The following is a 56,480-nucleotide window of genomic DNA, read 5'->3' as shown; positions in this document are numbered from 1 at the left end:
TCCCTGATCCAGGAGTTGGGCGATGACATGGCCGGCAATGAAGCTGGATCCACCGGTCACGAGAACGTTGGACATAGCGGCCTTTCGTGGGGCGAGTTCGATGTGGATGCAGACAATCTTCCACGCGCGCTCACCAACACCCAGGCCCCCGCTGATACTGGTAGTGGCAGGGTGCACCCTCCCTCTCTGATCAGTCGCTAGCGTGACCGATATGACCGAGGCGCCGAACACACTGGGCGAGTACCTTCGAGCAAGACGCGACCTGGTGACTCCCGAACAGGTCGGAATCCCGGTTGTCGGCGCGCGACGCGTCCCCGGTCTCCGCCGTGAAGAGGTCGCGATGCTGTCCGGGATCAGCGCCGAGTACTACCTCCGCCTGGAGCAAGGCCGCGACCGCCGCCCGTCGACGCAGGTCCTCGAGGCGATCGCGAGAGTCCTGCAGCTCGACGACGACTCGTACCTCCTCAGCCTTGCAGCGGAGCGGCCGCGTCGAAGGCGTTCCAGAGCGCGGCGCGAAGTGCTGCCGGCGAGCACCGCCCGACTGATTCCAGAGTTGCCCTTCCCCGCATTCGCCGAAGGGCGGTACCTCGACGTGATCGCCGCGAACTCGCTGGCAGCGGCCATCTCCCCGCGGCTCGTTGCTGGCGGAAACCGGCTCCGGGACGTGTTCCTCGATGAAGCGGAACAGGACCTCTTCGACGACTGGGAGCGAGCCGCCGCAGCACTGCTCGCGGGTTTCCGCAGAACCGTCGGCACCAGCGGCGACGACCCTCGGGTCGTCGAACTCGTCGGCGAGTTGTCACTGGTCAGCCCCGAGTTTCGTCAGATGTGGGCGCGACACGACGTTGCCGAGCGCACCGGCGCGACCGTCACGTTCAACCACCCCGTCGTCGGTCGGATCCAGCTCGATCGAGAGAAGTTGGCCGTCGGCAGCACTGACGGGATCATGCTCGTCATCTACCACGCCCACTCCGGGACGGAGTCGGCCGAGCGTCTGGCGCTCCTTGGCTCGATAGCTGCGTCGGCGGCGATACCGGCCGAGGAACGCGAGGCCAACTCTGATTACAGCTGACGTCTGGAACCGTGTGGTGCGACCACTCACGTCAACGGCAGGGGTGGGGCGTCCAGTCCCTGCCGGGTGGCGCTCGCCGACGACATCAGCTGTGGCACAGCGCGTGGTCGATCAGGTCGGTGGTGATGTCCCTGGTCGGTGCCGCTAGGCCCGTTTTGCGTTGTGGGGAGTCGGTGTTGATGGTGACGATGACGCTGCGTGAACCGTCAGGCGTCACGCCGTTGCGGGTCATGAAGCCCTGAATGTCGCCGCCGTGTGCCCAGGAGCCGCCGCAGGAGTTGGGAATGAAGACCAGGCCGAGTCCATATTGGGCACCAGGCCAGTTGCTCTGGAACTCTGGCGAGGTGGGCACCGTCTTCTGCATCTCGGCGAGTTGGGCCGGCGGCATGACCTCGCCGCGCACCAGGGCCCGCAGGAACTTGTTGCTGTCGTCGGTGGTGCTGATGATTTCGCCAGCGGCGCCGCCCCAGGAGGGATTGAGCGTTGTCGCGTCGATCGGCTCGCCGTACTTCGGGTCCTCTCTGGTGGCGCCGGGGCCGGAGAACCGTTCGTAGCCAACGGCATGGGGTGTGGGAATGTCGGCTGAGGTGTCGGGAAGATACGTGTCGCGCAGGTCGAGCGGCACGAGGACGCGGTCAATGACGGCCTGCTGCCAGGTCGTTCCGGTGACACTCTCGATGATCATGCCGGCGAGCACGTAGTTGGTGTTGGAGTAGTTCCATCTGGTGCCCGGCGCGAAGTCCGGCTTGAAGGTCATCGCCAGGGCGACGGCCTGTTGTGGCGTGACGGTGGCGAGGCGTTGCTTCTCGAACGTGTCCCGGGTGAACAGGTACGTCAGGCCCTGGACGTACTCCGGAATCCCGCTCGTGTGCTGCAACAGGTGGCGCACGGTGACCTTTCGGCCGTCGTTGCCGTTGCCCTTCACCACGCCCGGCAGCCACCGGTCGACCGTGTCGTCCAGTGACAGCCGTCCCTCACCGACGAGTGTCAGCAGTGTCGCGGACACGAACGGCTTGGTGAAGCTGCCGATGCGGAACTTCGCATCCCACGGCACCGGGGTGCCGGCAGCGACGTCGCCGAAGCCGCTGCGCACCGCCACCGGACCGCTGGGGGTGTCCAGCTCGGCCAGGATGCCCGGCGCTCCGTAGTCCAGGAGCAGATCCGCGTCGCGCTGCAGGATGTTCGTGATCGCCGGTTGCTTGTCCTCGGTGGCCGACGCGCAGCCGGTCATGACCGCGCCGACCGTCACGGCCGCCAGTGCCATCCACGCTGTGTTCTTCATGCTGACCGACGCTAGCCACGATCGGCGGCGGTGCCGTCATCCCAGGACGGGAACTCGCACTACCCCCCTGGTGGTAGCCGCGTCCACCACCAGCGGGCGAGGCCCGCCGCCGCTCGCTCCGCTAGCGTGGCAGGATGCGGGCTTTGTCTCGGCCGATCTTCATCGACGTGCTGCTGGCCACGGTGCTCACCGGGCTTGCCCTGGCGACCATCGTGGCGCAGTCCGCCGCGCCGATCGGCTGGCCGACCGCCGCGCTGGCCGCGCTGACGGTGGCGCCGATCGCGCTGCGGCAGACGGCGCCGGTCGCCACGATGCTGGTGATCGTGGTCGCACTCGCGGCGTTCAGTCTGCTGGGCTACGGCGAGCTGCCGGCCGGCGGAGTCGGCATGGTCGTCGCGATGATCACGGTCGCCACGCTGCGCGAGCGCCGGGTAGCCGCGGCGATGTTCCTCGCAGGGCTCGCCGTCCTGGTGATCGTCTATACGACCGACAGTGGCGTCGTCTGGTCGCAGGCAGTGCAGGCGGCGCTGGTCCTGCTCGGCGCCTGGGTGCTGGGCGAGGGCACCAAACGATGGGCCCAGCGCGCCGCGCGTCTCGCCGCCCAGGCGACCCAGGCGGTCGCCGACGAACGGGTACGCATCGCCAGGGAACTGCACGACATCGTCGCGCACCACATGTCGCTCATCTCCATTCAGGCCGGCGTTGCCGAATACCTACTGCCCCCCGATCTGCCGGCCGTCAAGAACGCCATCACCACCATCGGTGACGCCAACCGGGAGGCTCTGTCAGACATGCGGCGGGTACTGCACGTACTGCGGATGAACCACGAAACCGAAGCGGACTTCAGCCCTCAGCCGGGACTGGCACAACTCGACGACCTCGTTGATCGCACCCGCGATGCGGGCCTGCCCGTGGAGGTCGCCATCACCGGTGAGGCCACGCCGCTGCCACCGGGACCTGACCTCTGCGCTTACCGCATCGTCCAGGAATCCCTTACCAACGTGCTCAAACACGCCGGCCCGGCCACCGCCCAGGTCCAACTCGACTACGGCCACCGCTCGCTGACCCTCTCGATCACTGACGACGGTACGGGCGCCGGCTCGGGCCACGCCGAAACCCCCTTCTACGGGATCCGGGGCATGCGGGAACGCGCTGCCCTCTACGCCGGAGTCCTGGAGGCGGGTCCGGCGCCGGCCGGCGGTTTCGCTGTCGTCCTGCGCCTACCGGTGGGCGGACCGACGTGAGTGTCCGAGTTCTCGTCGCCGACGACCAGGCCCTCGTGCGCGCCGGCCTGGTCGCGCTGCTCACCGCCGCCCCCGGCACGGAGGTCGTCGGCGAGGCCGCTGACGGCGACCAGGCGGTACGGGCAGCACGCGCCACCAGGCCCGACGTCATCCTGATGGACATCAGAATGCCGGTGCTCAACGGAATCGCCGCAACCCGCAGCATCCTCGACACCCCCGACGAGCACCGTCCCCGAGTGATCATGCTGACCACGTTCGACCTCGACGAGTACGTCTACGCCGCCCTGCGCGAGGGCGCGTCCGGCTTCCTGCTCAAGGACACCCCACCGCAGCGCATCATCTCGGCCATCCACATCGTCGCGGCCGGCGACTACCTCATCGCCCCCGACATCACCCACCGCCTGATCCACACCTACGCGCAGCAACAAAGCCGACCCTCGCCATCGACCACCAAGCTCGCCAGCCTGACTCCGCGCGAGACGGAGGTACTCCGCCTGGTGGGCACGGGCCTGACCAATGCCGAGATAGCTGTACAACTGGTGCTCAGTCAGGCGACGGTCAAGACCCACATCAAGCACACCATGGCGAAGCTGCACCTCAACAGCCGTGCCCAGGCCGTCGTGATGGCGTACGAAACCGGCCTGGTCACGCCCACGACCTGACCTCGACCGCTCAGGGCGGCCGCGTCGCACGATCGTGTCAGGACGTGGCCTCTGGTCGCGTCGGAACCTCAGTCGGATGGATCGCAGGCGCGGTCATGACGCGGAGATCCTGCAGGACGGCCTGTTCGATGGCGCCGAGCGGCCGGCGCTCGCCTTCGGCGATCCACCGCCCGAACGACACCCGCAGCACGATGAGCCCTGACTCCGCCGCGAGCGACGCGGCCGGCTCAACCACCCCGCGCTCGCGTAGAGCCGCAGCGACCATGGCCGCGAGCCTCGCCAACTTGAGCAGCTCGCGCTCCTGCAAGGCCGGGTTGAGGTCGATCACCGACTGCCGCCTGCGCGACCAGGAACGACGATCGTCGGAGAAGAATGGTGCCGAGGCGGCGAGCGCGTGGGCGACGATCTCCAGCGGCGCCGCATCCGCCGGCGCTGTAGCCACACCCTCCAGGAAACCTTTGGCCAGGAGTTCTTCGCGCTCGAAGAGGACCTCGCGCTTGTCGGCGAAGTGGCGGAAGAACGTGCGCTCGGTGACGCCCGCGGCGGCGGCGATCTCCGCGACGGTCGTCTGCTCGAAGCCTTGCAACGTGTAGAGGTCGAGCGCGGCCGCCCGTAGGCGATCCGCGGCACCCGGCTCCCAGCGCACCATCCCGCGATCATACTGATGGCAGCGACTGTCATGCTGTTGTACAGTGTTGTCAGTGCCTGACATCAGCCGCCGTGGCTGGTGGTGACAGGCCGTCTCAGGAGGTGCGCAATGCGCGTGTTCGTCACCGGTGCGTCCGGATGGATCGGCGCCGCCACGATCGATGAGCTTCTCGCGGCCGGACACGACGTGGTCGGGCTGGCGCGCTCGGAGCGCTCCGCTGCGGCTCTCGAGGCGAAAGGGGTCCACGTGCAGCGGGGCGACCTCGACGACCTCGACAGCATGCGGGCCGGCGCCGCGGACGCCGACGCCGTCATCCACCTCGCGAACAAACACGACTTCACCGACCCGGCGGGGTCGAACCGCGCGGAGCGCGACGCGGTGAATTCCATCGGTGAAGTCCTTGCCGGATCGGACCGTCCGTTCCTGATCGCCTCCGGTATCGCGATGCTCACCCCAGGCCGTCCCGCTACCGAAGAAGACCGCTCCGCGGCCCACGGTGTCGAATCGGCGCGCGGCGGCAGCGAGAATCTGGCACTGGAATTTGCCGGCCGGGGGGTCCGCTCCGTCAGCGTGCGCTTCGCCCCGACGGTGCACGGAGCCGGCGACCACGGCTTCATCGCCACGCTAGTTGGAGTTGCGCGCGAGCGCGGTGTCTCGGGGTACGTCGGCGACGGTTCGAACCGCTGGGCGGCAGTCCATCGCTCCGACGCCGCCACGGTCGTGCGCCTCGGGCTTGAGAAGGCGACAGCCGGTTCGATCCTGCACGCCGTGGGCGAAGAGGGCGTCTCCGCCCGCGAGATCGCCGAGGCCATCGGAAACGGGCTCGGCGTGCCCGTACGCTCGATCACACCCGAGGATGCTGCAGAGCATTTCGGCTGGGTCGGCATGTTCTTCGGGATGGACATCCCTGCTTCGAGCACGGCCACGCAACGCCTTCTCGACTGGCGTCCGACGGGCGCGACCCTCGCCGAGGACCTCGCGGCGGGACCCTATTTCAGCGGCTGAGGTTGCGGTGGTGTGGCGATAACGCGCACGCCGCCGCGGACAGTGGCGATGTTGCGGTGGTGGCAGCCCGACGATCGGGGGAAACGCAATCCAGGACAACCACTGTGCAGGCGCATCCGCGCCCGGATGGTCGAGTGCAGCCAACTCGGCTACCTGCTTCGTCAACCTGTGACCGCGGCCCGGGCAATCGTCGGTCGAGGGGCCCGGTCTGTCGCTCTCCAACCCAGCACTCGGCAGGTTCTTGCAGGTGGAACCGGTGCAAGGCGGTAGCTGCAACCCGTACGGCTACGTCTGCGCCGACCCGGCCAACGAGACCGACATCCGGGAAATGTCCTCCCTGCGCTGTCGCTGCCATCGCGGTAGACATCATCGTCGCCGTATTGATCGTGGCACTTGTCTGGGTCGCCGTGATGCCTCCGTCGACAGCGATCTCCGCGCCCGGGGGAGACGGTGTTGCGCACACCGCGGGGGCCGAACTCGGCGGCCCAGCTGCGGGCGAGCTGGATCTCGGCGGCTTTGGTCGCGGAGTGACGACCCGAAGAAGGGGTGCACCTTCCCGACACGCCGGAAGAAAGCTCGCCCATCGGTGAGAAGACTCGACCCTTTACGGGGTAGGCGCTACCAAGTGCGGGGTGGGTCAATGAGCCACAGTTCGTGGATGGGTGAGCTCCTCATCGCGCACATCATCACGGCGGGTGCCCGTCCGGGATTCCCGAAGTCAGCTGGACCGCATTGTCGTGCGTGCCGCACAGGGCACAGTTTGGGCGTTTGGAGTTATACCTGCTCCGGAGGCTGTCGTTGCCGCAGGCTCAAGCAAATGAACAGAGCGGGTACGATGAGAAAAAGCACCAGGGATGCCAGCGGCGAGACGAAAGCTATTGCTGCTCCTATGAACGCGACCGAGGTTGACGCCGCTGACGCTTTCGTGTTGCGTCGTATCCATTGCGTTTCACGAATACCGTGCACCAGGTGCGGATGGCGGCCAAGGTATGCGCTGAGCGCGGTCCATGACACTCCGATCTGCCCGGTGATGAATGCATACACGAATACTGCGGTCACCTGCTCGTGCTTGGTTCCGCTGCGGATTGCGTTGGCAATGAGCGCGGTGGGCCAAGGTATGAGGGAAACGCCGAGCAGCAGACTAAGGTTCATTACGAGGACTCGCGAGTCTGCCCCCTTTAGCCGTGCAAAAGTGTTGTGGTGCGAAAGCCAGTTCCCAGCGGCTGTGAGGAACGAGGCGAGGTAGGTGAGGTAGGAAGCCCAGCCGCCCAGCAACTCCTCCGTCGAAACCGCTGACCGGCCGGGCAGAAGTTCGAGGACCATCAGCGTGAGCACGATGGCAAATACCGCATCACTGAAACCCTCAAGCCGATTTGTCTCCGACCAGTACGCGGCGCCCCGGCTGGGCCGGGAACCATCGATCTCAGGCGGACCGGGTGTCGGGTTCGTGTCGGGCATGTTTTCCACTAGGGCGTCGCCGAGTTGGATATCGAAAGCCGAGCGCCGTCCACACCGTGTGTATGGCCGGCGCTGCTGCCTCGACGGTACGGCATGTGCCAGAACAATATGCGGGAATCACCATGCGAAACCCACCCGATGCGGCCGGCCAGACACGCTGGCCTTGCCGCCCCCGCATATTTGCCTCAGCCGAGCTAGCCTAGCCAGCTGGCGATTGCCCGTATAGTGGCCGGAGATAACAGCGCTGCGAACCGTTCCGGTCGACCAGGACCGCCGACCAGATCCTCACTTGAGCCCGTCAAGAGGGCTCAGGCATGCGACACCGGCTATTACGAGCCGTGCGGGCCTTCCTCGACGAAGAGCAGCAACGCATTTTCCGCATCGCTGCACACGGTGATGCGGGCGATGGGCCTGTACCTGTATCTCCCGATCGACAACCACAGGACCAGCCGGCAGTGAGCGTGAGCTTCCCGCTCGCCGACGGCCGACCCGCTGGCGGTGCCGCGTATTCGCCCCACCCAGACGTCGCCGTAACACCCCAGCACGACGCTGAGCAGCCCGATGCCCATCGCCACCGCCCACCGCCCACCGCAACAAGAACGGCATCACAGGCAGCTCGTCCACTATGGGGGAGACGGCCACAGCCACGACCCTACGCCTCGCCCCGAAAACGACAACAGCGCCGACCAGCGGAGATGCTGGTCAACGCTGAGTCGTGCCGTTGCGGGTCCAAATCATCTCTCTCGAGAAGTCACAGACGCCTACGGGCGATCAGAATCTGAATTTCTCACCTGGTCGGCGTTACCTGGCGTCCGACTCGTCCCTACCTGCCTTCGGCGCCAAGCTGGCGTAGAAAGCTGCGGTAGTCGGTGCGCACCCACTCCTCGACAAGGTGGCCCTGATCGTCGAAGTGGAACAGGTTGAGCAGATCGAAGACGACACGCTCTCCATTTGGAGATATAACGCCGGCTGGTGACTGTGTGAACTCACGGACGAAGGTACCTTCGATCCACGTCTGGCAGGCGATGTGGTTACCCTCGGCCACTACGATCCCACGTCGGATCGACCGGTCATCGAAGGCCGCCCGGATCGATGCGAAGTAGTCGTTGAGCCCGACGTAATCGGACTCGAAGCCATCCGGCCCGTGGAATCGGAACTTTCCGGTGTCGAAGTACGTGTCGAGCTCGGTTGGATTCTCTCCGGAAACCTCGAGCTCGCCGGCGCGAACCATACGCGCGACGAGCTCGTCCCGCGTGATGTCCTGGGACATCGCTCCTCCAACTAAAGACATAATTCTTTCGGATTTCGCCAACCTGAAGGTCTCACCCCCGAATATCCCACGTGCAGCAATGCCCGACAACGAAGATTCGGCACGCTTTCCATGACTGGAGCGCATGGCATATCTCTAACGTGGCGGAGTTGACTTTGACCGGCCTTCGAGTGATTCAGCAGGTTGCGGCCACGGGTTCGTTTACCCGTGCCGCCGAGGCCCTTGGCTACACGCAGTCGGCCATCTCCCGGCAGGCCGTCTCACGGTCGGAGCCTTCCCCGCAGCAGCCATGGCGTTGATGTCGCGAGCAATCGCCCAGGTGACGTCCGACCAACCCGGCCTCGCCGTGGCCATGGAGGAGGCGTCGACACCTGAGCTGCTGCGGCGGCTTCGGCCGGCCGGTTGGAACTCGCGATCATCGGTGTCGGCCACGCGCTGCCGCACAATGACCTGAAGGGACTGCAGCAGGGCACCCTGCTCCACGCTGACCTCTTCATAGCCGTACCGGAGACCCACCGCCTCGTGGGAATGCCCGGCGTCACCCTGTCTGACCTCGGCGACCTGAATACCGATTGTCACCCTGCATCCGGACGAATCACCTGTTGATCGGAATCCGCGATGCGGTCCAACCAGTCGCCGAGCAGTGCACCCTCGTGGGCCGTGAGCGCTGTCAGGTTGGACAGGGCGGCACGGAGGGTAACGGCGGCAACTGCCGGGCCGGTAGGTTCGGCCGCACGCGGTTCGACCAGGATGGTTGTGCAGACGGCTTCCCACGCCAGATCAGCGAGGGTTTCGTCACGTTCGTCGTCGGTTTGCTCGATGAGGGTGAACACGACGCCCGTGCCCGCCGCGTGGATGAGCGCGACGGCGCGTTGTTCGGGCACGCGCAGACGTCCGGCCCGGGCGACCCGCCGCACTCGCTGTCGCAGGATCTCGGTGCCGGACTCGATGGTGGCTTGCCCGGCCGGCGTTCGCTTCGCCGTGTGCATGAGCCGGAACAGCGCGGGGTTCGCGAGGCCGAAGCCGACATGCAGGTTCCATCCGGCGCGCAGACCTTCGACCGGATCGTCGTCGGTGTCGACGGGGGGCTTCTGCACCACGTAGCTCGCGAAGCCCTGTTCCGCCACGGCGTCGAGCAACCCGTCCTTGTCGCCGAAAAGGCGGTAGATCGAAGGCGCCTGAACGCCGGCGGCGAGCGCAACCGAGCGCGTGGTCACCGCGGCGGGTCCCTCGCTGGCGAGCAGGCGGGCGGCGACTTCGATCAGCCGGGTGCGTACGACGTCGCGGGCCGGCTGTGGGGTGGGGGCCATCACGTTTCCAATGTTATCTCCTGATTGCTATCGCAGCAATTTCAGTGTTAGCGTAAAACCGCGACCATCGATAACACCTGGAGTCCTCGCATGATCGTCATCTCTGGAGCTACCGGCGCGCTCAACGGCGCCACTGTCGGTCACCTCCTCGAGCGCATCTCCGCCGAGGACATCGCCGTCGTCGCGCGCGATGTCGTCAAGGCCAAGCGGTTCGCCGACCGCGGGGTGGCGGTTCGCCACGGCGACTACGCCGACCCGGCTTCATTGCCCGGTGCCTTCGATGGCGCCGATCAGCTGTTGCTCGTGTCCTCGAATGATCCAAGCGCCGACGCCGTGGGCCTGCACCGCGCCGCGATCGACGCGGCCGTCGCCGCGGGGGTCGGACGCATCCTCTACACCAGTCACCAGAACGCCACCCCCGGCACCCCCTTCAGGCCTGGGCGCGACCATGCCGCGACCGAGCAACTGCTCGCCGAGTCGGGAATTGCCTGGACCTCGCTGCGCAACGGCTTCTACCTGCACAGCCTCAATATGCTGATGGGTCCGTGGCGCGATACCGGCGTCATCACTGTGCCCGGGGACGGACCGGTATCGTGGACCGCCCGCGAAGACGCCGCCGAGGCCGCCGCGATCATCCTCACCTCGAACGGCGCGTACGACGGTCCGACGACGCTCACCGCGAGTGCCGCACCGACCTTCGAGGACATCGCCATGATCGCGTCCGAGGTCGCCGGCCGCACGGTCAAGCGTGAGGTTCTGGGCGAACAGGAGTGGCTCGCGGCCCAGATCGCTCAGGGCACGCCGGACTTCATGGCGCGCTTCCTCCTCGGCTTCTACCAGGCCGCACGACAGGGCGACTTCGCCGGAGTCGACCCTCTGCTCGGCAAACTTCTCGACCGGGAACCACACACGGTGCGCAACCTGCTCACCCAGCCCGCAGCCTGACAGACGGTTCCGGAAACGTGGTGCCGGTGAGCTTCTCTCACTAGCGAGACAACCCCACTCCCGCCGAGCGTCCGCCAGATCGCCGCTGCCGCTCTGTCCGCCGGGCGGTATCGGCGGGTACGGCGACTGCTCGACGGCGTCGAACAGATCCGGGCGGGCACCGGTGTGCGGGCGGCCGGTCCTTGTGCGGGCAGGGTCGCCGGGTAGGTTCCGTGGGTGCATGGTCTGGTGATGAGGCGGCGGATGGTCGCGGTCGGCGCGACGGCGCTGGCGACGGTGGTGCTGGTGACGGTCGCCCTGGTCACCGCGGCGGGCGGCGGGGACGGCAGCAATTGGGTGTCGGCGCCCGGGCCGGCCGAGAGCTCCGCGGCGGCGACCGTCGCCGCCAGAGCGGGTTCAGGGGGGAAGCCACTCTCGGCAGTGCCGTCCACGTGTCAGGCGCAGGGCGGTGCCGCGGCGGTGGCCCGGCCGAAACACGTGCGTACCGTTGCCACCGGCCAGACCGGCTGGTTCTCCTCGCCGAGCCTGGTCGACCTCGACCGCGACGGCAAGCTGGAGATCGTGGCGCCGGACTACTCGACCTTCGTCTACAGTGCCACCGGCACCCGGCTGGCCACCGGCACGGCGAGCAAGGGCCGCGTGTACGCCCCCGCCGTGGTCACCGACCTCGACGGTGACTCGGTCACCGACATCGTGACCGGCGGCGGCGAAGGCACCGTCGCGGCGTACGAGTTCCGCGGCCGCAAGCTGCGCGTCAAGCCCGGCTGGCCGGTCTCCACCTGCAGCGGCGGGCAATGCCCGGAGACACGCGGGCTCGCGGCGGCCGACCTCGACCACGACGGCAAGATGGAGATCGTGGCGACCACCACGAACACGTCCACCACCGGCTCGCAGGTGTTCGTGTTCGCTGCGGACGGCAAGGCCTACCACCCCAAGGGCGCCGCCGCCACGTCCTGGCCGCGGTACAACACCGGCAGCGACGCCACCTTCAACGGCGCGGGCAATCACGGATACGGCACCTACGGGGAGAACGTCGGGATCGCCAACCTCGATGACGACCCCGATCTGGAGATCGTGGTCACCTACGACAACCACCAGATCAATGTGTTCAATCCCGACGGCACGTCGGTGCTCGCCTCGGGCTGGTTCACCAGCCGGCAGAACCAGTACAAGGGCAAGCGGCTGGGCTGGGGACAGATGATCCGCTGGCTCGACCCCGCCGTGGAGGAAGCGCACCACCACAAGCACACCGGGGCGTGGCCGGACGTCAAGAGCACCATGTGGTTGCAGTGGACCGCGTCGCCGCCGTCGATGGCCGACCTCGACGGCGACGGGCACGCTGAGGTCATCGGTCTGCCGAACGCCGAGATGAAGGAGCCGTACGAGACCCAGGGCTACGCGGTGATGGCCTTCGACGGGGCCCAGAACGGCGGGACGCGGTCCGCGCGCCGGCACGCCGGGTTCGACAGGCCGGTGCTCACCGCCAAACCGGCGGTACGCGGGGACGGCGACTGGTATCCGCCCAGCGGCATCCCGGCGCCAACCCTGGTCGACCTCACTGGCGATGGCCGGCCCGAGATCGTGTCCGCGACCCCGGACGGCCGCGTCTACGCGGTGTCCCCGAATGGCAAGCTGCTGTGGAGGTACGACTACGCACGCGGCGCGGCGAAGACGTTCGGCTCCGAGGTGGTCGCGGCAGATCTGAACCGAGACGGCAGGCCGGAACTGGTGTTCGGCACGTACGGCCCCTCGGTCGGCGCCGGTCGGCTGGTGGTGCTGTCCGCGACCGGTCAGCAGCTGTCCTCCACCCGGCTGCCGCGCCAGTCCGCCAACGGCAACGGCGTCGGGATCGGGGCGGCGCCGTCCATCGGCGACCTCGACGGCAACGGGACACTGGAGATCGTGACGTCGAGCATCGACCACGGCCTGGACGTGTTCACGGTGCCGGGGTCGGGCACGGACTGCCTGCCCTGGCCCACCGGCCGCGGCAGCACCCGGCGCGCCGGGACCGCCGGCTGACCCGGCCGGCCGCGTCATCGGCGGTCTTCGCGTCATGATCCATGGGTTCGCACGCCGTGGGCTACCTGCCCACCGATCAGCTGGTCGCCGAAGCGACCAGGATCCTGGACACGCCCAGCGGCCCCGGAGACGCCGCTCGCTGCACTCCCAGTCGGGTCACGAGTAGGGCCAGTTGCGCGATGGGATGTAGTTGACGCCGAAACGCATCTCACAAGGCCTCCGGAGTGCGTTGCAGGGCTGGTCAGTGTCGGGCAGGAGACCGACGGTCGGTCAGGCGGTTGGCTCGCCTCGAAACCGGTGACGTACTCGGTCCGTTCAGTGGCAGCAGCTCGCCGGTGCGGCGTCAGCATCGCCTCGATCACGGCCACCGCGACACCCGGCTCGTGGCAGAGCCGGCTGCCATGACGGGGGATCGACCGAGGCGCAGTCGGATCGGCGTCGCAGAACGCGGCAATATTCGAACCGGCAGTAGGAGCTATGGCTCGCTCGGCACCGAGCCTCGCTCCCACAGGCTCTCCTCGGCCCACGCGCCGACGATCACCTGGTCGGGATCGCGTCGGTTCACCCCGGCCAGTTCTGCGGCGAGCAGGTGCAGGCCGACGGTAACCGGTAGCTGCGCCAGCACCGGGTGCAGGCCGGTGACGCTCGGGACGATGCTCACCGGAACGTTTTCCGCAGCGGCGGCGGCACCGATCGCGGAAACCAGCCCGTCGGCGTCGGTCTCCGGGGCGACCAGCAGCAACCGGTCCCGGTGCCCGTACGGTACGGCGGCGCCGTGCAGCAACCGTTCGGCGTCGAAGCCCTCGGCCAGGACGCCGGCGGCCTCCCGCAGTTTCAACGCGCCCTCGGCCGCGGTGACGGCGTACGGTCCGGCGCCGACCAGCCCCAGCGCGCGTTCGGGTGCGGGTACGGCACCGGGCCGGTATGTGGCGCACACGGCGCGCACGTGCCCGGCCGCCCGGGCGAGATCGGCGGGGCCGACGTCCGGGCAGCCCAGGTGGTGCGCGAGGCTGGCCAGCACGGTCAGGCTGGCCGTGTAGCTGACCGTGTACGTCTCGCACTCCTCCGGCGGGACGGTGACGATCGCCTCCGGCCACCCGGCTCCCTCGCCGGTGATCGTCACCAGCCGGCAGCCAGCCGTCCGGGCCGTGTCCCGCACCCGGCGGCTGTATGCCGTCCGACCGGTGTGCGAGATGACCACCGCGGCGTCGTCCGGGAGCAGCGCCGGGCCTCCGGTGACAAATTGCCCGGCGGCAAAGCTGTACGCCTCGACGTCGGCGTCGCGCAGCAGGAGCACGCCCAGGTCGGCGGCGTGCCGGCTGGTGCCTGTGCCAATGAGGAAGACGCGGCGGGCGCCGCGCAACCGCTGCGCAGGCTCGGCGAGGTCCGTCCCGGCAATGCGTTCGATCGCGTCGGCCTGGATATGGATGGTCCGTTCCAGCGCGGTCGTCACGGGGCAACCTCCGAGAGCAGTCGCAGATCGGTCATGGCCAGGGCACAGTCCACCCCGATCAGCCACGGCGCGTCCAGTGCGAGTCGTTCCGCCGCTACGTGGACACCAGCGCTGGTGCGGTACTCGACGTAGTGCAGGTGCCCCCGCGCCGTCAGTCCGGCAACGATACGGAGGTCCCCGTCGGCCCAGTACGTCGCCCGGCCCCGGCCGGTCTCGGTCAGCATGGTGTCGCGCAGCCGGCCCAGCCCCGGGTCGTACTCGTCGGTGGTGACCGGCCGACGGATCCATGAGGACGCCCGCAGCCCGTCCGAGCCGGGTTCGAGTGCGAGCCAGATGCCGGCCCGACCGCTGCGCAGCAGGTACTCACCCCACTCGTCGACGTCATCGTGGGCCAGGAGCCGGGTGAGCACCGTCCACCGGGTCCGGTGCAGCCTGACCGCCGTACCTGGCGACAGTTGGTGAAGTAACGCCATGTCCACGGTGACCGCCACCTGTCATCGAATCCGGAACCGGAAGGGGACCTCGGCCCGCTCCTCCACCGCGTCACACACGAACGCTGCCCAGGCTGGGCCATGCTTGAAGCCGTGTCCGTTGTCGCCGCCGGCGAGCCACACCGTCGGGTCGGCCGGGTGGCGGTCCAGCAGGAAGTGCTCGTCGGGCATCTCGACGTAACGGCACCGCTCCCACCGCCGGACCGGGGCGTCCCGCAAGCCGGGAACCCGCTGCCGCAGGTAGGGGTGCGGGTCGACCTGCACGGCTTCGGCGTCCGGTGCGACTGTCTGGTCCGCCACCACCTTGACGCCGCCCGAGCCGACGGCGGGTACGCCGTACCATTCGGCGGTCCGGTCGACCCAGGCCGGCGGAGGCTGATCACGGCGCCACGACGCCGGTGGGTCGAGGAACATGCTGTCCTGGGCGACCACCCGCGCCGAGGTGAGACCGGGGAACAGAACTGGCAGACCCGGACCCACCGCCCACACCGTGACGTCGCCGTCGAGCGGGCGACCGTCGGTGACCGGCTGTCCGTCGACAGCGAAGACGTCGGCCCGTCGCAGCCGTACGCCCCGGTCGACGGCGCACGTGGCCACGGCGCGTATCGCCTCCCGGGCCAGCAGTACGGCGCCGGACGGCTCGAAGAGCAGGTGGTCGGCGGGATTCGTGGTGAACCACGGGAACTGGTCGCGCGCCTCGGCGCCCTGTACCTGCCGCAGCGGCACTCCGACGCGCCGGGCCACCTGCATGGTGTCATGCGCCCACTGGTCGAGCGTACCGAGCAGGAGCACACCGGTGGGGGCTAGTACCGTCCGCCCGGCGGCCCGACCGAACTGGCACCACAGTTCCCGCGACCGCCACGCCGAGCGGGTGTACCAGTCGTCGGCTCCGTACGAGGTGCGCAGGATGCGCGACTCCGCGGTGGATGCTCCGGAGTTGTCGAGCGGGTCGCGGTGCACGACCTGCACCCGCCAGCCCCGGACGGCGAGTTCGTGGGCGATGCAGAGTCCGAAGACCCCGGCGCCGAGCACCGTGGCCCGCCGGGCGGTCACCCCGGGTACACAGACTGCTCGAGGTCGACCGGCAGCGGGAGGAAGAAGGGCGCGGTTCGGGTCATTCGCCGGCCCGGAGTGGCGGGGCGTACGCCGTCCCAGCGGGGGGTGCCGATCTCACCGAGTGCGAGCCACAGCTGCTCGGCGAAGTCCGGCATCACCGGCCAGGCGAGCTGGGCCAGGGTCCGGGCGGCGGCCGTCTCGGCTGCCACCGCGGCGTCGGAGGCGGCGGACGGGCCGGCGGCCCGCAGCCGGGACTGGCCGGCGGTGAACTCCGACGCCCGGCGGACGAGGTTGATCAGCACCCGGGTCGCCGTCCGTGGCGAGAAGCCGGCGGCCGAGTAGGCGGCGAGGCACTGCCGGGCCAGGTCGGCCAGGTCGGCAAGGAAACGGCGGTGGCTGGGAAGCGGGTCGTTCAGTGGCGGCACCCCTGCCAGGTTCACCCGATCGACGAGGCCGCCCAACCACGACTGCCACCTGCCGGCGAGCTCGTCGTCGATCAGCGTGCGGAACCGGTCGAGGGTGAACGACGACGGGCCGGTCTCCGGCCGGTCGTACGCCAGGGCGAAGCGCACGACGGAGGCCGGCACCTCGTCGAGCAGCTCGCGAGCCCAGATCGCGTGCCCACGGCTGGTCGAGAATTTCGTCTCGCCCAGGTGGAGGAACTCGTTGGTCAGCAGCGCGTCGGGCAGCCGCAACCCGGGGTCGTAGGCCATCAGCATCGCCGGGAACAGGACCGCGTGGAAGTAGCCGTTGTCGAATCCGAAGAACTGCACGACCTCGCTGTCCGGTGCGTTCCACACCGCGCGCCAGTCACCCCCGCCTCGGGCGGCGAGCGCCTCGGCCAGCGCGGCGAGGTATCCCGGGACCATCTCGGCCCAGACGTACACGCGCTGGTCGGTGAAGCCGGCCACCGGGCTGGGGATGCCCCAGTCCGTGGGGTGGGTCAGTGCGATCTCGGGCAGCGGGGCGGCAAGCATCGCCGCGCAGAGCGCCTCCAGCTGCGGGCTCATCATCGTGCGGGCGTGGTAGGCGCGAAGCTCGTCCGCGTACCGCTGCAGCGGGAAGACCAGTTGGCGGTACGGTCGCCGGATCGGCGGGTCGCCGCAGAGGTTGCAGACCGGATCGACGAGGTCCACGCAGCTGTTCGGCTGGGCGCAGGCCTCGCAGGAGTTGCCGTCGCTGTCGGCCTTGCAGTGCGGGCACCCACCGGACACATAGGCCTCGAACAGGTAGCGGTCGCAACGTTCGCAGAACAGTCGGTCGCTGGTCCGTGCGACGAGGGTTCCCCGCGCGTGCAGGGTTGCGATGAACTCGACCACCAGGTGCCGGTGCCGGCGGTCGCGCGCCGGCCGGGGGCAGGCGTCGGTGGCGAAACCGATGGCGGCGAAGACCTCGGCGATGTCGTCGGCAAACTCGTCGGCCATCCGGTACGAGTCGACGCCCGTCGCCCGCGCCTTGACCGGCACGTAGCTCTGGTGCAGGTCGGAGCCGGTCAGGTAGACGGCGTCGTGCCCAGTGAGCCGACGCGCCCGGACGTACATGTCTGCCCCGGCGTACGGCCCGGAGAGATGCCCGAGGTGCAGGTCGCCGTTGGGCGTGGGCGGTGCCGCGGTGACGACGCTCAGCGACGGGCTGGTGCCGCGGTCGGCCGGTGGCATGTGCACTCCCTACAGGTCGAACCGGCCGAACGCCGGCGGCCAGTACACGGACACCAGCACCAGCGGGCCGGCGCCGGTGTTGACCAGCTGGTGGTGGGTGTCGGCGGGAATGACGACCGCCTCCCCGCCGACGACGGGCAACCGCTGCGCGCCGACGGTCATGTCCCCGCGACCGGACAGGATCAGGAAGATCTCGTTTTCGGGGTGGGCGTGCACCGTGGTGGCATCGCCGCGGTCGAGGACGGCACGTCCGATCCCCCAGTCGGCCAGATCCTCGTGCCCGTGGGGATAGATCTGCTGGTACCGAACCCCGTAGCCGGGCTGCAGCTGGTCGTCGCCAATCTGCCGGACTAGCACGGCGCCTCCTCAGTAGTCGAAGTCGGGTGCGTTGACCGCCGGCCAGGTCGGCCAGGGGTTGTCGTGGCGGGCGTCCTCGGCGACGTCGAGCCCGTGCACCCATCCGTGCTCCGGCGACCCGGGATCGGTCGGAGCCGGGTCCAGGTAGCCGAGGTGCAGCGACGGCCAGACCTCCTCGGCGGACCACGGCCCGTCGGCGCGGGTCCGCGCGTCGGTCAGCACCTCGCGCTGCACCAGGACGTCGATCTGGTACGTGGCGGAGTAGCGATCCGGATCCAACCCGTCCCGTGGGCAACCACCGCCAACCCCGTGCGGTGCCGGGTTGCGCCAGCTCGAGCCGCGTCCCTGGGGGTGGCCGATGCCGCCGGCGCCAATGGAGCGCATCGCCATCCGGCGGACGTACGCCATCGCCTCGTCGAGGTCGGGCGCCAGCCCTCGCGCGACCAGAGCCTGGGCGTAGTGCCCCGGTGCGTTCATGGAGATGAGCAACCCGCCCGGCACCCTGCGGTCGTGGTGTCGGCGCAGGTGCGCCGTGGTGTGGAACAGCTGGGCGCTGGCCTTGTAGACGCGCAGCGCGCCGTCGGCGTGTCGCAGCGGCACCGCCTCGGTGTAGATGACGTCCGGTTGAATCGGGGCGTGCTCGACGAGGTACGCGCCAGCGAGGGTGAGCGCGGCGGTGGCCAGCTCAGGCCCGGGCGGGGCGTACGCGAGACGCCGGCTGTTGAACATGACGAGAAACGCGCTGCTGTGAGCGGTGACTGCTCGGTCCTTCCAGCGGCGGCGGGCACGTTGGATCTTGTCGGACACCGCGTCCAGCCCCCGGGCGAGGTCGTCCTCGCCGATCCAGCACACGTCCATACCCAGGCCCCTGCTGGCGTGGACGCCGTCCTCCTGCCGGGTGGCGAGCCGGCCGAACAGGCACGGCTGACTACGGGCGAGCCACCGGTGCAGGGCCGCGCGCCGCTGCGTCTCGGTGCTCACCGGCGACAACAGCACCTCGTGGGCCGCGTCGATGTCCGCGCCGAAGGAGATGTCGGCCGGTAGTTGGGGCAGGTCGCGCAGCACCGCGGGGACGACGACACCGTCTCCGATCCGCATTGTCTCCGCCTCTGGAGGGGTCGGGATTCCTTGTTGGAACGCACTACTTGATAGCAGTTGAACGCGCGGCGCGTCGAGGTCGGACGCCTCCGTTTGCGATATCCGGCGTCGTAGCGACGAATTCGTGGCACGCCCGCGCCGAATATCGATCGCCGTCGGGCAAACACTCATCACACCCGCGCACCATCGATCGGGGATACAAATGTGGCGACCGCCCGTCAGGTCGGCGGCAGACGGAGAAAAACGTCACGAGAAGAGGCCGGAAAGTGAGCTTGAGCGAGACCTTGAACGGTCTTCGGGGACCATCGCCCAGCCTGTCGGACATGATCGACGGCCTGCCCACCCTTCCGCCCGACGCGGACTTCGGTGACGACATCGACCGTGCCCACCACACCCTGTTCGCGGACACCGATGTCGAGGAGAAGCGTCGGGTCTTCTTCCAGTGGATAGGGCGATGGCAGCCGTGTCTGTTCGGACGTCTCGCGGCGCACGCGGCCAAGGGCCCGGCTGCGGCCAAGGGCCTGGCAGCGGATCTGTGCTGGCTGACCGACGACGACCTGGCCCGCGGCGCGGACCACGTGAGCGCCCTGATCCAGCAGGCCCGGCGACGCTGGAAGGACCGCGCCGAGCAGGGGCTCGCCAGCGGGTTCCTCATCATGTTCAACAGCCGCCGGCTCGCCTACGCAGCGCCCGGTAAGGAGTTGCTGCGTCTCTCTCTGTTCCTCTCCGACCTCTACCTGATCGAGCATTCCCCGACCCGAGCCGACGTCATCTACACCGAGGCGGCACCGCTGCGCCTCGACGGCCGACTGCATCTGTTCAAGGTCGGCTGCAACATCTTCTACTCGTCAGCGCACGGCACCCGCAACCATGACCGTCGGGTTCCCGGCGGCCTGATGTTCTCGATGAACTCACCGGGCCACTACGCCAACTCGCTGCACTCCCGGGGCCTGTTCGACTCGTTGCCGGCCGCCATCGAGTTCGTCCGGGACACCGCGTTCCGATCGATTGGCAACGGCGGATTGGGCGCGAGCGACGTGCCGAGTCAGAGCTGGCACAACCGCCGGCACGAGGACCGGGACGGGTGTCCGGTCCGCCGGCTGCCGTCCTACGTCCCACCGGACTTCGACCCGCAGAGCTATTCGGCCCTCTACCACACCGACGTGCTCGTCCCGACCGAGGTCACGGTCGACGGCACGCGGGTCAGCGGGCCGTACGAGTCGAGCGGCACCGAGATCTGGCGCAATCTGCTGCTCGACTACATCAGCGACGAACGTTTTCCGGCCGACCACGAGAACTACGGTCAGTTCCAGGGCCATCCCGTGGACGACTGCAACCGTTATCACAACCCGTGGCAGGCGCGTGAGGCATTTAACGACGAGCAGTTCCGTTACTGACCCGACGAGCCGGGCGATTCCCAGTGCAGGTGGAGGACAGCACATGACAATGGAGGACTCGGCCGGGGGCAGGCACTACCTGATGTGCCCACCGGACTATTTCGAGGTGTCGTATTCCATCAATCCCTGGATGGACCCGCACGCCGTCGTCGACGAGCAGGCGGCCCACGAGCAGTGGCGAGGGCTGGTCGAGACGATCCGCGAGGCCGGTGGGCTGGTGGAGACGATTCCGGCCGTCCCGCAGCTGCCGGACATGGTCTTCGTCGCCAACGGCGGCATCGTCAGCGGCGATTTCTTCCTGCCCGCCGCTATGCGCCACCCCGAGCGGCAGGGCGAGACGCCCCACCTGCTGGCCTGGTTCGAGGAGTTCGGATGCAAACTGCTCGACCCGCCGGCCGCGACTCAGGAGGGTGCCGGTGACGCCCTCGTCTTCGCTGACGCTCTGGTGGCCGGGTACGGGTTCCGTTCCGAGCGGGCCGCGTACGAGGACGTCACCGCCCGCACCGGTTGGCGGGTCGTGCCGGTACACCTGGTCGACCCCCGGCTCTACCACGTCGACATCGCCTTCTGCCCGCTCGGCGAGCGACAGGCCCTCGTGGTTCCGGACGCCTTCGACCGGGAGGCCCGGCGGGCGCTGGCCGACCTGGTACCCGACCCAGTGCTGCTGACGATGGAGGAGGCGCTGGCGTTCAGCGCCAACTCCATCGTGATCGGGCAGGTGGTCATCATGCCGGCCTGCTCCGCCCGCCTGGAGGCCGAGCTGCGCCGCCGGGGGTTCGAGGTGGTCGTCCACCCGGTCGGCGAGTTCCTCAAGGCCGGTGGCGGCGTACGCTGCCTCACCCTGACTCTCGACAACACGCTGCTCACTGGAGCGGGCACTCATGGCTGAGGCGCCCGGTGGCCTGCAGATCATCGAGCGACGCGCCGACGCCGATCGCATCGGAGAATGGGCCACGGCGGCGGTCACACCGTGTCTGTACTTCGATCCGGCTGTCGCCGTCGACCGCTATCAGCGGTGGCGCTCGGCGTTCCCGGACGCCGATGCCTACTACGCGGTCAAGGCCAACCCGGAGCCGCGTCTGATCCGGCGCCTGGTGCGGGCAGGAGCCTCCTTCGACGTGGCCAGCCCGGCCGAGATCGCGCTCTGCCTGGCCGAGGGTGCCGACCCGTCGACGCTCTCGTACGGCAACACGGTGAAGAAGGCTGCCGACATCCGCTACGCCTACCGCAGTGGGGTACGGCTGTTCGTCTTCGACAGCCAGGACGAGCTACTCAAACTGGCGGAGCACGCGCCCGGCTCGGCGGTGTTCTGCCGACTGCTCGCCAGCAGTGCCGGCGCACAGTGGCCGCTGAACGGCAAGTTTGGCTGCACCTCGGACATGGCGGTCGACCTGCTGACCCAGGCTCCCCGGCTCGGCCTGCGGCCGGTGGGCGTGTCGTTCCATGTCGGCTCCCAGCAGCTCGACCCCGGCAGATGGGAGCCGAGTGTGGCTGCGGCGGCGCGGGTGTTCGGCGCGCTCGGCGCCGCCGGCATCGAGCTGAGCATGCTCAACGTCGGCGGCGGCTTTCCAGTGGAGTACACCTCTCCGGTCCCGCCGATCGAGCGGTACGCCGAAGCGATCACGGCGGCGGTCGAGCGGCACTTCGACACCTGCCCCCGTCTGGCCGCCGAGCCGGGGCGTTACGTCGCCGCCGCCGCGGGCGTGCTGCGGGCTGAGGTCGTCCTGGTATCCCGCAAGGCCTTCGACGACGACACCCGCTGGGTCTACCTGGACGTGGGGCGCTTTGGCGGGCTGGCCGAGACGGAGGGCGAGGCGATTCGGTACCAGCTCGTCACCCCGCACGACGGCGGACCCGACGGCGCGGTCGTGCTGGCCGGACCCACCTGTGACAGCGTCGACATCCTCTACCAGCGCACGGCCTACCGGCTGCCGCTGGCACTGCGCCCGGGCGACACCGTGGACATTCTCGCCGCCGGCGCCTACACCGCCACCTACGCCTCCGTCGGGTTCAACGGATTCCCGCCCCTGCCAACCGTGTGCATTGGAGACGACGAGTGACCCCGCCCACAAGACTCACCTTCCCCGGACGCGTTCTGGTGCTCGGCAGCGGATCGGTGTCGCAGTGCCTGCAACCGCTGCTCCTGCGGCACCTGGACATGGACTTCACCCGGCTGACCGTGATGGACTTCGCCGACCTGTCCGGGAAGATCCCCGACACCCTCGCCGCCGGGGCCCGCTACGTCCGGCACCGGATCACCCGCGAGAACCTCGCCACGACACTCGGTGAACACCTCGGCCGGGGTGACCTCCTGATCAATCTGAGCTGGAACATCGATACCATCGACATCGTCGACTGGTGTCAGCGGCACGACGTCCTCTATGTCGACACCTCCGTCGAGCTGTGGGACCCGTATGAGGACCAGGCCGCCAAGCACCCCAGCGAGCGGACCCTCTACGCCCGGCACATGCGACTGCGCGAGCACGCCAGAGGGTGGGGCGCCGACGCCTGCACGGCCGTCGTCGAGCACGGCGCGAACCCCGGCCTGGTCAGTCACTGGACCAAGGTGGCACTGGAGGACATCGCCACGACGATGCTCAAGGACCCCGACCGGTTGCCGACGCCGCTGGAGCCGCAGCGGGCGACCGCGCTCGAGTCGGCCCTCGGCGATCGCAACCACGCACGGCTGGCGATGTTGACCGGGACGAAGGTCATCCACATATCCGAGCGGGACACCCAGATCGGCAGCGCGCCGAAACAGGTGGGCGAGTTCGTCAACACGTGGTCGATCGAGGGTTTCTACGAGGAGGGCATCGCGCCGGCCGAGCTCGGGTGGGGCACCCACGAGCCGAGCCTGCCACCGGGCGCCTTCACCCACGAGTCCGGCCCGCGCAACCAGATCTGCATCGCCCGCACTGGCATGACGACACTGGTCCACTCGTGGGTGCCCATCGGCGGCCCGATCATTGGCATGGTGATCCGGCACGGCGAGGCGTTCACGATCAGTGACAAGCTGACCGTCTGGGACGGTGACACGGCGCGCTACCGGCCGACCGTCCACTACGCCTACCTGCCGACGGACGCGGCGATGGCGTCCCTGCACGAGTGCCGGATGCGCGACTACGAGCTCCAGCAGGACCAGCGGATCATGGCCGACGAGATCGTCGACGGCGCCGACGAGTTGGGCGTCCTGCTGCTCGGGCACGATCTCAACGGCTGGTGGGTCGGCTCGCAGCTGGACATTCACGAGACCCGCCGCCTTGTGCCACGGCAGAACGCGACCACGCTGCAGGTGGCCGCCTCGGTGCTCGGCGCCGTGCACTGGATCGTGCGCAACCCCCGCCGCGGGCTCTGCGTGCCGGACGATCTGGACCACGATCAGGTGCTGGCTGTCGCCGCCCCGTACCTCGGTCCGTGTCCGTCGGTGCAGACCGACTGGACGCCCTCGGGCTACGACCCGTTCGCCCAGTACGCGCGCACTCCTGCGCACGGCGACAACTGGGCGTTCGACCGCTTCCTGGTTTCCTGACACGTCACGTCGCCCGCCGCGCTCCTTGGGCGCGGCGGGCATCGACAGGAGTACCAATGACTGACTCAGTCAGGTATCTTACGGCCATGGATGGCCGTACCCTCAACATTCTCGGTGCCCTCGTCGACGCCCTGCACGACCGGATGGCGGATGCGGGCACCCAGGTCAGTGGCCTCGGCGCGTCCGCGCCGGCCGCGCTGGCCACCCTTCAGGCATGTCCGGGCGAGAGTGTCGAGTCCCTCAGCCGCATCCTGGGCATCACCAACTCCGGCTCGGTGCGACTCGTCGACCGGCTGGTGAGCGCAGGCCTGGTGGAACGCAGACCGGGTCGCGACGCCCGCAGCATTGCCGTCCACCTGACACCGGCTGGCTCCGCCGTAGCCGCGCAGGTCGTCTCCCGACGCCGCGAGGCTCTGCGCCACGCACTCGCCCCACTGCGACCACACGAGCACGCAGCTCTCGACGGCATGGTGGAGCGGATCCTCGACGGGCTGAGCAGCGACCGGCGCTCCGCCGACCGCATCTGCCGGCTCTGCGACTACGTCATCTGCCCGCAGGATCGCTGCCCCGTCGAGCGGGCCGTAGCATGAGCCAGCCCTGGCGCCTCGGCGCGCTCGTCCTCGCCGCGCTCGGCTGGGGTAGCTCGGCGGCGTTCACCAAGCACGCGCTGGACGGCTTTCCCCCGATCACGCTGCTGGCCGTGCAACTCGTCGTCGCGAATCTGATTCTCTGGCCGGTCCTGGCGGTACGCGGCATGCGCCGCCCCTCGGCACCCTGGCGCTTCGCACTGCTCGGCTTCTTCGAGCCGGCGCTGGCCTATACGGGCCTGACCCTCGGGCTCGGCTACACCACGGCGGCCAACGCCTCCCTGCTGTCCAGCCTCGAGTCCTGTTTCGTCGTCATCCTGGCCGCCCTGTTCCTCGGCGAGCGCATCGGCCGCCGCTCCGCCTTCGGCCTGTTCCTCGCCGTCATCGGCGTGGCCGTCCTCAACCGAGCCGACTCCGTCAACGCCATCAGCCTCGGCGACATGTTGATTACAGGAGGGGCACTGTCGGCGGCGATCTACGTGATCTTCGCCAGCCGGGTGGCGCCCCACGTCGACCCGGTCGAGATGACCACCTACCAGTTCGGCTTCGGTCTGCTGTTCACGCTTCCGGCCGCCGCGGTGCAGTGGCTGTCCGGCCACGAGCGGCTCGCCGACCCGGCACCAGCCGGCGACCACTGGATCGCCGCCGTGGCCGGAGGCGGGCTCGGCTTCGCGATGAGCTTCTTGCTCTACAACTTCGCAATCCGCACGGTCCCGGCCGGGGCAGCCGGGATGACACTCAACCTTATTCCGGTCTTCGGCGTCATCGCCGCGGTCGTCGGGCTCAACGAGCCGTTCACGCTCACCCAGGCCCTCGGGGCGGCGCTCATCGTCGGGGGCCTGGTCGCCTTCCCCCATCCAGGCGGCGACGACACTCCTGCGGTGCCCTCCCCGGCGCCGCAGGCGCTGGTGGCCGCGGCAGCCGCGTCACCGCCAACGACGACCACCGGACGGAGCCTGGCCAATGAGCGGTGACCGGCTGATCGACGAGGTGGACAGCGTGCTCCTGGCCAGCCTGCGGGCCGACGGACGACGCTCCTATCTGCAACTCGCCGCCGATGCTGGTGTGTCGCCGCACACCGCCCGGCGACGGGTGCACCATCTGCTCGACACGGGAGTCGCCCGTGTGGCCGTGCGCGTCAACCGGGATGTCGTCAACGGCGAGCGATTGGCGGTCGTCGGCCTGTCCGTCGTCGGCGGCACAGACCAGGTGCTGGAGGCGGCCGAGGCCCTCGTCCGGCTCGACAGCGTCGTGCTCTGCACCGGCAGGTACGACATGCTGGTCTGGGTGAGCTTCCGCAACGAGAACGACCTGCTGCGCGTGATGAACGAGGACATCCGGGCTCTGCCTGGAGTACGCAGTGCGGAGGTCTTCCTCACGCTGCGTACCGTCAAGGACACACGCGGATGAACGAGCTCACAGGTCCTGATAGTCCTCGCTCAGCCGGAGGAAGGTGTCGAACATCCGGATGATCGCCGGGCGCCGCTGCCCGCCGGTGCGCGACGCGAAGCACACCCGCCTCTCCAGGCCGGGGTCCTCCAGCGCTACGGAACGCAGCGTCCCCGGCATGCCCACGAGCCCGGTGGTGGGAACGAGCGCGACGCCGATTCCTCCGGCCACCAGGTTGTGGGTGAGCTGGGAGTCGTTGGTGAGGACGTCGATGCGCGGCGTGAAGCCCGCCGCCTCACACAAGGCGACGAACGCCGCGTGGCACAGAGTGTCGGCGCGTGGCGCGATCCACCGTCTGTCCGCAAGCTCGGCCAGGCGTGTGGGCCGTCGCGACTCGCCCTCGCCGACGAGCAGAACGATCCGCTCGCGGAACATCGTGACTATCTCGAGGCCCGGCGCGGAGATGGGCCCCAGCACCTCGTAGTCGTAGATGAGCGCGGCGTCGAGATTCTCACGGCGCAGCGCCTCCATCGCCTCGTGGGTCCCCATCTCCTCGAACGCGATCGTCAGCTCCGGATGCTCCCGCCGGGCGGCGGTCAGGGCAGGCACCATGAACAGCCGGGAGACCGTGGGGAACGCGGCGAGGCGTACCCGGCCCTGCAGCTCGACGTGGAGAGCCGCCAGATCCGCCTCGGCCCGCTCCAGGTCCGCCAGGATCTGGTCCGCGTGCTTGACGAGCAGCTCGCCGGCGGCGGTGAGGGTTAGCCGGCGTCCGACGCGCCGCAGTAGCGTGACACCGACCTCCCGCTCCAGCGTGGACAGCTGCTGGGACACGGCGGACGGCGAGAGGAAGTAGAGCTCGGCGACAGCCGACGCAGTGCCGAGCCGGGACAGTTCACGCAACAGCCGTAGCCGCCGTACGTCCATCACCTGTAGAGCCCCCGTTGATCAACCAGGATGTGTCTGTCGTCGACAGAACCATTCGCCCCTTCGTGGAGTCACGGCTCGTCAGGCGCCCGGGCGTGGTCGTCGGTCACCGCGGCCGGAGACGTCCACCAGGCCCCAGGTGCCGGCCACGGCAATCGCCTGTTGCCGGTTGTTGACCCCCATCCGCCGGTAGAGCTGACGCAGCCGGCGGAACACCTCCCGCGGTGAGTAGCCCGCAATGGTCGACAGTTCGGTCACCGACCCGCCATGGGCGAGCAGTCGCAGCCACCGCAGTTCCTCCGCGGAGACGGTGGGCTCGGGTGGAACCGCGTGCACCAGGCCAACCATCCGCTTCACGATGCCGGTAGGCAGCACGGTCCGACCCGCCAACGCGGCGTTCACCACCATCGCCAGATCCTCCGGAGAGGTGTCCCAGGCGCAGGCGGCCTGGGCGCCGGAGATCAGAGCTGCCTGATAATCACGTGCCTCCGACGAGCGCAGCAGAGCCACGATGACGGTGTCGTTCCGATCATGCAGCGCTCGTACGTCGATGAAGCTCTCCTCGCTGTGTACGTTGATCACCACGGCGTCGACGCTCTGGTCGGGCACCCCCGCGTCCGCGCCGCCACCCCACCGCTCCACCTTGAAGCCACGGAGTTCCAGGATCAGGGCGACACCCTCGCGAGTGGTCGCCACCGGGTCCACGACGAGGACCTTCGCCGTCATGACTACCCCCGAATCGTCAGGTTCCGTGCACCGAGGATTGCCTCGGCACCCAGACCTGTGTCACGAGTCAGCCTGCCAGCGCCACTTCACGCGCGTCTATCGCCATTAGCTGAACATCCAGTTAGGGTAATCTTGAAATCACATTCCGCAACATCGGCACATGGCTCCCGCCTTGCCCGCGCTGACAGACGGTCATGTCCGGCGTCGGTCGGTCGCGCCTCCGGTTGCGCACACTCCCGGGGCTGACAACGTCCACCGCGCCGTCATCGCCTACCACCTCTGCGACGGACCCGCCGCAACCGACCTCGCCAAGCTGTGCCAGCCCGTGACCCTCTCCGACTGACCTACCCCCCGTTGCCGTTGTCTGCCGTCGGCTCGAAGGAAGGGCAGGTCCTCCTCGACGACCTGGCCCGCCTGGACAACACCGCCACTGTGGTAGGCGTGGCGGGCCTGCGGAGCATGGTCGAGGCGGGGGAGACCCCGCAGGGGCGTGGGCTGGCAGCCTACGACGGGGGATGATCGCGGCATCGCCGACCTGGTGGTCGATCAGATCGAGTTCGTCGCCGTATTGATGGTCAACAGGACCGACCTGCTCAGCCCTGTCGATCCGGCGGTGGTTCAGGGCTGCTGACCGGCCTCGACCCGGCCGCCCGCCAGGTCCGTGCCGTGCCCGGCCGGGTGGCCCGGCGGAGATCCTGCACACGGGCCGGTTCGACCTGGAGCGGACCGGGACGGCGCCCGGCTGGGTCGCCGAACTCGACGGCGGGCAGGTGCCGGAGACCGAGGAGTACGCATTCCAGCGCCGTCTCGCCCGACCACCGGCCGATGCGCCTGCGGTGGTTGTGGGATTTGCTGGCCGGCGGCCTGGAAACGTCCGGCGTGGTGCGGTCGAAGAGGTTCCGGTGGCTGGCCAGGCGCCCGGACGTACGGGCACTGTGGTCGCAGGCCGGCCCGGCGGGGTCTTCGGGGACCGGTTAGAGGAGCTCGTTGTCATCGGCATCGGCCTGGACGACCAGGGCCCGCACGGCACGTTCATCGGCCTCGACCTCACGCGCCAGATGCTCGCCGTCGCCCACACCCACGCCCAGCGAGCCCCCCGCCAGCCTGATACCCGGCACCTACCGCTCCCCGACGCCTCAGTCGACGCGGTGGCGGCGTTTCTGCCATCGGTCGTCACTATGCGGAGATCACGCAACGACGCCGGAACCCGGCGGCAGCGCCCCAGGGTCAGGTGCGTGCACCGGTACCGACGGTGAGGAGCACGAGCGGGGCCGGGAGCCCGAGCAGCCAACGGCCGCCGGGCTCCCGGATCGTCACGCGTTCGTCACGGGTACATCTGGGCGATGGTGAAGTTCATCGATTGAGCATAGAGGCTGACACCGGTCGGGCTGTTGGGGTGGAAGGACTGCTGCGACGTCGGGCCGTCCGGGATGTCACCCGGCGACTTGTCCGTCACGATCCCGTGGACGCCCGCCGGTGAGCCGCAGACCGACTTGCCCGCGAACTCGTCGATCGGGTCGGAGTAGTACGCGATCGTCGCGCCGTGCGCGGTGTTGAAGTCGCGGACGACGTCCAGCTGCTCGTCACGCAGCAGCACGCTCATCTCGGACAGCCACACCCGCTCCTCGTCGCTGAGGACGAGCTTGATGGCGCACAGCGGGTCGCCGCCGGTCTCGACGATCTTCGGGTACCCCATGAGCATGATCTTGGCGTTCGGCGCCTTCTTGCGGATCTCCTCCAGCACCTTCGTGTTCGACCGGGGAACCGTGTCGGTGATGCGGCGCCTGGTCGACACGTCCACGGTGTCCGTCTCGCCCGACAGCTTCGCCTTGAAGCAGTCCAGCGGGCCGGCCATGACGAGGCACTCCTTGACCACCGGGCCGAACTTCGCGTCGTTGCCGCCGATCGAGATCGTGACGAGCGTGGTGTTCTCGTCCAGGTAGCCCTTGTCGAGCTGGGACACCTCCAGGTACTGGCCCTTGCCCCGTTCGTTGTCGGCGTTGCGGGGCTCGTTGCTGACGGTACGCAGCGGCAGGATGTTCTCCGTCTCCGCGCCCGAGCAGGCGATCAGGTGGTAGTCCATGTTGACGTCGTGCTGCTGGCTCGTGATGTCCGCCCGCGGCCCGATCGGCGTGGACGACCCGGGTAGCACCGCCTTACGCGACCACGCGTTCTTCGAGCGGTGGCAGCCGTTGCGGAAGGCGTTGTTGCTGTTGTTGTCCGTCTCGCGGTAGTAGTCCGAGCCGTTCACCGGCGAGGCGCCCTCGCCCGACGAGAACGAGTCGCCGAGCGCCACCACCTGGTGCTGCGGCTTGCCCGGCAGCGGAATGAACGCCGCCGCGTCGAAGGCCACGTTCTCCTGCGGCCGGCCCAGGGCCAGGTCGCCCTGCCCGCTGGTCGGCACGTCGTCCCGCAGTTGCGCCAACTCCTCCGGTGTCAGGTCCGCCACCATGTTGGTCAGCTCCACCGTCGGGACGTTGTTGAACTCGAACACGCCGAGTGCCACCCAGCGGTTCGCGTACCCGCGCTGCTGGACCATGCGGGTCTTGACCACGCCGTTCTTCGTCGTGATCTTGTACGCCGCCTGCTGCGTGGTACCGAGGTGATCAGGGATGTGGACCATGACCCGCATCCAGCCGTTCACCGTCCGGTCCAGCGTCCACGTCCCGCTGACGTAGAGGTTGCTGCCCGGCTCGCGGGTGTGCGTGAACCAGTAGTGCGCGCCGTACCCGCCGCCGACCTGGTGCAGGTCGATCTTGCCCGGGTACTGGAGCGTGCCGTTCTGCGTCTCGCCGGCGAACCCGTGCGTGAACGTTCCGCTGTTCGTCCGTCGGGTGCAGAACCAACCGGCCTCGTCACGGCGCGGGCTGACGACCTCGTCGACCACGTCGTCGACCACGAGTGCGTTCGCCGGCAGGTCGGTGCCGCACTTCGGGTAGTAGCTGACCCCGGCGGCCGGATACGCCCAGCCGGGGTCGTACCTGATGGCGGCGTTACCACAGTCCAGACAGCCCGGTTTCCAGTCCGCGGATTGGTTGTACCAGCACTTGAGGTCACGTTCGCCGATGACGTTCACGTGGTGGCACGGGCCGGCCGGCTCGTCGATCACATCGGGCGCCGTCGGCGGCAGGTTGTTGCCGTAGGAGCAGTCGTTGGACTGGTCGCAGAACGTCTGGAGGTGCGGCTTCACCCGCGCGCGCCCGTCGTTCGTGCTCCACCACGCGTACCGGTAGCCGTCGGTGTAGGTGTCCGGCTTCTCGATCGCGTTGAGCGGGTGTCCGGCCCAACCCATGATCTTCTCCGGGTACGGCCAGTGGCTCGGGTGCCGCGCGTCGTCGTAGGTTTCCTCCAGGAACGCCTTGCGGTTCGCCGGGTACCGCGGGTTGGCAGGGTTGTTCGCCCAGCCGACACCCCACGGCCCGTCCGTGCTGCCCTGCGGCTCGTAGAACCCGGTGTTGTAGGCCCACACCGCGAAGAACCAGCTCTCGATGTACTGCGGGTCGCCGCCGTTGACCTTCATGTTGTACGCGTGGACCTGGTTCCACTTGTCCTGCAGGATCCGCAGCGACTGGGAGATGTTCGCGGCGAAGTCCACGGCGATGGCCAGCTGATGGTCGTGCGGCAGCGGGACCTCGTTCGGCTTCTGGAACCCGGGCTTGCGCATGCCGTCGGTGACCTGCCCGACGCCGTAGCCGCAGTCGGACTTGTCCCAGCGGATCGTCCAGTCGTCGCTCGTGTCGGCGTCGTAGATGTCCAGTCCGTAGTAGTTGCCGATGAGCGGGTTGCCGAACTCGCCGGGCAGGACGTGCGGCGATGCCTGCCACAGGTTCGACTCCTGGGCGAGGATGCCGAGCATGATCTGCGCGGGCACGTGACCGCCGCCGTTGAGCGGCCGCATCGGGAACCACTGTGCGACGTTGTAGCCGGGCAGACCGGACTGGTTGAAGTTGTTGCCCCGGTTGAGGATCAGCGCGTCCTGCACCGCCATGTCGACGACCCACTCGATCTCCCGGGCGCGCGGCTGGTACACCTGTACCCGCACGTCGTTGCGGGGGATCGCGCACCAGGCGGCCGTGTCGACCGGGTCGTGCAGCGGTGTCGCCAGCGTCGTGGCACCCGGTGCCGACCGGGCCCGCCCCGGCGTCTTCGGGTTCGCCCGGGCGCCGGCGTCGCCCGACGTCGGCGTGGTTGGCGCGACCGCGAAGTCCACGCGGCGACCGGTCGCCGGCACCCTGGCCTTCATGGTGAGCGAGCGGCCGCGGCCGTCCGCGGCCTGCGCCGCCCGCGGGTCGCTCGTCCACCTGATGTCGTCCAGCAGCAGGTCACCCTCGCTGGACATCTCCGCCTGCGAGGTCGCGTCGAGCTTCGCGACACCCGTGGGCAGCTTGTGCACCTTGGCCGGGGTGCCGGTGATACCGACCCGACCGCCCGCGCCCTTGACCACGTTCATGTCGGTCGTGCCGCCCTCGGCCAGCGTGGCCGTCGCGCCGGACTTCACGACGGTCCGCCTGACCCGGCCGGCCTTGCTGTCGGCATCCATGTAGACGACGGCGTCGCCGTTGGCCGCCAGCCGGAACGGTACCCCGGTGGTCCTCGCGACGGCCGACCGGCGACCCTTGCCGTCGACCCTGACCAGCGCGCCGTTGTCGGCGGCGATGATCTCGTCCTTGACCGGTAGCGCCGAGGTGAGCTGACCCGCCACCTGGATCGGCGCGGCCACGGTGCCGGTCGCGGCGTCGAGCTTCGTCAGGCGGGTCTTGCCCGAGCCGGTGTCGCCGCCGGTGAACGTGCTCAGCACGACGTTCTCACCGGTGCCGCAGCCGGGGCTGAAGTACGCGAGGGACGCGTGCGCGGCCACCTTCCGGACGGACTGGTCCTTGAGGTCCACGACCGCCACGTAGGCACCGCGGTCGAACAGGTCGGGCTTGTTGGTGTAGGCGCGCGGGGCATACGTGACCACGAGCCGCCGGCCCGACTCGGTGAGGCAGCCGTTGCCGATCCACTGGTCGGTCTCCAGCCCCGGCTCGCTCAGCGTGGCCGCCGTCGTCCAGCTGTACCCCGAGGCCGCCGACGCCACGAGCACGTGCAGGCCGGTCATGTCACCGGAGAGGGTCCAGGCCCTGTCCTGCGACGTCCGCCAGCCCTGCTTGAGGGTCGAGTCGCGCTGATCGGGTGGTATCGCGGCGGACGCCACCTCCTTCGGGGGCGGGTCCGGCGCCGCGGCGGCCGGCGCGGGGAGCGCCACGAGACCGCTGGCGACGATCGAGGCGGCGGCGAGCGTGACGGTGGCGCCGCGACGGGCGGTGCCGGGACTGAGCCCGCGCGGTAGCGCGGGGCGGGGCGGTGATGCTGACACTGCGGTTCCTCCAGGGTGGCTTGAGGTCGATGCAGTGTCGAAACCAGCCTCACCGTCGGCGCATCACGATGTCATCGTGGGCGTACCGCGCCGGCGTCACAGCACGCCCAGGGGAGCGTCACGAGACGTGCACATGCTTCTTTCCGGCGTGCCCGACGATGGCGATGGCGCCGCGCGGATGACCTGACGATGCGGCCGCGATGCGGCGACGCCGAAGGATCACCCACACGACATGCAGCACGACTGAGGAGGACAGCATGACGGTAGGAAAGGTCCGGAAGCATCGCCTGGTGCGGGCGCTGATCGCCCTGGTGGCGTTCATGGGAATCGGCGTGGTCACCGCGGCGGTACCGGCGTCGCCGGCGCTGGCCGCGTGCTCGGGCACCGGCTGTCACAACGTCAATCCCGACGGCCAATGCAGCGGCACCCGGTACGGCTGGACCGGCGGCGGCTACGACAGCGGACTCGGCATCGTCGTCGTGAAGTCGTCCGGCTGCAGATCGGCCTGGGCACGCCTGCAGAACGACCAGTACCTCCGCTACAACGGTGGGACGTTCACCGTGCGCATCGAACGCCGGGTGTGGTCGTCCTACGGCTACTGGTACACCGGCAGCCTCAGCAAGCAGTTCCCCTCCACCAATGGCGGGGTGTGGACCAACATGCTCGAGGACATCGACTCCTCGGACGAGCACCAGGCCTGCTACAACTTCCTGGGCGGCGCCTGGACCTGCACCCCCTGGACCAGCTGAACAGCAGGCGGACGTCAGGGTCCCCGGCGGCGCGGGGGCCCTGAGATCCGTCATCGACCAGCCGGCAAGCTGCCCGCCGGGCCTGTTCCACATCGACGTATGGCCCTCGATCGACGTCCGTTCGTCTTGTTAGCCTACGGCTGTGGAGCTGCGCCTGCTTGGCCCCGTCGAGGCTGTCATCGACGGACGGGTCGTGCCCGTCCGTCGCCGTCAGGAGCGACGGCTGCTCGCCATCCTCGCGATGCGACCGGGCCAGTTCCACTCCGCGGAGCGACTCATCGACCTGCTCTGGGAAGACCGACCTCCGGCCCAGGCGCGAGCGGGCCTGCAGGCGATGATCTCGCACCTGCGGTCCACACTGGCGCTGGGCCGGTCGATGGAGCCCGCGTTGCTCGCCCGACCCAACAGCTATGCGATAGAGATCCGGGCAGAGCGGGTCGACGTGCACCGGTTCACCGCCCTGGTGGCCGAGAGCAGGGGCGTCACCGACGCCGATCAGCGCATCGCGATGCTCAGCACCGCGCTCGGTCTGTGGCGGGGCGCTGCCCTGGCCGACGTCTTCGACGACGCCCAGCGGGGCCGGCTCTTCCCGGATCTCGACGAGGCACGACTGACCGCGCGGGAGGAACTGCTCGACGCGCGCCTCGACGCCGGCCAGCACCGGGAGATGCTGGCACCGCTGCACGAGCTGATCAGTGACGCGCCGACACGCGAGCGTCCGGTCGAGCTGCTGATGCTGGCCCTGAGCGGGATCGGTCGTCGCACCGAGGCCATCGCGGCCTACGCCACCCTCACCGATCGGCTCGCCACCGACCTCGGTGTCGCTCCCGGAGAGCAGATCCAGGCGACGTACCGGACGCTGTCACGCGCCACCGCACCCTCGGACGCCGCGCCGCCGTCTCCCGGCAGGCCGGCGCAGCTACCGCTGCCGCCGGGGCACTTCGTCGGCCGCGGCGCCGAGTCGCGTCAGCTCGACCGCCTGCTCGCCAACGCGGCGGCGCCGCAGGTCCTGATCCTCTCCGCGGTCGTCGGCACGGCGGGTGTCGGAAAGACGGCCACCGCCATCCGGTGGGCGCACAGCGTCCGGGACCGCTTCCCGGACGGGCAGCTCTTCCTCAACCTGCGGGGTTACTCTGCCGGCCGGCCCATGCGCTCTGCGGAGGCGCTCGGCGCGCTGCTGCGGGGTCTGGGCGTGCCGGCGGCCCGCATCCCGGCCGATCCGGAGGAGGCATCGGCGCTCTACCGCACCGTCGTCGCCGATCGCCGGCTGCTGGTCGTGCTGGACAACGCCCTCGACGCCGAGCAGGTGCGGCCGTTGCTGCCCGGGTCCGCGGACAGCCTGGTGGTGGTCACCAGCCGTGACCGCCTGAGCGGGCTCGTGGCCCAGCAGGACGCCCACCGCCTGACCATCGGACTACTCCCGGAACCGGACGCGATCGAGCTGCTCACCGTCCTGCTCGGTGTCGACCCGCGAGCCGCCGAACGCGACGCGATCCGGGACCTCGCCCAGGTCTGCGGTCGGCTCCCGCTCGCCCTGCGGATCGCGGCGGCGCTGCTGCACGACGAGCCTGACCTCGCGGTGTCGGCGTACGTGCGGCAGTTGCGGGAGCGGAGCATCGCCGCCCTGGCGATCGACGACGACCCTAGCGTCGCCGTGCAGACGGCGTTCGACCTCTCCTACACCCGGCTTCCCGGCGAGGCCCAGCGGATGTTCCGCCTCCTCGGCACCGTTCCGGGGCTCACACTGTCGGTCGACGCGGTCGCGCACCTGGCGCAGACAACCCCGGACGCGGCCCGTCGGACGCTGGCCCGACTCTTCTCGGCGCACCTGCTGGAGTTCGACGACGATCGCGTCGCGCTGCACGACCTGCTGGGGCGCTACGCGGGCCAGCACAGTGCGCGGCAGGCCGGCCGATCGGAGGCGCAGACCGTCCTCGCCCGCCTGTTCGCGTGGTACCTGGTCCGCGCGCAGGTTGCCGGTGACCTGTTGGCGCCGGGGCGGATCCGCCTGGAACTGCCGGCGGGCCTGGCGGCCGGTGACGCCGGCCTCCCGGACCGTGACGCGGCGCTGGCCTGGCTCGAGGCCGAGGAGTCGAACATGGTGGCGCTGATCAGGGCGGGCGCCGACGGCACGTCGAGGGCCGCTGCCGCCCTGCTCGCCGACCAGCTACGAACGTACTTCTGGGTCACCCGCAATTCACTGAACTGGCTGCTCGTGGCGCAGGCGGCGCTGCACGCGTCGGGTGGGGACGCGTACCCGGCCCTGCGGGCTTCGGCACACATGAGTCTGGGCAACGTGTACCACCTCACGGGCAACCAGCTGGTCGCGATCGCGCACCACCGACGGGCGGGTCACCTGTTCCGCAGCGCCGGGCACGTGCAGGGCCAGGCCGCCGCGGCCGGCTCGCTCGGCGCGGTCTTCGGCGACCTCGGGCAACTGGCGACCGCGGCGGCCTGCTTCGAGCACGCGTTGCGGCTCAACGAGCGGATCCGCCACCGATACGGCATCGCGGTGATGTCGAGCAACCTCGGGACGATCTACGCCATGGCGGGTCGCCTGCGGCTGGCGGTGGAGCGACTCACCGCCGCCATCGTCATCCACCGGGAGGACGGCGGACGACCCAACGAGGCCGTCATCCTCACCAACCTGGGCCTCCTGCGCATCAACCGGGGTGAGTACCCGGCCGCCCTCGGCGATCTCCACGCAGCGGTGCGGACGGCCCACGAGGTCGACATGGCGTCGATCGAGGCGAACGCGTTGGCTGCGATCGGCCAGATCCACACGCTACGCGGCGACGTGCCGGAGGCGAGGTCGGCGCTCGCCGCCGCACAGCGTCTCGCCGACCGTACCGACGACTGGCACTGCAAGGCGTCGATCGACATCGCCGAGGGGTGCCTGCTCCGGCTGACCGGCGACAACACCCGCGCGGCGGCCCGGTACACCCGGGCCGCCGAGTGGGCCAGGTCGGCGCGCACGTCGGCGACGGAGGCCGAGGCCCTGGTCGGCCTCGCCGCATCCGTCGCGGAGCGGACGCCGCTGTTGGCCAGCTCCTCCCTGGAGCGGGCGGTCACGTTGGCCCGACAGTCCGGCGCCGCGGTGATCGAGATCGACGCGTTGGCGGCGTTGGGCGAGGTCGCCCGGCGGCACGGCGACCCCGTGCAGGCGGCCCGCCTCGCCGGCGAGGCGGCACATCGCGCGGAGGCGATCGGGGCACCTCTGGTACGCGCCCGCGCGCTGATCACCCTGGGCCACCTCCAGGACTCGTCGCGGGCCTGGCAGGAGGCGCTGAGCATCCTGGATCTGCTCGGCACTCCCGAGGCGGACATCGTCCGGGCCCTACTGGAGCGGCACGGCGGCCGTCCGGTCGGCGTCCCGGCCGGATAGCCGATCTGCCCGCCGGGGGCGGGACCGGTGCCCGGTTGGTGCGGCGGTGATGGCGGGCCGACGAAGGCTGCCACTCGGAGTGTGGTGCCCGGACCGGCACCAGGCACCGAGGTCCGGAGGGGTCGCAGCGCGCGACCCCTGCGACCCGAGGTGGGGTGCTACCCGCTCACCGAGCAGTAGTCGCTTGTGGCCAGCGCCGGGGACGCGACCAGCAGCGACGCCGCCGCTCCCGCAACCGCCGCGGCAGCCAGGCCCCTGCGGGCCGGTCTGGTGATTTCCACCGTGCCTCCTGATGGGTGTTCTCGGCCCCGCGAAGTCGGGGACGCCTCGTGTGGTTGTCCAGGCCTACGGCGATGCCAAGGAAACGCCAACCCGTGCTGGGCAACCTGATGACCAGGCCGTGCGCGGGGTGCGGTCGGCATGGAGGTCATCGCATGGAGTTCCGGATCCTCGGTCCGCTGGAAGCGTCCGTCGAAGGAACGCCCCTGCCGCTCGGCGGACGCCGGCAGCAGCGGATACTGGCCGCGCTGCTGCTGCGGGCCGGCCGGGTGGTCCCGGCCGACAGACTGGTCGACTGCCTGTGGCCGCTGCGGCCGCCGGCCACCGCGGCTAGTCAGATCCGCAACTGCGCCGCGGCCCTGCGGCGCCAGCTCGTCGCCGCCGGCCTGCCCGAGCGCTCGCTGGTACGCCGGCCGGGGGGTTACCTGCTGACGGTGGATCCCGGCGCGCTGGACCGGACCCGGTTCGACGACGAGGCCCACCGGGCTCGGCAAGCGCTGGCCGCGGGTCGCGCGGCGGAGGCCGTCGGGGCCTTCCTGCGGGCCGAGAGCCTGTGGCGCGGACCCGCCATCGCCGGGCTCGCCGATGGCATGCTGGAGCCGGAGGCCATGAGCCTGGAGGAGTCGCGGCTTCAGGTGATCGAGGAACGGCTGGAGGTCGAGCTGAGTCTGGGCCGGCACGCCCGTGCCGTACCGGAGCTCACCGCGCTGGCCCGCACTCATCCCGGCCGTGACCGCCTGCAGGCGGCCCTCATGGTCGCGCTCTACGGCAGCGGGCGGGGTGTCGACGCGCTGGCCTCCTTCGACCGACTGCGCTCGTCGCTGCGCCGTGAACTCGGCCTGGAGCCGAGCCGGCGGCTGCGGGACCTGCGCCAGGCCATCCTCACCGAGGACGAGGCCCGGCTGCCGCCGATGGGCGGGTGGGGGCCGGCGCGTGACGGTGAGCCTCATCGGGGGGCATCTCCTCTTCGTCCCGGAGGATGGTGACGAGATGCAGCTTGGGCAGTCGAGACATCAGCAGAGCATCGTCACCGCACCGCGGCCCGGGCAGCCATCCGTGTCGGACCGGCCTCGGATGGCGACGATGCCGGGCGCGAGTGCGCGGCGGCTTCGACAGGTGGCGTGCTTCAGGCCTGCGGCCGGACGACGCCGTTGTCGTACGCGAATATGACGGCCTGGACCCGGTCCCTAGCACCGATCTTGGCGAGGACCCGCCCGACGTGCTTCTTCACGGTCGATTCGGTGAGGGTGAAGCGTTGGGCGATCTCGGTGTTCGTGGCACCCTGCCCGATCGCCTCGAGAACCTCCCGCTCCCGCTCGCTGAGCGTGGCCAGCGAGGGATCCGTCGGCGACGCCGAGGCGGAATCCTCCAGGTAGGCGTCCATCAGCTTGCGGGTCAGGCTGGGAGCCACCACCGAGTCGCCACTCGCGACGGCTCGGATACCGGCGATCAACTCCTCCGGGCGGGCGTCCTTGAGCAGGAAACCGCTCGCGCCGGCGCGCAACCCGGCGTAGACGTATTCGTCCAGGTCGAATGTGGTGAGGATCAGTACGCGGGTGCGCGAACCGGCCCCGATGATCCGGCGGGTGGCCTCGATGCCGTCCATGCCGGGCATGCGCACGTCCATCAGCACCACGTCGGGCCGGATCCGTTCGACCATCCGCACCGCCTCGGCGCCGGTCGAGGCTTCGCCCACCATGCTCATCCCGGGCGTGCCGTCGAGCAACATCTTGAAACCCATGCGCTGCAAGGGCTGGTCGTCGGCGATCAGCACCGTGGTCATGACGGCTCCCTGAGTACGACGTCGACCAGCCAGCCCTGCTCGGCCGGGCCGGCGGTCATCACGGCGCCGTACATGGCGGCGCGTTCCCGCATGCCGACCAGGCCGTGGTTCGGTGCGGCGGGTGCGCCCCGGCCGTTGTCGCGTACGCGTACCCGTACCTCTCCGTCGGAGGCAGTGACAGTTACCTCCGCGGCCGCGCCGCGCCCCGCGTGTTTGAGGGTGTTGGTGAGCGCTTCCTGAACGATGCGGTAGACCGCGAGCTGCACGCCTCGGCCGAGGGTGTGCAGATCGCCCGAGGTGGAGTACGTGACCGCCAGCCCCGCCCCCCGCACACTCGGCAGCAGCCGGTCGAGATCGTCGATGCCGGGCTGTGGGCTCAGCTGCGGATCGGCGCCGTCGTCGCGCAGCACGCCCAGCACCCGGCGCAACTCGGCCAACGCCTGCCGGCCGGTCTCCCCGATCAGCCGGAGCGGTTCGGCGGTCTGCTCGGCCCGCGAGGTCGCGAGCGCGGCACCGCCGTCGGCGAGACCCACGATCACCGACACGTGATGGCCGACGATGTCGTGCATCTCGCGCGCCACCCGGGCCCGCTCGCCGGCCACGGCGAGGCGGGCCCGCTGGTCCCGCTCGACCTCCAGGCGAGCGGCGCGGTCCTCGAGAGCGGTGAGGTACGCCCGGCGAGTGCGCAACGCGACACCGGAGGCGACGGCGGCTGCCACCGTGCCGAGTACCAGCAACAGGGTGAAGGTCCGGTTCTCCTCGACCGGTTCGAACAGGTAGATCTCGGCGACCAGCAGCGCCACGGTGATCCCGGCGGCCCAGGCCAGCGCCCGCCACGAACTGCGGGAAGCCACCGCGAAGAGCATCACGAGGAGGATCACCCCGGCACCGACGCCGACGCCGAGCCATCCCTGGACCATCACGGTGGCGGCGGTGACCAGGAACGCCGGGAACGGCTGCCGCCGCCGCCAGTACAGCGGCGGCAGCAGGACGACTGTCGCGATCGTCGCCGACAGGGGCTTCTCGATCAGTTTCGGGATGCTGAAGAGCACGATCGGGACGGCCACCAAAGTGTCCGTGGCCCACGGGTGGCGTCGGTCGAACGCCCGCAGCCACCCCTGCCGGTCCACCAGCCAATCCTGCGTGCTCATCAGCCGATTCTCCCGTACCCACCGGTCCTCATGCCCCTTTCCCTTACGCGTCGGTCTTCTTGAGCCGATACGCCGCGCAGGCGAGGGCGACGACGACGTAGCCGGCGAAGACTGCCAGACCGGTCCACGGCGCCAGGGTGCCGTTCCCGTGGGTCAGCGCCATCACGGCGCTGCCCGCGTTGCTCGGAAGGTAGGGAGTGATGGCCTCGGAGAAGTCGTCCGGCAGCAGCGCGGCGAGACCGGGGACGATCAGCAGCAGGCCGGCGAGGATGGCGATGGCGCCAGCGCTGGAGCGCACGAGCATGCCGAGCGCGACGCCGAGCACCGCGACCAAGCCCAGATAGAGGCCGCCTCCGATCAGGGCCCGCAGCACGCCGTCGTCTCCGAGGCTCAGGCCGCCGACCTTGTCGTTGAGGACGGCCGACCCCAGCGCGAACGCCGCGAAGGCACCGGCCGTCATCGTGACGAAGGCGGCGAGTCCGGCCACGAGGCTCTTCGACCACAGCACCGGCAGCCGGCGTGGCACCGCGGCGAGGGTCGCCCGGATCATGCCGGTGGTGTATTCGCCCGCCCCCAGCAGTGCGCCGAGCACTCCGACGGCGAGGGCGGCCAGGGCGCTCCCGGACAGGGCCAGGTCGACGGACGTCATGCCGTCACCCGAGAAGGACGCCGAGGCGATCATGCCGAACGCCACGAGCAGGAGGACGGAGACACCTGTCGTGATCCAGGTGGATCGGAGTGAGGAGAACTTGGTCCATTCGGCGGCGACAACGCCGCCAGGGGTGATCTTCATCGGGCAGCCTCGTATTCGACAGCGTCGCGGGTCAGGTCCATGAACGCCTCTTCCAGCGAGGCGCTCTGCGGTGTGAGTTCGAAGAGCGGGATGCCGCGCCTGGCGGCTGCCAGTCCGATCTCTCGGGCCGAGCATCCGGTGACGACCAGTTCCTCGGCGCCGGTCGAGGTGACCGTGACGCCGGGGCCGCCGATCAGCGTGCGCAGCTCGTCGGGGGCGGCGGTGACGACCCGGACGCCCTCCGAGGTCACGAGGTCGGCAACGGTGGTGTCGGCGAGCAGCTTGCCCCGGCCGACGATGACCAGGTGGTCGGCGACCAACGAGACCTCGCTCATCAGGTGCGACGACAGCATCACGGTGCGACCCTCGGCGGCCAGGCCGGCGAGCAGGTTGCGCACCCAGAGGACACCTTCGGGGTCGAGACCGTTGACCGGCTCGTCGAGCATCACCACGGCCGGGTCGCCGAGCAACGCGGCGGCGATGCCGAGCCGCTGGCCCATGCCGAGAGAAAAGGCGCCGACCCGCTTGTGGGCGACGGCGGTCAGCCCGGCAAGGCCGAGCACCTCGTCGACGCGGGAGCGCGGGATGCCGTGCGTGCGGGCCATCGCGAGCAGGTGGCTGACCGCCGTGCGGCCGGGGTGTACGGCCTTGGCCTCGAGCAGCACGCCCATCTCGCGCAGCGGGGCTGTCGCCGACGCGTACGGCTTGCCGTTGACCAGCACGTCGCCCGAGTTCGGCGCGTCGAGGCCGACGATCATTCGCATGGTGGTCGACTTGCCTGCACCGTTCGGGCCGAGGAAGCCGGTGACCTGACCGGGCTTCGCGGTGAACGACAGGCGGTCCACGACCGTCTTGGCACCGTACCGCTTGGTTAGTTCGCGTATCTGAATCATGCCGCAACGCTAAATTGCGGCTGGGTCGGGATCGTGGCACCACGGTCGGCACTTCGAGGTCGTCGGTGGTACCCAGGTGCCATTCGGCGGCGAAATGTGGGCCGCGTCGAAAAACCTTCGACCTGATTCTCCGCATCCATCCGCACTCCGACACAACGGGTACTCGATCGCGCCGAACGGCCCATGGATGACGAAGGAAACCCGTCGGGCGGTCGACCGACACCGGGCGCTGTTGAGGTGATTCCGCTCGCCGCCGTCAGTCGAATGCCATCGTCGCGACATGGTTTTGTCGGATAGCTCCAGGGGATGCTGCCGCGGCAGTCGTGCTGCTGCACGAGTGGCACCTGGGTACCACCGACAGCAGCGAAGTGTCGACCGTGGTACCCCGATCGTGGTTCGGCGAGAACCTAGCGTTTGCGGCATGACACAGGTACATGAGCCCTCGGAGGACACCGCCGAACGGCCAGGGAGGCCGAGGATGCGACGAAGGCGATGGTTCGCCCTGGTAGGAGCCATCGGCCTGGTGGGCGCGCTGGGTACGATGCTGCCGGCCGCGTCGTCGGACAAGAAGGCGGGATCCACCGCGTCGCTGACCTGGGCGGCATGCCCGGCGGACGTCGTGATCACGGTGCCGGTCCAGGTGCAGTGCGCAAAGGTGCCGGTGCCGCTCGACTACCGCAAACCCGACGGCACCCAGATCGAACTCCTGATCTCACGGATCGCCAGCCCGAAGCCGGACAAACGGCGCGGCGTGCTGTTGCTGAATCCGGGCGGACCGGGCGGCACCGGCCTCAACCAGGGGGCCTTCCTGATCAGTCGGGGGATGCCCACCAGCGTCTCGGACGCCTACGACCTGATCGGCATGGACACCCGTGGCGTCGGGCACTCGTCCAGTGTGGGCTGCGGTCTCACCCCCGGCGAAGCGTACTGGGGCAACGTCCCGCCGTATCCGGCAGACGACGCCGCCGTGCTCGAACGGACCAAGATCGTCAAAGAGGTGGCCGAACGGTGCGCCGCCAACGACAAGGACGGCCGACTGCGGCACGTGACGACCGCGAACATGGCCCGCGACCTGGACCGCATCCGGATTGCGCTGGGCGAGAAGAAGGCCAGCTTCTACGGTGCGTCGTACGGCACGGCTCTGGGCTCGGCGTACACCTCGTTGTTCCCGGACACCACGGACCGCGTGGTGCTCGACAGCAACCTCGGCGACACCTACCTCAGTCAATCCGGCATGCGCCAGTATGGAGTCGGCTTCGAAGAGACCTTCGGTGACTTCGCGAACTGGGCGGCGGCGCGGCACGACGTGTACGGCCTGGGCCGAACCCCCGCGCAGGTCCGCGAGACCTACTTCAGAGTCGCCGAACGCCTCGACAAGACACCGCTACCCACCGGCGGCGACGGCGCCCAATTCCGGTTCCTCACCTTCTTCGGGCTCTACAGCCAGAACTCGTACGGCACCACGGCACGGTATTGGCAGGAGTTCATGAATCCCGCTGCGGCCCCGGCGCCGACCGCACCAGAGACGATGGCACCGACCGCACCAGCGACGACGACTCCAAGCGCACCGGCGACTCCTGCACCGACGTCCCCACACGACAACGCCCTGAGCGTGTTTCTCGCCGTCACCTGCAACGACTTCGACTGGCCGGAGGACGTGGAGACCTACCGGCGGGCGGTGGCCGAGGATCGCAAGCGGCTTCCGATGTTCGGCGCGGCTGGAGCCAACATCACCCCCTGCGCCTACTGGAAGTACGAGCCGTCCGAGCCGCCAGTGAAGATCAATGATGAGGGACCGGCCAACGTGCTGATCCTGCAGAACCGCCGCGACCCGGTTACGCCGCTGGTGGGCGGAAAGCTGCTGCGCGAGAAGTTCGAGAAGCGCTCCGCGCTGGTAACCGTCGACGCAAGTGGGCACGGCGTCTACTTCACCGGCGACAACGCCTGCGCGCTGGGCATCACCACGAAGTACCTGGTCGAGGGCGAATTCCCCGCCAAGGACGTCACCTGCGCTCGCAACTGACCTGAGGATTTCCATCCCGGTCGGTACGGAGGCCCGCGCCGCCTGCACCCGAGCAGGAGTTGGCTCCTCACCTGCAGCGACGTGTGGATTTGTCCGTGCACGGCGATTGGTCGCGGCCGTCCGGTTCAGCGTATTGGCGCTCCTTCGAGTGCCGGGGAGGTACCCGTGTTCCAGCAGTGGCAACGCCGTCGCGCCGAGAGGCGTGTCAAGCCCGGTGACGGCCGGGAGCTCCAGCGCTTCCGGTGGTGGCAACTGCCCGGCCGCGCCCTCCTCTACCTCGATCACACCGACCAATCGGGTCGGCCGTCCCAGTACGCGGTGGATGTGCGGCACTGGGGCGGCCAGTCCTCCGGCGAGGTCAAGGCCCAGCTGTACCGGGACGGGCGTCAGCAGGCGACGGGGAAGATGCCAATCGCCTTCCCCGTCGAGGGTGGCGTGATCGAGGTGGCGATGAGCGGCTTCGGGATCAAGCGGTGTCACTTCGTGTCGGAGAACGGGACGGAGCGGCAGCTCAGGCCTGACGCACGGTCGCCCGAGGGGCGACGCGCACGTCTCGAACGGAATCATCCCGCTGCAAGCCGCGTCATCGGGGCGGTGTCGATCCTGGTGCTCCTGGTGGGTGTCGGACTGCTGATCCAGCAGATCGTCGTGCCGCTCTCGGCGATCCCGCCCGTTGCCGACCGCTTCGGGAACATTGAGCCGCTGATCAGCCTGCCGCTGTGGCTCAACATCACGCTGGGCATCGCGGCCGCGATCGCCAGCACCGAACGCGCGTTGCGCATGCGATACCACTGGCTCCTCGACGCGGCAGGAAACTGACCATGACCACCGACGGGAGGCAGGCGATGACGAACGGCCTGCGTCTGACCCACCCTGCGACCGGGCGTGGAGAAGGAAGACCTGCAGGCCGAGCCGCCCGATTCGCTTGTGGCAGCCAATAGCAGATGTGAGGAGAGTGCGGTGCAGGCACTTATCGTCGATCACGCGGTGTCGGGCGGCCTCCGCCTCGGTGCGGCGCCCGATCCTGTCCCGCGGCCGAACGAGGTGCTCGTCTCGGTGTCGGCTGTGTCGCTCAACTACGGCGACATCCAGGACAACGTGGATAACGCGCCGGACGGCAGCGTCCCCGGTTGGGAGGCGGCCGGCGTCGTCGTGCAGGAGGCGGACGACGGCAGCGGTCCACCGGTCGGTACCCCTGTCGTCTCGTTCGGCTGGACCGGCGGATGGGCGAAGCTGCGCGCCGTGGACACCGCATTTCTCGGCGTGGTGCCGGTCGAGGCGGATCTGGGTGCGATGGCGACCGTTCCGGTTGCGGGCGTCAGCGCGCTGGCGGCGCTGGACCGGATCGGGCCACTGCTCGGGCGTCGCGTTCTGGTGACCGGGGCGACCGGTGGGGTCGGCCGTTACGCGGTGCAGCTCGGGCGACTCGGTGGTGCCGAGGTGTTCGCCATGACCGGCGACCCGGCCCGCCACGGCGCGACGCTGCGCACGCTCGGTGCCGACGCGGTGGTCTCCTCGCCCGCCGAGGTCGACGGTCTGCTCGACGGCGTGGTCGACGCCGTGGGTGGCCGGGTGCTGGTCGAGGCGTTCGCCCGGCTGACGCGAAACGGGACCCTCGTCGCGGTCGGACACGTCACCCAGGAGGCGGAGACGTTCCCCGTCGGGGCGCTGCTGAGCAGACCGGGACAGGACAATCGCTCGATCGCCACCTTCCTCATGCCGGAGGCGACCGACGTCGGGCGTGGGATGACGTGGCTCGCCGGCCGGGTCGCCGCCGGTGCCGTGGACCCGGGGATCGCCTGGCGCGGCGACTGGACGAGCGTCGCCGAGGCCGTCGAGCTGCTGCGTAGCCGCGGCCTCAGCGGCAAGGCCGTCCTGGATCTCGGGTAGAGCCCACACCCCCGCTGCGGCAGAGCATGATCGCGGCTGCGAACCACCCAACCCCGCGAGTCAACTGAACCCGGGCAGTCCAGGTTCGTCGTCGGCTGTCGACCCGGGTCCTTGTTTCAGGGGAGCTGTTGTTGGGAGAGGAGGAGGTTGGTGCGGCGTAGGACATCTAGTTGGGCGCGGTTGTAGAGCTGTTGCAGTGCCTCGCTGACGGTTTCTTCGACGAAGCGCTTGCTGTGCGGGGTGCCGGCGTTGGTGATGCCGATGCCGGCGTGCTCGCTGTACAGACCACGTACGTAGGGGACCAGGCTCTGCGCGAGCGCGGCGCGAGTTTCCTCGTCGGCGTCGGCGGGCAGGTGGGTGAACTGCAGGGCAGCGCTGTCAACGACCGGTTGTTGCAGCATGTCGGCCCAGGCCTGCAAGGCTTGTGGCCCGAGGACCCGGCTCAACACCGTGACGAATGATCGATCGGCGGTGGGCAGGTTGGTCACCGCGGTCGCCGCGGTGAACTCGGACGGCAGATCTGTCGGTGCGGCTTGACGCAGGATGAGGCCGAGCTCGACCCGGGCGCGCTGTAGCCGTTCGATCGTGGCGGCGAGTTCCGCATCGAGGGTGCGCAGGGCCTCCGCGGGGTGATCCTCGGTGTCTGGCATGGCAGCGATCTGGGACAACGAGAATCCCAGCTCCGTCAGGCGTTTGATACGCAGGATCCGGACGAGGTGGGCAACTCCATATTGTTTGTAGCCGTTGGCCCGCCGGTGCGGTTGCTCCAGCAGACCTATGTCGTGATAGTGACGCACCGCGCGCAGGCTCGTACCAGCGAGCTGAGCAATCTCACGGGTGCTCCAGGCCACGCCGCCCCCTCAAGCCTAAGGTGAAGTCAGTGGCGCTGATCCGCCGCGGAAAGCGCCATTGACGGCGATGCCGCAGCGGCACAGTCAACAGGTTTGCCACCGGAAAGCCGAAGTGCGTTCCTGATCACACCCAGAACGACTTGAGTGTGCCGTTACGGCCGAGTGTTTCCTGGACGGCACCTACCTGCGCTGTCCGATCTTGGAGCCTCTCTCATGATTTTGCCCGACTCTGGCTCACCCAGGGCCCGACTCGCCCCATCCTCTCGTCGGCGCCGCGCCGATGTCGTCGGGGCCGCACTGGGCGTGACAGCGGTGATCGCATCGCTGACTGCCTGCACCAGCGCCCCGACTCCGGCTGGCACGACGCCGCAGTCGGCCGTGGGCGGACTGGATACCTTCTACGGCCAGAGGTTGTCCTTCGGTTCGTGTGAGGGTTTCGGCACCACCCCTGGTGAGAAGAAGCAATTCGTCGCTCCCTTCGAGTGCGCCCGGTTGGAGGTGCCCCTGAACTACGGGGACCCCAAGGGCCAGACCATGCAGGTCGCGGTGCTCCGCCTACCCGCTCAGGGGGACGCGGGGCAACGTATCGGGTCACTGGTGCTCAACCCGGGCGGCCCGGGTGGATCGGGCATGAGTCAGGCGACGGTGTTCGGAGCCGCGTTCGCGAAGAGCCCGTTGCTGCAGCGGTTCGACGTGGTCGGGTTCGACCCGCGCGGGGTCGGATCGTCGACCCCCGCGATCAGTTGCTTCACCAACGAGGAACGTGATCGTGGTGAGGACCAGACGACGCTGTTGGCATCTGCGGGGCAGTGGAGCGCGGACGACACCCGTGAACTCGCGCAGCGCTGTGCGAAGGGTTCGGGCGGTGAACAGGTTCTGTCCGCTGTCGGTACCCGCAACGTCGCCCGCGACATGGACGTTCTGCGTGCGGCGTTGGGCGAGGAAGAGTTGACCTTCGCCGGGCAGAGCTACGGCACCCGCCTCGGCGCGGTCTACGCCGAGATGTTCGCCAAGAACGTCCGGGCCATGGTCCTGGACGGTGTGCTCGACCCCACCCTGGAGAACCCTCAGCGGCGGCTCACGCAACAGGCCGGCTTCCAACAAATCTTTCAGCAACTGGCAGCCTCGTGTGCCAAGAGCAAGGACTGTCCGCTGGGTAGCGACCCCAGCCAGGCCACGGCCGTCTTCCAGAAGCTGGTCCAGCCGCTGATCAACAAGCCCATCCCTGCTGGCGAGGGTCGCACGCTGAACTTCAATCAGGCGACCGGAGGCATCACCGCCGGCCTCTACTACTCCGAGGCCTGGCCCGCGGTCATCAAGGGCCTCACCCAGCTGGAGCAGGGCGACGGGAAGCTGCTCCTGGCCATCTACGAGCAGTTCGGCGGCCGGGAGCCCTCCGGTGCCTGGACCAACTACCTCGAGGCCAACCTCGCCATCAACTGCAACGACGAAGTGCGCCGCACCCCCGAGGAAGAAGCCCGGCTACGCGCCGACATCATCAGGACCAGCCCCTACCTGGCTACCGGCGAGAAGGTCGAAGGAGTCACCCGCGACGCGTGCGAGTCGTGGCCCGGCAAGCCCAGCCTCGGCATCCCCTACGCCCGGGACGTCAAAGACCTGCCCGACACCCTGATCATCTCCGTCACCGGCGATCCTTCCGCCCCCTACGCGGCCGGCCAGGTCCTGACCGACTCCCTCGGCGGCACCATGCTCACCGTCGAGGGCGCCAGGCACACCGTCGCCCAGGCAGGAATCAACCCCTGCGTCAACGACGTCTTCGCCGACTACCTCATCAACCTCAAGCCCCCCGGCAAGGATCAGCGCTGCCGCCTCTGAGTAGGACTGTTGGTTCCCTTTGAGGGACCAGGTGCACCGTCCTCCGAGACGGGGAGGAGCCCCATCCGCTTTCCGAGGAAGCCATTATCGACAAGCCCATGAGGAACGCCATGACTATGGATGCGCTCGGCCAGCTGGCCCATCTCCTGCATCAGCGTCTGCCTGGTGACCGGGTGAGCAGGCCGGGGGATCTCGCCTACGACAGCGCAGTGGATCTCTGGAACGGTGCGGTCGTGACGCGCCCGGCCCGGGTGGTGAGGCCCCGCGATGCGCAAGAGACGTCGGTGGCGGTCACCGCGGCGTGCCAGTGCGGTATCGGGCTGTCGGTGCGCGCTGGTGGTCACGACGTCGCGGGCCGGGCGTTGTGTGACGGCGGCCTGGTGATCGACCTCGGTGCGATGCGCGACATGCAGATCGTGAACGGTGACGCTGTGGCCGGTGGTGGAGTCCGGGCGGCCGACGTGGTGGCGGCCGCAGCGCCACACGGTCTGAACGTGGCCACGGGGACCGCCGGCGTTGTCGGCATGGCCGGGTTGTCTCTCGGTGGCGGTTATGGGCCGCTGCTGGGTACGGCGGGCCTGGCCGCCGACAATCTGCTGTGGGCCGAAGTAGTGCTGGCCGACGGGCGAGTCGTCCACACCGAGGACGAACCCGAACTGCTCTGGGCACTTCGGGGCGGGGGCGGAAACTTCGGTGTGGTCACCCGGATGGGAATCCGTCTGCACCGCGACCGCGGTCTCGTCGGCGGCATGATCATCTTCCCCTGGGAGGAGGCCGACGCCGTCCTCGCCCGCTACGCCGACGTCATCGCCCAAGCGCCCGACGAACTGACTCTGCTGATCGAGATGACGGTAGCCTCACAGATCGGTCCATGCCTGCTCGCCGTGCCGGTCTGGTCCGGGGAGCCACACCTGGCACAGGCGACCCTGGACAGGGTCCTACGGCTCGGCAGTCCGCTGTCGAGCACCATCGGCCCGGCCAGGCAGAAAGACCTGCTGCAACAGTTCGACCAGCAGGTCCCCCGGGGGATGCACTGGGAGATCCGTACCCGGTCGATAGCCGCTCTGACCCCCGACATCATCGACGTGCTGATCGCCGGGGCGAACACACGTCCGGGCCCCGGAGCCGGAATCGGACTCCGCCAGTTCCACGGTGCCGCCACACGCGTGGACGCCGAAGCCACCGCCTTCGGGCTTCGCACCCCGCACATCGTGCTGGAAATCTCAGCCGGCCGCGCCCCGCACGAGGACGCCGCACCCTTCCGGGACTGGGTCGAGGCGGTCAGCGCCGACCTGGCCCTGTACGCACTACCCGGGGGCTACCCCAACTTCCTCGCACCCGACCAGAACGAACAGGTCGTCCACGCCTACGGCCCGAACACGACGCGACTACTCGACGTGAAGCAACGCTACGACCCGCGTGGAGTCTTCACCGCCACACCACTACCCATCCGCACACAGGAGAACAGCCGATGACACCGAAGCCCGAGGCGGCTCGCAGCCCGAAAGCCCGACGGGCGATGTTCGTCCGTCGATGGAGAGGCGCCGCAATCGCGATTGCCGCCGCCGGGATCGTCGCCCTGATCACCGTGACAGGTGGTGATCGGGCTACCGGGCTCGTTCTCACCGTCGCCCTTCTCGTCGCCGGCTGGCTGGTGTCGCCGGTGCTGTTTCCGCGTGGCCCCGACTGGACAACCGCGCAGCAGCTTGCGCAGACCCGCGGTGTACCGCTGATTCTGTGGAAGCCCGGCTGCGCGTACTGCATCCGGCTGCGGCTGACGCTGGGCACCGCCGGCTCGCGTGCGATCTGGGTGGACATCTGGGCCGACGAGAATGCCGCAGCCGCAACCCGAAGTCTCAATGACGGCAACGAGACCACACCCACCGTGATCACCGCCGACGGTGCCCGCACCAACCCTCAGCCGGGATGGGTCAAGGCCCAGCTCAAGACGTCGTGACGTCCGGTCAGCTGCGGGCGTTACCGCCGTTCCCCGACAGGAAGGTCCCGGCACCATGACATCGCCAGCTCACGGCCAAGGCCGAGACCGATGAACGACTACCTGATCTACGAGAGCGCCATGCAGGTGGTACCGCTACTGCTGATCGCGCTCTTCCTGGACAATCGCAGTACCGCCGACACCCCCCGCTCCACCACCGGACGACGCCTACTCCGAATCCAGGACCGCTTCATCGCCGGCCTGGGCTTCATCGCCTTCTTCACCTCGATGTTCGTCCTCGCCCACGTCGTCAAGCACAGCAGCGTGACCAGCGGTATCGTCATCGCCGCCATGGGTGGAGCCACCGGACTCCTCTTCGGACTGATCTGGAAGCGCCTCAGCTGACCTCCTGCACCCGGCGTGGACACGAATCCCGTGCCGTGGCGCCGCAGCGGTGAACCGGACGGCGGCGGATCTCGTTGCAGGTGGGTGGCGTCGTCGTCGGAGGGACGGAACGTGCGGGTCGCTGGGCTGTTCCGGCGTGGTCGTGGCTGGGTCGCCGGCCTGATCGCGGTCGGTGTCGCCGCCGCCGTGGGCATCGGCGTGATCGCGCACGCCGGTCAGGACGAGCTGGTCGGACGACCGCTCTCCGACGAACAGTTGTCCGCCGTGCTGGCCGCGGGACACGCCTGCCCGATGCTCACCTCGGCTCGGGTCGCCGGACAGTTGATGGCCGAGTCCGGCCTGGCCGCGAGCGCGGCCAGCACCGAGTCCGGCGGCAGGGGCCTGGCCGGCCTCGACGACCCGCAGTGGCGGCGGTGGGCGCCGTGGCAGGGCGCGCAGCGTACCGAAACGATGGCCGCCGTGGCCGCGCTGTCGCACCTGATGTGCCAGCTCGGCGGCGAGATCCGGCAGTACGGCATCAAGGGCGACCCCTGGCGGCTGGCGCTGGCCGGCTTCCAGGCCGGTGTGCCGGCGGTGACCGAGGCCGGCGGGGTGCCCGACGCGGCGTCCGACTACGTGCGGCGGGCCGTCGGCTACGCGAGCTACTACCAGGGGCTTCCCCACTTCGCCGAGGCCGGTGCCGCCGCGCTCACGGCCGGAACGGTGTCCGACGCCGTACCCCTGCCCGACGCGCTCGTTCCGCCGATCGCCCGCGCCGGCCGGCTCTGCCCGCAGGTCCCCGCCGCCGCGCTCGCCGGGCAGCTGATGGCGGTGTCCGGCCTGCACACGGACGGCGCGGGTGGCATCGCCGGCGTACCCCTGGAGCTGTGGCAGCGTTATGCGCCCGCGAACGCGTCGCGATCGGACGCCGCGGACGCGGTCGGCGTGCTCGCTGCGGCCATGTGCCAACTGGCGCGGGAACTGGACGGGCTGCCGGGTGACCCCTACCTGCTCGCGCTCGCCGCGTGGCACTCGGGCGAGGACACCGTCCGCCGGGCGGGTGGTGTCCCGGACGCGATGACCCAGTCGTTCCTGGAGCGGGTCCGCCGCTACAGCGACTTCTACCGGCTCGACACCCGCCTCGGCGGTGTTCCCGTCCCCACGCCCTCTCCGGCGCCGTCGGGGTCCCGTACCCCGTCGGGTTCTCCGTCGGCCACCCCGGCGCGGCCGACGGCCGCGCCGGCCAGCCCGTCGCGCAGGCCGGCGAAACCCAAGCCCACCCCGAGCCGGAAACCGTCCGGGACGATGTTCGCGCACGAGCAGTCGGGGAAGTGCCTGGACGCCGGCGCGGGCACCGATCTGCTCGCCTCCCGGGTCGAGCCGTGCGCGCCGTACTCGGTGTCGCAGCGCTGGCAGGTGCGGTCGGACCGCACGATCCGTTCCGCGCGCAGCGGACTCTGCCTCGACGTGAACGACAGCGGTGTCACCGACGGCACCATCGTGCAGACCGCCACCTGCAACGGCGCCGCCACCCAGCGCTGGACGGTCCGCGACAACGCCGTGATCAGCGTGGTGAACGGCGGTATGTGCCTGGACATCGGTTGGGACTGGGCGACCACGGCCATCTGGACCTGCGTCTACAACGACAAGCAGACCTGGCGACCGATCACCTGATCGGCCAGCTGTTCCCCGGGGTGAGGGAAATCCCCGGAGAACGGCCCGCGAGCCTCCTGGACGGTCCCGTGCTCGCCCGCCGGCTGGTTGTCTACCGGTGCCAGCGATCACCGGTGCACAGGAGGCAGCCAGCATGGCGATCACCGACATCACCCCGGACGACGTCGAGATGGCGGCGGACAACCACCAGGCCGCCGAGCAGGACCTCGACGGCCAACGTAAGGGTCTCGACGACACCGTCAACGACCTCTACGCGGCCAACGCCGGCGAACTCATGGAGAAGCTGAACAACGTTCAGGACGCGTGGAGCGTGGACATGCGCGGCATCCTCGACAAGCTCGTCGAGTGCGAGGTGTTCCTGCGCGACTGCAAGAAGGAGCTGGAGCGGCTGAACCAGGACCAGGGCGGCTCCCTCGTCTGATCGTCGTCGTCCCCCTCAGATCTCAAGAAGGAGCTTCCTCCATGTCGGATTACATCAAGTACGACTACGACTCGATGGACGTCGCGTACGACGAGATGAAGCGCATCAGCGACGCCGTGATCGCCCAGTTGGACGTCCTCCAGCAGGAGGCGGAGAGGGTTCTCGCCTTCAACGGCGACTACGTCACCAACTACGACCAGAAGGCCCAGAAGGTCCGGGACGGGATCACCGAGCTGAACGACGCCACGCTCAAGCGGAGCAACGACCTCGCCGAGAAGTTCGCCGACTACCAGGCGACCGACAAGAAGCTCGGCGCCCGGTAGCCCGCGCGGGCGGCGGCGAGCCCCGTGCCGCCGCCGCCCGCACCGCGCGACGCACGCATCGGCCCGGAAAGGAGCAGTGAGTATGGCCAGCTCGGACAGCACCGAGATCGACCTCGCGGCGTTGCGCGACGCGGCGAAACAGATCGAGGGTCTCATGACCGACAGCAGCATGACGATCTTCGAGACGGCGGCGGACACCAGCACGCTGGAGGCCGGCAAGCTCGACGCCGCCCAGTGGATCGAGGCCATGGTCGCCGACCGGGGTGCCGGCCTCCGCCAGCACGCCCTCGACCTGCAGGCGTCCTTCGAGGCCCTCGGTGCGCGGCTGCGCACCATCGCCGACATCTTCGAGCAGCAGGACCAGGCGAACGCCGACTCGCTCCAGGGCAAGGCCGTCGACGAGATCGCGGCCTGGACCGGGTCGGTCGGCGGCCTCACCATCCCGCCCGCCGAGGGCGAGGAGACGTACGACACCGGTGACAATGCCAACCGCGACGGCGCGCGCCTCGGCTTCGAGGTCGACCCGATGACGGGCGAGGCGAAGAAGGCCGAGGACGGGACGGTCTCGGTGACCCTGCCGGCGCCGGAGGACCTGAACGTCACCGTCTTCCCGGACGCCTCCATCACTCCGGACGTGCTCTTCACCGACACCGACGTCCTCGACTTCGACTACGAGGGCGGGTTCTTCACCGACAGCGCGAACAACCAGGCGGTGCCGCAGAGCAGTAGCTTCACCGCGGACGTCACGCCCGAGGACGACGAGAAGTAGGCCATGCCCGAGGATTCGGTCGGCTCACTCCAGACGCCCGCCCCCCGTGGGCAGACGTTCGCCTCGCTGCACGTGTGGACGGACCTCCATCCCTACGTCAGTGAACTCGTGGACAACACGGCGGAGACCGGCAACGCCTGGCACGACGCGGGGGCCGCCTTCGACAAGGCCGCCGCCGAACTCGCCCGGATCAACGACGAGTTCGACCGGATCAAGACGGCACTGGACCCGGGCTTCGTCGGCAAGGCGGGCGACGCGTTCCAGGAACGGACGACGGAGCTGCTCAACCACAGCCGGGCCGTACACGACCGACTGGAGGGGTACGGGCAGCTGGTCGGCGACGTCGGGCACGACATCAAGGTGTTCGCCACCGCCTTCTGGGAGGCGGTGGACACGTTCCACCAGCTCACCGACCAGCAGGAGGAGCTGTTCGAGCAGGCGGTGTACAACGCGTACAACGCGGTCGAGCTGTCCCCACCGGCGGACATGCTCCAGAAGGCGCGCGACGCGGCGTACCAGATGGTCGAGCAGAACATCATGATGCCGCACATGCGACAGCTGTTGATGACGCTGAGCGACAAGTACGTCATCAAGGGCGAGGCGTTGGACCCGTTGGAGATCACTCCGCCGAACGTGTTCACCAGTGCGGCGGGAGACGACTCCTCGTCGTCCTCGCCGGACGGCGACGACTCGCCGTCCGGTGCTGACACCTCGTCGTCCGGCGACGACGACTCCTCGTCCGGCGACGACTCGTCCTCGTCCGGTGACGACTCCTCGTCCGGCGACTCGTCCTCGGACGGCTCCGACTCGGACCCCTCGTCCGGCGACGACGCATCCGAGCGGGAGGAGGCCGAGGCCCGGGCGGACGACGCGATCGACAAGCTGGAGGACGCCGCGCCGGACGACAGCGTGGACGGGTCGACGGGTGGCTCCTCCGGCGGAGGGCTCGGCGACAGCGCCCTGAGCAGCGACGGCTCCGGGTCCGGTGGCGACGACGGTGCGGCCGAGCGCCAGGCCGCCCTGCAGGACGCGCAGAAGGCGGCGAACGACGCCATCGACAGCCTCTCGAACCCCGCCGGGGGCACGTCCGGCAGCGGTGGGTCACCGAGCGGGGAGACCTCCGGCGCCGGTGCGGGAGGTGGCATGCCGGGTCTGGGCAGCGGCGGTAGTCCAGGGTCCGGCAGCTCGGGTGGCGCCAAGGGCAGCAGCGGGGGCAGCCCCGGGTCCGGCAGCTCGGGTGGCGCCAAGGGCAGCGGCGGGGGCAGCCCCGGCGGAGGTCTCGGCAGCGGCAGCAGCCCCGGCAGTGGCGGTGGCAGTCCCGGCGGTAGTCCCGGGGGTGGCATGCCGGGCGGCGGGTCGGGCAGTCCCGGGGGCGGCAAGAGCAGCGCCGACGGGGCCGAGCAGGCACGTCAGAAGGCGCTGGACGACGCGCAGAAGGCGGCCAACGACGCGATCGAGGGCTTGCAGTCGGCCGGCGGTGGCATGCCGGGTGGCGGCTCCTCGGGAGGCGGCCTACCGACCGAATCCGCAGGCCCGCCGAGCGGTTCCGGCGGCGGCACCGGCTCCGGTACCGGCGGCGGGCAGCCGTCGGACACCGCCCGGCAGCAGGCCCTCAGCGGCGCGAAGAAGGCCGCCGACGACGCGATCGCCAACCTGTCGGGTCCCGGCGCGGGTGCCGAGCGTCAGCAGGCGCTCGACGACGCCCGGCAGGCCGCGGACAAGGCCATCGGGGACCTGCTGGGCAAGGGCGACGCCAGCACCGCCGGGGAGGCCGTGCAGGACGCCCGGGACGCGGCCGGGGACGCCATCGAGGATCTGCTGGAGGAGAACGAGGCCAGTGACGCGGATCCGGAGTCCAAGGAACAGCGCCGCGAGGCGCTGGAGGACGCCCGGGAGGCGCTCGACGACAGCCTGGAGGAGATGGCCGGGTCGACGGGCACCGTGGACCCGGAGGACGCCCTGCACGACGACGCCGTCCGCGAGGCCCGGGAGGCGGTCGACGCGGCGATCGACGACCTGATCGAGGACGCGCAGGCGCAGCCGGGCGAGAGCGCCGAGGAGAAAGCCCGGGTCGAGGCGCTGGAGGACGCCCGGGACAGCGCGAGCGATGCCCTCGACGACCTGATCGAGGAGAACGGCGTACACACCGGGGATGGCCGGCCGACCAGCCTCGCCGACTTCCTCGGCGGAGCACGCTCCGGTGGGGGCGGCGGCTCGGGTTCGTCCGGCGGGCTTGGCCCGGCCGGCGGCGGGGGCTCGGCGGGCGGCGCGGGAAGCGCCGGTGGTGTGGGTACCGCCGGCAGTCCGCTCACCGACCTGCGCCCGGCCGTCCCGGCGGCGCAGGCCGGCCCGAGCGGCCCGGCCATCGACCCGTCCGCCGGGCAGGGCATGCCGATGATG

52 protein-coding genes and 1 pseudogene (2 of these 53 only partly in view) are annotated in these 56,480 nt (G+C 69.5%); 30 read left to right on the top strand and 23 right to left on the bottom strand.

The genetic code is table 11. The features are described from left to right. Positions 1–75, bottom strand: the beginning of a protein-coding gene (locus ACLJN9_RS22705; RefSeq protein ID WP_410813509.1) for an SDR family oxidoreductase. Its footprint begins 954 nt before the window's first position; 75 of the gene's 1,029 nt are visible here — the first part of the coding sequence; it begins with the start codon at positions 73–75; its stop codon lies off the left edge, out of view. A 136-nt stretch (positions 76–211) separates the two neighbouring features. Between ACLJN9_RS22705 and ACLJN9_RS22700 the strand changes: the two genes are divergently transcribed. Further along, positions 212–1,072, top strand: a complete 861-nt coding sequence (locus ACLJN9_RS22700) for a helix-turn-helix domain-containing protein (RefSeq protein WP_410813508.1) — start codon at positions 212–214, stop codon at positions 1,070–1,072. 85 nt (positions 1,073–1,157) lie between these two features. Here ACLJN9_RS22700 and ACLJN9_RS22695 read toward each other — a convergent pair whose 3' ends face one another. Further along, entirely contained in the window at positions 1,158–2,354 is a 1,197-nt protein-coding gene (locus tag ACLJN9_RS22695) for a serine hydrolase domain-containing protein (protein ID WP_410813507.1), read from the bottom strand. A 134-nt stretch (positions 2,355–2,488) separates the two neighbouring features. Here ACLJN9_RS22695 and ACLJN9_RS22690 point away from each other — a divergent pair, with 134 nt between their 5' ends. Both ACLJN9_RS22690 and ACLJN9_RS22685 read left to right on the top strand, forming a co-directional pair. After that, positions 2,489–3,598: a sensor histidine kinase gene (locus ACLJN9_RS22690; protein WP_410813506.1), complete on the top strand. Its 1,110-nt coding sequence runs from the start codon at positions 2,489–2,491 to the stop codon at positions 3,596–3,598. After that, complete coding sequence (locus ACLJN9_RS22685) at positions 3,595–4,260, top strand: response regulator (protein WP_410813505.1); 666 nt, start codon at positions 3,595–3,597, stop codon at positions 4,258–4,260. Before ACLJN9_RS22690 ends, ACLJN9_RS22685 begins: the two co-directional genes overlap by 4 nt. A gap of 37 nt (positions 4,261–4,297) precedes the next feature. Here the strand turns inward: ACLJN9_RS22685 and ACLJN9_RS22680 are convergent, their stop codons facing one another. Further along, complete coding sequence (locus tag ACLJN9_RS22680) at positions 4,298–4,909, bottom strand: TetR/AcrR family transcriptional regulator (protein WP_410813504.1); 612 nt, start codon at positions 4,907–4,909, stop codon at positions 4,298–4,300. Positions 4,910–5,017: 108 nt separating this feature from the next. On the opposite strand from ACLJN9_RS22680, the gene ACLJN9_RS22675 reads away from it, so the two are divergent. Beyond that, positions 5,018–5,914 carry an SDR family oxidoreductase gene (locus ACLJN9_RS22675; protein ID WP_410813503.1) on the top strand — a complete coding sequence of 299 codons (897 nt, stop codon included), beginning with the start codon at positions 5,018–5,020 and terminating at the stop codon, positions 5,912–5,914. Positions 5,915–6,688: 774 nt separating this feature from the next. Here the strand turns inward: ACLJN9_RS22675 and ACLJN9_RS22670 are convergent. The 3 genes from ACLJN9_RS22670 to ACLJN9_RS22660 form a co-directional block, all read right to left on the bottom strand. Beyond that, the gene (locus tag ACLJN9_RS22670; protein ID WP_410813502.1) at positions 6,689–7,372 is read right to left on the bottom strand and encodes a TMEM175 family protein; all 684 of its coding nucleotides are present in this window, start codon (positions 7,370–7,372) and stop codon (positions 6,689–6,691) included. A 329-nt stretch (positions 7,373–7,701) separates the two neighbouring features. Next, positions 7,702–7,941 (bottom strand): hypothetical protein, encoded by a 240-nt coding sequence (locus tag ACLJN9_RS22665; protein ID WP_410813501.1) that lies wholly within the window; start codon positions 7,939–7,941, stop codon positions 7,702–7,704. A gap of 254 nt (positions 7,942–8,195) precedes the next feature. Then, complete coding sequence (locus ACLJN9_RS22660; RefSeq protein WP_410813500.1) at positions 8,196–8,642, bottom strand: ester cyclase; 447 nt, start codon at positions 8,640–8,642, stop codon at positions 8,196–8,198. 71 nt (positions 8,643–8,713) lie between these two features. On the opposite strand from ACLJN9_RS22660, the gene ACLJN9_RS22655 reads away from it, so the two are divergent. Continuing rightward, entirely contained in the window at positions 8,714–8,941 is a 228-nt protein-coding gene (locus ACLJN9_RS22655; RefSeq protein WP_410813499.1) for a LysR family transcriptional regulator, read from the top strand. Between the two features lie 276 nt (positions 8,942–9,217). Here ACLJN9_RS22655 and ACLJN9_RS22650 read toward each other — a convergent pair whose 3' ends face one another. Further along, a complete protein-coding gene (locus ACLJN9_RS22650; RefSeq protein WP_410813630.1) occupies positions 9,218–9,952 on the bottom strand; it encodes a TetR/AcrR family transcriptional regulator in 735 nt (244 codons plus the stop codon). Between the two features lie 90 nt (positions 9,953–10,042). Here ACLJN9_RS22650 and ACLJN9_RS22645 point away from each other — a divergent pair, with 90 nt between their 5' ends. Together ACLJN9_RS22645 and ACLJN9_RS22640 are read left to right on the top strand one after the other, a co-directional pair. Beyond that, positions 10,043–10,897 (top strand): NmrA family NAD(P)-binding protein, encoded by an 855-nt coding sequence (locus ACLJN9_RS22645; protein WP_410813498.1) that lies wholly within the window; start codon positions 10,043–10,045, stop codon positions 10,895–10,897. A gap of 231 nt (positions 10,898–11,128) precedes the next feature. Continuing rightward, a complete protein-coding gene (locus ACLJN9_RS22640; protein WP_410813497.1) occupies positions 11,129–12,916 on the top strand; it encodes an FG-GAP repeat domain-containing protein in 1,788 nt (595 codons plus the stop codon). Between the two features lie 475 nt (positions 12,917–13,391). Here the strand turns inward: ACLJN9_RS22640 and ACLJN9_RS22635 are convergent, their stop codons facing one another. From ACLJN9_RS22635 to ACLJN9_RS22610, 6 genes are read right to left on the bottom strand one after another with little or no spacing between them, the layout of a single operon-like run. After that, positions 13,392–14,369 (bottom strand): SIS domain-containing protein, encoded by a 978-nt coding sequence (locus tag ACLJN9_RS22635; protein ID WP_410813496.1) that lies wholly within the window; start codon positions 14,367–14,369, stop codon positions 13,392–13,394. After that, positions 14,366–14,860 carry a DUF4178 domain-containing protein gene (locus tag ACLJN9_RS22630; protein WP_410813495.1) on the bottom strand — a complete coding sequence of 165 codons (495 nt, stop codon included), beginning with the start codon at positions 14,858–14,860 and terminating at the stop codon, positions 14,366–14,368. Before ACLJN9_RS22630 ends, ACLJN9_RS22635 begins: the two co-directional genes overlap by 4 nt. A 3-nt stretch (positions 14,861–14,863) precedes the next feature. Then, positions 14,864–15,913, bottom strand: a complete 1,050-nt coding sequence (locus tag ACLJN9_RS22625) for an FAD-dependent oxidoreductase (RefSeq protein WP_410813494.1) — start codon at positions 15,911–15,913, stop codon at positions 14,864–14,866. Next, a complete protein-coding gene (locus ACLJN9_RS22620; protein WP_410813493.1) occupies positions 15,910–17,574 on the bottom strand; it encodes a methionine--tRNA ligase in 1,665 nt (554 codons plus the stop codon). Before ACLJN9_RS22620 ends, ACLJN9_RS22625 begins: the two co-directional genes overlap by 4 nt. Before the next feature lie 9 nt (positions 17,575–17,583). After that, positions 17,584–17,931, bottom strand: a complete 348-nt coding sequence (locus ACLJN9_RS22615; RefSeq protein ID WP_410813492.1) for a cupin domain-containing protein — start codon at positions 17,929–17,931, stop codon at positions 17,584–17,586. Positions 17,932–17,940: 9 nt separating this feature from the next. Next, on the bottom strand, positions 17,941–19,029 hold the full coding sequence (locus tag ACLJN9_RS22610; protein ID WP_410813491.1) for a hypothetical protein: 1,089 nt from the start codon (positions 19,027–19,029) through the stop codon (positions 17,941–17,943). A 323-nt stretch (positions 19,030–19,352) separates the two neighbouring features. Between ACLJN9_RS22610 and ACLJN9_RS22605 the strand changes: the two genes are divergently transcribed. The 7 genes from ACLJN9_RS22605 (at position 19,353) to ACLJN9_RS22575 (ending at position 25,952) form a co-directional block, all read left to right on the top strand. After that, positions 19,353–20,426: a hypothetical protein gene (locus tag ACLJN9_RS22605; RefSeq protein WP_410813490.1), complete on the top strand. Its 1,074-nt coding sequence runs from the start codon at positions 19,353–19,355 to the stop codon at positions 20,424–20,426. A 43-nt stretch (positions 20,427–20,469) separates the two neighbouring features. Next, entirely contained in the window at positions 20,470–21,315 is an 846-nt protein-coding gene (locus tag ACLJN9_RS22600) for a dimethylarginine dimethylaminohydrolase family protein (RefSeq protein WP_410813489.1), read from the top strand. Next, complete coding sequence (locus ACLJN9_RS22595; protein WP_410813488.1) at positions 21,308–22,486, top strand: type III PLP-dependent enzyme; 1,179 nt, start codon at positions 21,308–21,310, stop codon at positions 22,484–22,486. Before ACLJN9_RS22600 ends, ACLJN9_RS22595 begins: the two co-directional genes overlap by 8 nt. Beyond that, a complete protein-coding gene (locus ACLJN9_RS22590; RefSeq protein WP_410813487.1) occupies positions 22,483–23,955 on the top strand; it encodes a saccharopine dehydrogenase NADP-binding domain-containing protein in 1,473 nt (490 codons plus the stop codon). Before ACLJN9_RS22595 ends, ACLJN9_RS22590 begins: the two co-directional genes overlap by 4 nt. Before the next feature lie 86 nt (positions 23,956–24,041). Further along, positions 24,042–24,545 (top strand): MarR family winged helix-turn-helix transcriptional regulator, encoded by a 504-nt coding sequence (locus ACLJN9_RS22585; protein WP_410813486.1) that lies wholly within the window; start codon positions 24,042–24,044, stop codon positions 24,543–24,545. Then, complete coding sequence (locus ACLJN9_RS22580) at positions 24,542–25,516, top strand: DMT family transporter (RefSeq protein ID WP_410813485.1); 975 nt, start codon at positions 24,542–24,544, stop codon at positions 25,514–25,516. The genes ACLJN9_RS22585 and ACLJN9_RS22580 overlap by 4 nt, the downstream gene beginning before the upstream one ends. Next, a complete protein-coding gene (locus ACLJN9_RS22575; protein ID WP_410813484.1) occupies positions 25,506–25,952 on the top strand; it encodes an Lrp/AsnC family transcriptional regulator in 447 nt (148 codons plus the stop codon). The genes ACLJN9_RS22580 and ACLJN9_RS22575 overlap by 11 nt, the downstream gene beginning before the upstream one ends. A 6-nt stretch (positions 25,953–25,958) precedes the next feature. Here the strand turns inward: ACLJN9_RS22575 and ACLJN9_RS22570 are convergent, their stop codons facing one another. Together ACLJN9_RS22570 and ACLJN9_RS22565 are read right to left on the bottom strand one after the other, a co-directional pair. Beyond that, positions 25,959–26,858: a LysR substrate-binding domain-containing protein gene (locus tag ACLJN9_RS22570; protein WP_410813629.1), complete on the bottom strand. Its 900-nt coding sequence runs from the start codon at positions 26,856–26,858 to the stop codon at positions 25,959–25,961. 81 nt (positions 26,859–26,939) lie between these two features. Continuing rightward, positions 26,940–27,584, bottom strand: a complete 645-nt coding sequence (locus ACLJN9_RS22565) for a hypothetical protein (protein WP_410813483.1) — start codon at positions 27,582–27,584, stop codon at positions 26,940–26,942. A gap of 351 nt (positions 27,585–27,935) precedes the next feature. On the opposite strand from ACLJN9_RS22565, the pseudogene ACLJN9_RS22560 reads away from it, so the two are divergent. Further along, a pseudogene (locus ACLJN9_RS22560) lies at positions 27,936–28,714 on the top strand (GTP-binding protein); the annotation flags it as partial. A gap of 194 nt (positions 28,715–28,908) precedes the next feature. Here ACLJN9_RS22560 and ACLJN9_RS22555 read toward each other — a convergent pair. After that, positions 28,909–32,940: a hypothetical protein gene (locus ACLJN9_RS22555; RefSeq protein ID WP_410813482.1), complete on the bottom strand. Its 4,032-nt coding sequence runs from the start codon at positions 32,938–32,940 to the stop codon at positions 28,909–28,911. A gap of 118 nt (positions 32,941–33,058) precedes the next feature. After that, positions 33,059–33,199 carry a hypothetical protein gene (locus ACLJN9_RS22550; protein ID WP_410813481.1) on the bottom strand — a complete coding sequence of 47 codons (141 nt, stop codon included), beginning with the start codon at positions 33,197–33,199 and terminating at the stop codon, positions 33,059–33,061. Here ACLJN9_RS22550 and ACLJN9_RS22545 point away from each other — a divergent pair. Both ACLJN9_RS22545 and ACLJN9_RS22540 read left to right on the top strand, forming a co-directional pair. Next, complete coding sequence (locus tag ACLJN9_RS22545; protein WP_410813480.1) at positions 33,198–33,689, top strand: hypothetical protein; 492 nt, start codon at positions 33,198–33,200, stop codon at positions 33,687–33,689. The genes ACLJN9_RS22550 and ACLJN9_RS22545 overlap by 2 nt on opposite strands. Before the next feature lie 142 nt (positions 33,690–33,831). After that, positions 33,832–37,074 carry a BTAD domain-containing putative transcriptional regulator gene (locus ACLJN9_RS22540; protein WP_410813479.1) on the top strand — a complete coding sequence of 1,081 codons (3,243 nt, stop codon included), beginning with the start codon at positions 33,832–33,834 and terminating at the stop codon, positions 37,072–37,074. A gap of 158 nt (positions 37,075–37,232) precedes the next feature. Here the strand turns inward: ACLJN9_RS22540 and ACLJN9_RS22535 are convergent, their stop codons facing one another. Then, entirely contained in the window at positions 37,233–37,355 is a 123-nt protein-coding gene (locus tag ACLJN9_RS22535; RefSeq protein ID WP_410813478.1) for a hypothetical protein, read from the bottom strand. A gap of 153 nt (positions 37,356–37,508) precedes the next feature. Here ACLJN9_RS22535 and ACLJN9_RS22530 point away from each other — a divergent pair, with 153 nt between their 5' ends. Further along, entirely contained in the window at positions 37,509–38,339 is an 831-nt protein-coding gene (locus ACLJN9_RS22530; RefSeq protein ID WP_410813477.1) for an AfsR/SARP family transcriptional regulator, read from the top strand. Between the two features lie 140 nt (positions 38,340–38,479). On the opposite strand, the gene ACLJN9_RS22525 is transcribed toward ACLJN9_RS22530, so the two are convergent. Genes ACLJN9_RS22525 through ACLJN9_RS22510 form a run of 4 tightly spaced genes read right to left on the bottom strand, consistent with a single transcriptional unit; the run spans position 38,480 to position 41,973 of the window. Continuing rightward, complete coding sequence (locus tag ACLJN9_RS22525; RefSeq protein WP_410813476.1) at positions 38,480–39,136, bottom strand: response regulator; 657 nt, start codon at positions 39,134–39,136, stop codon at positions 38,480–38,482. Next, positions 39,133–40,287 carry a sensor histidine kinase gene (locus ACLJN9_RS22520; protein WP_410813475.1) on the bottom strand — a complete coding sequence of 385 codons (1,155 nt, stop codon included), beginning with the start codon at positions 40,285–40,287 and terminating at the stop codon, positions 39,133–39,135. Before ACLJN9_RS22520 ends, ACLJN9_RS22525 begins: the two co-directional genes overlap by 4 nt. Positions 40,288–40,330: 43 nt before the next feature. Further along, complete coding sequence (locus tag ACLJN9_RS22515; RefSeq protein WP_410813474.1) at positions 40,331–41,080, bottom strand: ABC transporter permease; 750 nt, start codon at positions 41,078–41,080, stop codon at positions 40,331–40,333. Continuing rightward, entirely contained in the window at positions 41,077–41,973 is an 897-nt protein-coding gene (locus tag ACLJN9_RS22510) for an ABC transporter ATP-binding protein (protein WP_410813473.1), read from the bottom strand. The genes ACLJN9_RS22515 and ACLJN9_RS22510 overlap by 4 nt, the downstream gene beginning before the upstream one ends. 478 nt (positions 41,974–42,451) lie before the next feature. On the opposite strand from ACLJN9_RS22510, the gene ACLJN9_RS22505 reads away from it, so the two are divergent. The 3 genes from ACLJN9_RS22505 to ACLJN9_RS22495 all read left to right on the top strand — a co-directional run bounded on the left by ACLJN9_RS22505 (position 42,452) and on the right by ACLJN9_RS22495 (position 45,886). Beyond that, positions 42,452–43,996: an alpha/beta hydrolase gene (locus ACLJN9_RS22505; RefSeq protein WP_410813472.1), complete on the top strand. Its 1,545-nt coding sequence runs from the start codon at positions 42,452–42,454 to the stop codon at positions 43,994–43,996. 165 nt (positions 43,997–44,161) lie between these two features. Then, positions 44,162–44,815 (top strand): hypothetical protein, encoded by a 654-nt coding sequence (locus ACLJN9_RS22500; RefSeq protein WP_410813471.1) that lies wholly within the window; start codon positions 44,162–44,164, stop codon positions 44,813–44,815. Positions 44,816–44,923: 108 nt separating this feature from the next. Beyond that, entirely contained in the window at positions 44,924–45,886 is a 963-nt protein-coding gene (locus ACLJN9_RS22495) for a zinc-binding dehydrogenase (RefSeq protein ID WP_410813628.1), read from the top strand. Positions 45,887–46,002: 116 nt separating this feature from the next. On the opposite strand, the gene ACLJN9_RS22490 is transcribed toward ACLJN9_RS22495, so the two are convergent. After that, on the bottom strand, positions 46,003–46,737 hold the full coding sequence (locus ACLJN9_RS22490) for a MerR family transcriptional regulator (RefSeq protein WP_410813470.1): 735 nt from the start codon (positions 46,735–46,737) through the stop codon (positions 46,003–46,005). Positions 46,738–47,115: 378 nt separating this feature from the next. On the opposite strand from ACLJN9_RS22490, the gene ACLJN9_RS22485 reads away from it, so the two are divergent. From ACLJN9_RS22485 to ACLJN9_RS22445, 9 genes are all read left to right on the top strand, one after another. Continuing rightward, positions 47,116–48,573, top strand: a complete 1,458-nt coding sequence (locus ACLJN9_RS22485; protein WP_410813469.1) for an alpha/beta fold hydrolase — start codon at positions 47,116–47,118, stop codon at positions 48,571–48,573. Positions 48,574–48,683: 110 nt separating this feature from the next. After that, the gene (locus ACLJN9_RS22480) at positions 48,684–50,048 is read left to right on the top strand and encodes an FAD-binding oxidoreductase (RefSeq protein ID WP_410813468.1); all 1,365 of its coding nucleotides are present in this window, start codon (positions 48,684–48,686) and stop codon (positions 50,046–50,048) included. Continuing rightward, entirely contained in the window at positions 50,045–50,530 is a 486-nt protein-coding gene (locus ACLJN9_RS22475; RefSeq protein ID WP_410813467.1) for a glutaredoxin domain-containing protein, read from the top strand. Before ACLJN9_RS22480 ends, ACLJN9_RS22475 begins: the two co-directional genes overlap by 4 nt. A gap of 90 nt (positions 50,531–50,620) precedes the next feature. Continuing rightward, complete coding sequence (locus ACLJN9_RS22470) at positions 50,621–50,914, top strand: hypothetical protein (protein ID WP_410813466.1); 294 nt, start codon at positions 50,621–50,623, stop codon at positions 50,912–50,914. 111 nt (positions 50,915–51,025) lie between these two features. Further along, a complete protein-coding gene (locus ACLJN9_RS22465; RefSeq protein WP_410813465.1) occupies positions 51,026–52,567 on the top strand; it encodes a ricin-type beta-trefoil lectin domain protein in 1,542 nt (513 codons plus the stop codon). A 133-nt stretch (positions 52,568–52,700) separates the two neighbouring features. Next, positions 52,701–52,988, top strand: a complete 288-nt coding sequence (locus tag ACLJN9_RS22460) for a hypothetical protein (RefSeq protein WP_410813464.1) — start codon at positions 52,701–52,703, stop codon at positions 52,986–52,988. A gap of 41 nt (positions 52,989–53,029) precedes the next feature. Then, entirely contained in the window at positions 53,030–53,311 is a 282-nt protein-coding gene (locus ACLJN9_RS22455; RefSeq protein WP_410813463.1) for a WXG100 family type VII secretion target, read from the top strand. An 82-nt stretch (positions 53,312–53,393) separates the two neighbouring features. Continuing rightward, complete coding sequence (locus ACLJN9_RS22450) at positions 53,394–54,080, top strand: hypothetical protein (RefSeq protein WP_410813462.1); 687 nt, start codon at positions 53,394–53,396, stop codon at positions 54,078–54,080. A 3-nt stretch (positions 54,081–54,083) separates the two neighbouring features. Beyond that, positions 54,084–56,480, top strand: partial view of a hypothetical protein gene (locus ACLJN9_RS22445; protein WP_410813461.1) — the 5' portion only. The gene runs 135 nt beyond the window's last position; the window shows 2,397 of its 2,532 coding nt (coding positions 1–2,397); it begins with the start codon at positions 54,084–54,086; the stop codon falls past the right edge of the window.

It is taken from the genome of Micromonospora sp. 067-2, assembly GCF_046549295.1.
Classification (GTDB): Bacteria; Actinomycetota; Actinomycetes; order Mycobacteriales; family Micromonosporaceae; genus Micromonospora.
The sequence above is the reverse complement of the archived record's forward strand: the minus strand, read 5'-3'. Positions and strand labels throughout refer to the sequence as shown.

Coding starts and splice junctions, on each gene's coding strand:
- ACLJN9_RS22700 (WP_410813508.1), top strand. CDS start 212: ATGACCGAGGCGCCGAACACACTGGGCGAGTACCTTCGAGCAAGACGC.
- ACLJN9_RS22695 (WP_410813507.1), bottom strand. CDS start 2,354: ATGAAGAACACAGCGTGGATGGCACTGGCGGCCGTGACGGTCGGCGCG.
- ACLJN9_RS22690 (WP_410813506.1), top strand. CDS start 2,489: ATGCGGGCTTTGTCTCGGCCGATCTTCATCGACGTGCTGCTGGCCACG.
- ACLJN9_RS22680 (WP_410813504.1), bottom strand. CDS start 4,909: ATGGTGCGCTGGGAGCCGGGTGCCGCGGATCGCCTACGGGCGGCCGCG.
- ACLJN9_RS22675 (WP_410813503.1), top strand. CDS start 5,018: ATGCGCGTGTTCGTCACCGGTGCGTCCGGATGGATCGGCGCCGCCACG.
- ACLJN9_RS22670 (WP_410813502.1), bottom strand. CDS start 7,372: ATGCCCGACACGAACCCGACACCCGGTCCGCCTGAGATCGATGGTTCC.
- ACLJN9_RS22665 (WP_410813501.1), bottom strand. CDS start 7,941: ATGGGCATCGGGCTGCTCAGCGTCGTGCTGGGGTGTTACGGCGACGTC.
- ACLJN9_RS22660 (WP_410813500.1), bottom strand. CDS start 8,642: ATGTCCCAGGACATCACGCGGGACGAGCTCGTCGCGCGTATGGTTCGC.
- ACLJN9_RS22650 (WP_410813630.1), bottom strand. CDS start 9,952: ATGGCCCCCACCCCACAGCCGGCCCGCGACGTCGTACGCACCCGGCTG.
- ACLJN9_RS22645 (WP_410813498.1), top strand. CDS start 10,043: ATGATCGTCATCTCTGGAGCTACCGGCGCGCTCAACGGCGCCACTGTC.
- ACLJN9_RS22640 (WP_410813497.1), top strand. CDS start 11,129: ATGAGGCGGCGGATGGTCGCGGTCGGCGCGACGGCGCTGGCGACGGTG.
- ACLJN9_RS22620 (WP_410813493.1), bottom strand. CDS start 17,574: ATGCCACCGGCCGACCGCGGCACCAGCCCGTCGCTGAGCGTCGTCACC.
- ACLJN9_RS22610 (WP_410813491.1), bottom strand. CDS start 19,029: ATGCGGATCGGAGACGGTGTCGTCGTCCCCGCGGTGCTGCGCGACCTG.
- ACLJN9_RS22605 (WP_410813490.1), top strand. CDS start 19,353: ATGATCGACGGCCTGCCCACCCTTCCGCCCGACGCGGACTTCGGTGAC.
- ACLJN9_RS22600 (WP_410813489.1), top strand. CDS start 20,470: ATGACAATGGAGGACTCGGCCGGGGGCAGGCACTACCTGATGTGCCCA.
- ACLJN9_RS22595 (WP_410813488.1), top strand. CDS start 21,308: ATGGCTGAGGCGCCCGGTGGCCTGCAGATCATCGAGCGACGCGCCGAC.
- ACLJN9_RS22585 (WP_410813486.1), top strand. CDS start 24,042: ATGGATGGCCGTACCCTCAACATTCTCGGTGCCCTCGTCGACGCCCTG.
- ACLJN9_RS22580 (WP_410813485.1), top strand. CDS start 24,542: ATGAGCCAGCCCTGGCGCCTCGGCGCGCTCGTCCTCGCCGCGCTCGGC.
- ACLJN9_RS22575 (WP_410813484.1), top strand. CDS start 25,506: ATGAGCGGTGACCGGCTGATCGACGAGGTGGACAGCGTGCTCCTGGCC.
- ACLJN9_RS22570 (WP_410813629.1), bottom strand. CDS start 26,858: ATGGACGTACGGCGGCTACGGCTGTTGCGTGAACTGTCCCGGCTCGGC.
- ACLJN9_RS22565 (WP_410813483.1), bottom strand. CDS start 27,584: ATGACGGCGAAGGTCCTCGTCGTGGACCCGGTGGCGACCACTCGCGAG.
- ACLJN9_RS22545 (WP_410813480.1), top strand. CDS start 33,198: ATGACGGTAGGAAAGGTCCGGAAGCATCGCCTGGTGCGGGCGCTGATC.
- ACLJN9_RS22550 (WP_410813481.1), bottom strand. CDS start 33,199: ATGCTGTCCTCCTCAGTCGTGCTGCATGTCGTGTGGGTGATCCTTCGG.
- ACLJN9_RS22530 (WP_410813477.1), top strand. CDS start 37,509: ATGGAGTTCCGGATCCTCGGTCCGCTGGAAGCGTCCGTCGAAGGAACG.
- ACLJN9_RS22525 (WP_410813476.1), bottom strand. CDS start 39,136: ATGACCACGGTGCTGATCGCCGACGACCAGCCCTTGCAGCGCATGGGT.
- ACLJN9_RS22520 (WP_410813475.1), bottom strand. CDS start 40,287: ATGAGCACGCAGGATTGGCTGGTGGACCGGCAGGGGTGGCTGCGGGCG.
- ACLJN9_RS22515 (WP_410813474.1), bottom strand. CDS start 41,080: ATGAAGATCACCCCTGGCGGCGTTGTCGCCGCCGAATGGACCAAGTTC.
- ACLJN9_RS22510 (WP_410813473.1), bottom strand. CDS start 41,973: ATGATTCAGATACGCGAACTAACCAAGCGGTACGGTGCCAAGACGGTC.
- ACLJN9_RS22505 (WP_410813472.1), top strand. CDS start 42,452: ATGCGACGAAGGCGATGGTTCGCCCTGGTAGGAGCCATCGGCCTGGTG.
- ACLJN9_RS22480 (WP_410813468.1), top strand. CDS start 48,684: ATGACTATGGATGCGCTCGGCCAGCTGGCCCATCTCCTGCATCAGCGT.
- ACLJN9_RS22475 (WP_410813467.1), top strand. CDS start 50,045: ATGACACCGAAGCCCGAGGCGGCTCGCAGCCCGAAAGCCCGACGGGCG.
- ACLJN9_RS22470 (WP_410813466.1), top strand. CDS start 50,621: ATGAACGACTACCTGATCTACGAGAGCGCCATGCAGGTGGTACCGCTA.
- ACLJN9_RS22460 (WP_410813464.1), top strand. CDS start 52,701: ATGGCGATCACCGACATCACCCCGGACGACGTCGAGATGGCGGCGGAC.
- ACLJN9_RS22455 (WP_410813463.1), top strand. CDS start 53,030: ATGTCGGATTACATCAAGTACGACTACGACTCGATGGACGTCGCGTAC.
- ACLJN9_RS22450 (WP_410813462.1), top strand. CDS start 53,394: ATGGCCAGCTCGGACAGCACCGAGATCGACCTCGCGGCGTTGCGCGAC.